Origin of the sequence: Microbacterium sp. 1154, assembly GCF_031455375.1 — a bacterium.
Classification (GTDB): Bacteria; Actinomycetota; Actinomycetes; order Actinomycetales; family Microbacteriaceae; genus Microbacterium.
Genome location: NZ_JAVDSN010000002.1, coordinates 280,036 through 337,489, shown reverse-complemented (window position 1 = coordinate 337,489; position 57,454 = coordinate 280,036). Strand labels below are relative to the sequence as shown.

Here is a 57,454-nt window from a genome sequence, read left to right as displayed (position 1 = left end):
GCTCGTCGCGCTGTGGCCGGACTTCTCGAAGATGCAGGCCCCCGCGCGGCCGGTCGAATCCTAAGCCCGCGGGCCCGTCGGCGGAGTCGGTCGCCCCAGCGCGATTAGACTGAGCGGGTGACTTACGTGATCGCCCTCCCGTGTGTCGATGTCAAAGACCGCGCCTGCATCGATGAGTGTCCCGTCGACTGCATCTACGAGGGTGAACGATCGCTCTACATCCACCCCGACGAGTGCGTCGACTGCGGTGCGTGCGAGCCGGTCTGCCCCGTCGAAGCCATCTACTACGAGGACGACCTCCCCGAAGAGTGGTCCGACTACTACAAGGCCAACGTCGAGTTCTTCGACGACATCGGCTCGCCCGGTGGAGCGGCCAAGGTCGGCGTGATCGCCAAGGATCACCCCGTCATCACCGCGCTGCCCCCGCAAAGCCACTGAGCCGTGGGCGTCGCCGACCTCGCCGACTACCCGTGGGACGCCGTCGCCCCTTACGCGGAGCGCGCGCGGCGACACCCTGACGGCATCGTCGACCTGTCCATCGGCTCGCCGGTCGACCCGACGCCCGCCGTCGTCGCCGAGGCCCTCGCCGACGCGACCGACGCGCACGCCTACCCGCAGACCGCCGGCACGCCGGCCCTGCGCGAAGCGATCGCCGAATGGTACGAGCGCCGTCGCGGCGTTCCGGGCCTGAGCGCGGCGAACGTCCTGCCGACCGTGGGGTCGAAAGAGCTCGTGGCCCTGTTGCCGCTGCTGTTGGGTCTGGGCCCCGGCGATGCCGTCGTGCACCCCCGTGCCGCCTACCCCACCTACGAGGTCGGTGCGCGTCTCGTCGGCGCTGAGGCCGTGGCATCCGACGATCCCGGCGAGTGGCCCGTCCACACGCGGCTGGTCTGGATCAACTCCCCGGGCAACCCCGACGGCCGCGTCCTGTCGAGGGACGAGCTTCGGGATGCCGTAACCCGGGCGCGCGAGATCGGTGCCGTCTTGGCGTCCGACGAGTGCTACGCCGAACTGGGCTGGGACGCGCCGTGGGACGCGCAGCCTGTGCCGAGCGTCCTCGATCCGGCCGTCGTCGACGGCGATCTCACCGGCGTGCTCTCGGTCTACTCGCTGAGCAAGCAGTCGAACCTCGCCGGTTACCGCGCGGCGTTCCTCGCCGGTGACCCGGCTCTCGTTTCGCGGCTGCTGACCGGGCGCAAGCACCTCGGCCTCATGCCTCCCGGTCCCGTGCAGCGGGCGATGACCGTCGCGCTCGGCGACGACGCGCACGTGGTCGAGCAGCGCGAGCGCTACGCCCGTCGCCGCGCCGTCCTCAAGCCCGCGGTCGAGGCCGCCGGCTTCACCGTCGACCGCAGCGAAGGCGGCCTGTACCTGTGGGCGACCGAGGGACGCGACGCGTGGGAGAGCGTGGACCGGTTGTCGGAACTGGGCATCCTCGTCGGGCCGGGGCACTTCTACGGCACCCATTTTCCGGATCATGTGCGGTTCTCGTTGACCGCCACCGATGAGCGCATCGCCGCCGCCGCGGAGCGTCTGCGCGGCTGACCAGGAGGATCCCTCCATTCGATGGGGGTGCTCTTTGGCGGTGTCATCTGTACGCCGGAGGGACTACTAGGCTGTAAAGGCAGGTCGTTCGGGGTCACCCTCCGCGCGCCCCGCCGACCCGGATGCCATACCCGTGGCATCCATCGGTCGAGAAGATCGCGGGGCGCCGCAAGCCCCCGCGTTCGACCACACGGGCGACCAGAAATCGCAAGGAGGCGCGGTGAGCGACGCGGGCACGCAGCAGGACAAGGCCACTCTGACGGTAGGTGGCACCACCGCCGAATTCCCGGTCCTGCGAGGCACCGACGGCGTTCCGAGCATCGACATCGCGTCGCTGACGAAGCAGACCGGGCACACCACGCTCGACTACGGCTTCGTCAACACGGCGTCGACGAAGTCCGACATCACCTACATCGACGGTGATCAGGGAATCCTCCGCTACCGCGGCTACCCGATCGAGCAGCTGGCGAAGAACAGCACGTACCTCGAGGTCGCGTGGCTGCTCATCTACGGCGAGCTGCCCTCGGCATCCGAGCTGGCGTCGTTCGACGAGCGCATCCGCCGTCACACGCTGCTGCACGAAGACCTCAAGAGCCTCTTCTCGGCCCTCCCGCCTACGGCTCACCCCATGTCGGTGCTGTCGGCCGCGACGGCCGCGCTCTCGACCTACTACGAGGCCGAGTCCGACCCGCACAACCCCGAGCACGTCGAGCTGAACACGGTGCGCATGCTCGCGAAGCTGCCCGTGATCGCGGCCTACGCGCACAAGAAGAGCATCGGCCAGGCCTTCCTGTATCCCGACAACTCGCTCGGCTTCGTCGACAACTTCCTCAAGCTCAACTTCGGCGTGCACAGCGAGCCCTTCGAGGCCAACCCCGTCATGACGAAGGCCCTCGACCTGCTGCTGATGCTGCACGAGGACCACGAGCAGAACGCCTCGACGTCGACCGTCCGCCTGGTCGGCTCGACCGGTGCCAACCAGTTCGCGTCGATCTCGGCCGGCATCCAGGCGCTCTCGGGCCCCCTGCACGGTGGTGCGAACGAGGCCGTGCTGCAGATGCTCGCGCGCATCCGCGACTCGGGCGAGAGCGTCGAGCGCTTCGTCGAGCGGGTGAAGAACAAGGAGCAGGGCGTCAAGCTCATGGGCTTCGGTCACCGCGTCTACAAGAACTACGACCCGCGCGCCAAGCTCGTCAAGGAGTCGGCCGACGAGGTGCTCGAGGCCCTCGGCGTGAGCGATCCGCTGCTCGACCTCGCCAAGGAGCTCGAGCAGATCGCCCTGGAGGACGACTACTTCAAGGAGCGTCGTCTCTACCCCAACGTCGATTTCTACACCGGCGTGATCTACAAGGCGATGGGCTTCCCCACGCGCATGTTCACCGTCCTGTTCGCGATCGGGCGTCTGCCCGGCTGGCTCGCCCAGTGGCGCGAGGCCATCACCGACCCGCAGACCAAGATCGGCCGCCCGCAGCAGCTGTACACGGGCGCCGCCGAGCGCAACTACCCCGGCATCTGAGTCCAGTTTGGAACGCCCCGTCCCTCTCGTCAGGGGCGGGGCGTTTCGCGTCGGGGCGGTGCGATGCGGTGCGGGCCATGTCCCACTTTGTGCTGCCCGGGGCGGTGTAGAACCGCCGAAAGTGGGACATGGTCTGCGTAGATCGGGACGCCGTGGTGGGTGCGCTGCGCTGGCGGTAGCGGGTGATCGGACCGTGTCCCACTTTGTGCTGTCTGGGGCGTCGTGGAACCGCCGAAAGTGGGACATGGCCCGCATCGATGGCGACGCGGTGGTGGGTGCGGCGGTGGGGGTAGCCGGTGATTGAGCCGTGTCCCACTTTCGGCTGCCTGGGGCGCTGTGGAACCGCCGAAAGTGGGACATGGTCTGCGCCCATCGGGACATGGCGGCGAGCGGATGCCGCGGAGCGCGGCCTCGAGCCGATGACCTGACCCAGTAGGGTCGGGGCATGTCGCGTCTGCTCGTTCGTCGCCCCTCGCCGTCGCTCGCGGACGGCGAGCTCACGCACCTCGACCGGGTGCCGGTCGATGCCGACCTGGCCCTCGCGCAGTGGCAGAGGTACGTCGACGCCTTCCGTTCGCGCGGGTGGGAGGTCGTCGAGATCGAGCCGGCGGACGACCAGCCCGACGGCGTCTTCGTCGAGGATGCCGTCGTCGTCTTCGGCGACCTCGCGGTTCTGTGCCGCGCGGGTGCGCCGTCGCGCCGCGGCGAGGCTCCGAGCGTGCGCGCCGGGGTGCTGGCATCCGGAATCCCCATCGCCGAGATCGTCGCGCCGGGGACGCTCGACGGCGGCGACGTACTGAAGGTCGGCACCACCGTGTACGTCGGGGTGTCTGCGCGCACGAACGCGGCGGGTATCGCTCAGCTGCGGGCGCTGCTGGAGCCGAGGGGGTGGGACGTGCGCGAGATTCCCGTGACGAAGGTGCTGCACCTGAAGTCGGGGGTGACGGCGCTTCCCGACGGCACGGTCATCGGGTTCGAGCCGCTCGTCGACGATCCCACGTTGTTCCCGGTGTTCGCGGGGGTCCCCGAAGAGCACGGCACCGCCGTCGTGGTCCTCGGCGAGGGTTCCGTGCTGATGTCGTCGGACGCGCCCGAGACCGCCGCCGCGCACCGGCAGCGGGGTCTCGAGGTGGTCGAGGTCGACATCAGCGAGTTCGAGAAGCTCGAGGGCTGCGTGACCTGCCTGTCGGTGCGCGTACGTGACTGATGAGGTTGTGGGTGGGCCCGGCTGGGTCATCGGCGCCGACCTGCGTCCGCGGATCACGGATGCCGAGGCCTTCCGCGCCGGAATGAGCGACGATCCGCTCGTCGAGGTCGTCGCCGCACTGTGGAGCGGCGAGCCGCTACGGGTTCTCGAGTTGCTGGGCGCCGCGACGACCCCGCGGATGCGTGCCCTGCGTGCCGACGCACGGGCCGCCCTCGGCGATACCACGACGGCGCGTGCTGAGTACGACGCGCTGGTCGAGGAGTCCCTCGGGACGGGCCGCGAGGCGGTGATGCGCCAGCACCGCGGCAAGGTGCTGCTCGCGGCGGGAGAGATCGAGGCCGCGATCGCGGATTTCTCTCGCGCGCTCGATCTGCGTCGGGACGGCGACGCGGCGCTTCTCGCGTCGTCGGAGCAGGCGCTGCGCGTCGCGCGGCGGCGCCTCGAGGATGCACGGCGGTACCGCCTCGAGGACGGCCCCGCGGGTCGTGGGGGACCGGGAGGAGCAGCCGACTGAACGCGGTCGGTGCGCGGCGCCCTGCGGGAAGCGCGTTCCGGTGTGAGGAAGCGTGTCCGAACGGTCGCGGCTCCGCCGGGGGAAATGACGCGTCAGGCGTGCAGCGCCTCGTTCAGCGTCACGCCCACCCCGGAGCGGGCCGAGGCCTCGACGGCGCCGGTGAGGGAGTTGCGGCGGAACAGGATGCCGTCGCGACCCGACAGTTCGCCGGCCTTGACGGTCTCGTCGCCCACCCGCACCTTGGTGCCGGCCGTGACGTAGAGCCCCGCTTCGACGACGCAGTCGTCGCCGAGCGAGATGCCGATGCCGGCGTTCGCCCCGAGCAGGGTGCGTGCGCCGATCGAGACGCGGTGGGTGCCGCCGCCCGAGAGGGTGCCCATGATCGAGGCTCCGCCGCCGATGTCGGTACCGTCGCCGATGACGACGCCCTGCGAGACGCGGCCCTCGATCATCGATGCGCCGAGGGTTCCGGCGTTGAAGTTGACGAAGCCCTCGTGCATGACGGTCGTGCCGGGGGAGAGGTACGCGCCGAGGCGCACGCGCGAGGCGTCGGCGATGCGCACGCCCGCCGGGAGCACGTAGTCGGTGAGACGGGGGAACTTGTCGAGGCCCTGCAGCTCGATGCCGTGGCGTTTGAGCTGCGGCAGCAGCCGTGTCGCGTCGTCGGGGTGGACGGGGCCCGCGTTGGTCCACGCGACGTTGGGGAGGTGGCCGAAGATCCCGTCGAGGTTGATCTCGTTCGGGCGCACGAGGAGGTGCGAGAGCGCGTGCAGACGCAGGTAGGCGTCGACCGTCGATGCGGGGGCGGCATCGGCGTCGATGGTGAGCGATACGGTCTCGACGACCACCCCGCGACGATCGTCGGGGCCGGCGGAGGGCTCGAGCGCCGCCTTCTCGGCATCCAGCTCGATCGCGTCGCCCAGGATGGGCTTCGGGAACCAGGCGTCGAGCACCGTCCCCCCGGTGGTCCGCGTCGAGAGGCCGGCAGCGCTGATGCGTCGTTCGTTGCTCACCGTCCCAGGGTAGTGGGGCAGTGCCTGTGGGAAGATCGGGGCATGCCCGCGCTCGACCTCACCCTGTCCTCGGCCGCCCTCACCCGAGCCATCTGCGACATCCACAGCGTGTCGGGAGACGAGACCCCGCTCGCGGATGCCATCGAGGAGGCCGTCTCCGCATACGCCCATCTCGAGGTCATCCGCGACGGCGACACGATCGTCGCCCGGACGAATCTGGGGCGCGAACGTCGGGTCGTGATCGCCGGGCACATCGACACCGTGCCGATCAACGGCAACCTCCCGGTCGAAGATCGCACGGTCGACGGCGTCGAGGTCATCTGGGGACGGGGCACGGTCGACATGAAGGCCGGCGTCGCGGTTCAGCTCAAGCTCGCCGCCGAGCTCACCGAGCCCCCGGTCGACATCACCTGGATGTGGTACGACCACGAAGAGGTCGACTCCTCTCTGAACGGCCTCGGCCGGCTGTCGCGCAACCGCCCGGACCTGTTCGCGGGGGACTTCGCCATCCTCGGCGAGCCGAGCAACGGCGAGGTCGAGGGCGGATGCAACGGCACGCTTCGCGCGATCGTGCGCACCGAGGGCGTCCGCGCGCACAGCGCCCGATCGTGGATCGGTGAGAACGCGATCCATAAGGCCGCGCCGATCCTCGCGCGCCTGGCCGAGTACCGCGCGCGCGAGATCGAGGTCGAAGGCCTGGTGTACCGCGAGGGCCTGAACGCCGTGAGCATCTCGGGCGGGGTCGCCGGTAACGTCATCCCCGACGCCTGCGCCGTCGAGGTCAACTACCGTTTCGCCCCGAGCCGTGACGCGGCGGCCGCAACCCGTGTCGTCACCGACGTCTTCACGGGCTTCGACGTCGAGATCGTCGACGTGGCCGAGGGCGCCCGCCCCGGGCTCGACGCGGCTCTCGCGAAAGAATTCGTGGATGCCGTGGGCGCGACGCCCCAGCCCAAGTACGGCTGGACCGATGTGGCGCGGTTCTCGGCCCTCGGCATCCCGGCCGTCAATTACGGTCCCGGCGACCCGCATCTCGCGCACCACGACGAGGAGCGCGTCCCGCTCGCGCAGATCGATGCCGTCGAGCGCGGCCTCCGTGCCTGGTTGAGCGGGTCGTGACCACCGCGGCCACGACGCGCACGCCGGTCGACCGATGGCAGCGCCTGCCCGTGGCGGCGCGCATCGCGATCGTCTACGCCGCTGCGCGCGTGGTCACGACGGGCTTCTTCCTGCTCGCCTCGGCGTTGTCGGGTCCGGGCTCCCGGTACGGCATCGCGCCCTCGCTCGAGAAGCTCGCTCTGGGGTGGGACGCCCAGTGGTACTGGCTCGCCGCCGTCTCGGGGTACCCGATGGATCTGCCGCTCGCCGCCGGTGGTCACGTCGCCGAGAACGCCTGGGCGTTCATGCCTCTTTATTCGTACCTCTCGGCCGGGCTGGGCCTCCTGCTCGGGTCGTGGGGCGCCGGGGCCGTCGCGATCTCGCTGGCCGCGGGCTACGGAGCCTGCCTCGTGCTGCACTCTCTGCTGCACGAGCGCATCGGAGGGGCGGCCGCGATGTGGGCCGTGATCTTCTTCGCGAGCGGTCCGCTGGCCGCCCTGTTCCAGGTGGGCTACGCCGAGGCGCTGTTCCTCTTCTTCCTGTTCCTCTCTCTCCGATGCGTCCAGCGGCGGCAGTGGCGGTGGCTCTACCTGCTGGTCCCGGCGATGGGCTTCACCCGCCCCGGCATCCTTGCGTTCGCGTTGTTCCTCGGGGTCTACGGCATCCATCGTCTCGTCCGTCGACGGACCGATCCCCTGCCGACGCGCGACATCGCGCACCTCGTCGCGCTGGGGGGTCTCGCGGTCGTGGTGGGCTTCGCGTGGCAGGCGATCGCCGGCTTCGTCACCGGTGACCCCGGTGCGTACCTCGCCACCGAGCTCGCGTGGCGGCGCAACTGGCTCGGCGACTCGAGCGGCGGATTTGTGCCCTTCGACGGGTTCATCCAGGCCGCGGGGTTCTGGTTCACGCGCTGGGGACTGGGTGCGGTGACGGGCTACGTCTTCCTCGCGATGCTCGTGCTGGCCGTGGCCGCCCTGCTGCTGTTCTCGCCGCAGGTGAAGCGGCTGGGCATCGAGGTGCGGCTGTGGTCGGCAAGCTACCTGGTCTACCTGCTGCTGGTGTTCTTCCCGCAGTCGAGCATCTTCCGGCTGCTGGTTCCGATCTCGCCGCTGTGGGGGGCGCTCGCGGTGCCGCGGTCCCGCCGATGGAGGATCGGCGTTCTCGCGCTCGCGCTGCTCGGACAATGGTGGTGGATCTACAACATGTACGCCCTCGCGAACACGTACTGGCAGATTCCCTGAAGCGGATCGACAGAGGCCGACCGCGCGGTACAACCCGCCACGCGGGATACCGGTAAACTTGTCGGCAGACCAACGACGAAAAGGGGGCCGCGATGGCAGCCATGAAGCCGCGTACCGGCGACGGACCGATGGAGGCCGTGAAGGAGGGCCGGTTGATCATCGTGCGCGTGCCGCTCGAGGGTGGCGGGCGACTCGTCGTCTCGGTGAACGATGCCGAGGCGAAGGAACTTTACGACGTCCTCGGTGGTGTCGTCACCGCCTGACGACCATCGACACGAAGACGGCCGGTCCCCTCGGGGGCCGGCCTTCTTCGTTCGTTCGGAGAGCTCAGGCCTCGGTCGGCCGCGTCGTGAGCTGCAGAAGGCCTTCGCCGGTGGTCGAGAGCGCGCCGATCACGGCGGGCGAGGACTGCACTTCCTGGATCAGTGAGCGGTAGGCCGTGGTCACCGGGTCGCGGCGCACCGGGTCGGCCGCGCCGTGCGCGAGGACACGGGGGATGAGCACCGTCCCGCCCGCACGCACCAGGCGCAGACCGTGCTCGACGTACTCGATGACGCCCTCGGGATCGGCGTCGATGAAGACGATGTCGTACGACGCCTCGTTCATGCGCGGCAGCACGTCGGACGCGCGACCGGTGATGAACCGGGCACGGGCGGCGGGCACGCGGGCGTCGACGAACGCGGACCGTGCGGCTCCGAGGTGCTCGGGCTCGCTGTCGATCGTCGTGATGGTCGCGCGGGGAGAGCCGTGCAGCAGCCACAGTCCCGACACGCCGCCGCCGGTGCCGACCTCGACGATGTTGAGAGCACGGGATGCCGCCGAGATCACGGCCGCCTGGGCTCCGACCGCGGGGCTGATGGGCGCCGCTCCGAGCTCGAGTGCGTGCGCCCGGGCGCGAGCGATGTGCTCGGGCTCGACCGTCGACTCCTGCACGAACCGTTCGTTCGCCTCATGACCGCTCACGTGGACCTCCTCAGATCAGGCTAGACGGCGGATGGTCGCTCACCCCCTAGGCGAGGCCGGTAATCTGGACGCATGTTCTTCGGCCTCACGATCGAGAAGCTGATGCTGATCGGCGTGATCGCAGCGGTCCTCGTCGGCCCCGAGCGCCTCCCGCGCTACGCGGAGGCGTTGGCCAAATTCACCAAGCGCGCCAAAGAGACGCTGCAGGGTGCCCGCACGCGCATGCGCGACGAGATGGGCCCCGAGTTCGACGACGTCGACTGGAAGAAGCTCGACCCGCGGCAGTACGACCCGCGGCGCATTATCCGCGAGGCCCTGCTCGACGACACCCCGACGGCGACCATGCGTGCCGCGGGCGCCGCTGCTCTCGCGGCGCGCGAGAAGCCGGCATCCGCCCCCTTCGTGGTCGGCGAGCGCCCGCCGTTCGACGACGAGGCGACCTGACGCGGATCCCGTCGGCTGACCCGGGTGGTCGGTGCTGAGTCGGGTGGCCCCGCAGCCGAGGGAACACGCCCGGCCTGAGCGGTGGCTTCCACAGGCTGAGCCACCCGGGGGCGAGGTCGGACGACCGCGTGTCACGAGAACAGGGAATGCCACCGGAACAGGCGGATTCGGTGCGAAACGCCCTCTTCTCATGGCGGCGCCCTGTTCTCGTGAGGGGGGCGGCGGGGACGTTCCCGGATGCCGTTGGGGCGGGGGCGCCGCGGGCGCGTCATGAGAACAGGGGATGTCACGGGAACAGGCCGATTCGGCGAGAAAGGCCCTGTTCTGGTGGCGGCGCCCTGTTCTCGTGACGGGAGCGGCTCGGGTCAGACGCCGAGCCGCAGGGGCTTACCCGCCAGGCCACGCGGGCGGATGGCCAGGGCCGACGCCGCGGCGTCGATCGCACGAGCGGCGGGGTCGTCGGGCTGCGACAGCACCACGGGGCGCCCATCGTCGCCACCGGCGCGCAAGGCGGGGCTGAGAGGGACGGATGCCAGCAGCGGCACGTCGACGTCGGCGCTCGAGAGAGCGCGGGCCACCTCGGCGCCGCCGCCGGAACCGAACAGATCGAGCACCGTACCGTCGGGGAGTGTCATCGCGGCCATGTTCTCGATCACGCCGATCGGGCGCTGACCCGTCTGTCGCGCGACGAGACCCGAGCGCACGGCCACCTCGGCGGCCGCCGCCTGCGGGGTCGTGACGACGAGAACGTCGGCGTGGGGGAGCAGTTGCCCCACCGAGATCGCCACATCACCCGTGCCCGGGGGCATGTCGAGCAGCAGCACGTCGAGGTCGCCGAAGAACACGTCGGTGAGGAACTGCTGCACGGTGCGGTGCAGCATCGGGCCGCGCCAGGCGACCGCACCCGCGGCGTCTTCTCCGGGGCGCCGCAGGAACATCCCGATCGAGATGACCTTCACCCCGTAGGCCACGGGCGGCAGGATCAGATCGTCGAGCTTGGTGGGAGCGGGGGGCAGGCCATCGGCGTCGACGAGTCCGAGCAGTCCCGGGATCGAGAAGCCGTGCACGTCGGCGTCGATCAGGCCGACGCGCAAGCCCTTCGCCGCGAGGGCGACGGCGAGGTTCGCCGTGATGGTCGACTTGCCCACGCCGCCTTTGCCACTGGTGACGGCGATCACGCGGGTGAGGGAGTCGGGGCCGAAGGGCATCTCGCGCTTCGCGCGCCCGCCGCGCAGTTTCTCGGTGAGCGCCTTGCGCTCGTCGGGCGACATGACGCCGACCCGTACGTCGACCGCGTCGATGCCGGCGACCGAGGCCGCGGCATCCCGTACATCGCGTTCGATGCGATCCGCGGCGGGGCAGCCGACGATCGTCAGGGCGATGCCGACCTCGGCGGTCGTGCCCGAGACGGAGATCTCGCGCACCATGTCGAGCTCGCCGAGCGGCCGCCGCAGTTCCGGATCGGTGACGGCGGCGACCGCGTCGCGAACGCTCTCGGCGAGGACGTCGGTCACGAGGCAGGGCGAGGAGCGTCGTCGTGCTCGTCGAGGCGTTCGAGGGCGGCCTTGAGTTCGGCGCGCAGCGTGTCTTTCGTGATGACCTCGTCGGTCAGGTCGCGCACGGCCATGCGCAGCGCCACGATCTCGCGGGCGAGGTACTCGGTGTCGGCCAGGTTGCGCTCGGCGCGCTGACGGTCTTGTTCGATCTGCACGCGGTCGCGGTCGTCCTGCCGGTTCTGCGCGAGCAGGATGAGCGGGGCCGCATACGAGGCCTGGAGAGAGAGCACGAGCGTCAGGGCGGTGAAGCCGATGGCCGCGGAGTCGAAACGCCAGTCGTCGGGGGCGATCGAGTTCCACCCCATCCACAGCACGCAGAAGAGCGTGAGCGACAGCAGGAACGTGGGGGTGCCCATGGCCCGCGCCACCCATTCGGTGAACCGACCGAAACGGTCGCGCGAGGGCTGCGGGGTGCGCGGGGCGAGGACGCCGGTGCGGCCGCGCGGGGCGTCGAGAGCCGGCTTGCGGTTGGTGCGTGCCATCAGCGCCTCCTCGGGGTCTGCGGGGTGATCTGGGGGATGCTCCGCGTCGCGGTCGCCCTGGTCGTCGTCTTGGGTCTCGGATCATCGCTGTCGTGCGTGCGCCAGTCGTCGGGCAGCAGGTAGTCGAGCACGTCGTCGACGCTCACGCAGCCGACGAGGCGATGCGCCTGATCGACCACGGGAAGCGACACGAGGTTGTAGCTCGCGAGCAGACGCGCGACCTCGGCGGCGGTCGCGTCGGCCGGTACGGGCTCGAGCGTGTCGTCGATGATCGCGCCCAGGCGCTCGTGCGGGGGGTACCGCAGCATGCGCTGGAAGTGCACGGTGCCGAGGAGCCGCCCCGTCGGCGTCTCGTACGGCGGAAGGGTGATGAAGACGGATGCCGCGAGGGCGGGGTGCAGCTCGTGCCGGCGGATGAGGGCCAGGGCCTCGGCCACCGTCGCGTCGGCGGAGAGCACGATGGGCTCCGGCGTCATCAGGCCACCGGCGGTGTCGGGGCCGTACTGGAGGAGGGCGCGGACGTCGTCGGCCTCTTCCGGCTCCATCAGGTCGAGCAGCTGCTCGGATCGCGACTCGGGGAGCTGACCGAGGAGGTCGGCCGCGTCGTCGGGCTCCATAGCATCCAGGATGTCCGCCGCGCGCTCGTCGCCCAGCTGCTCGAGGATGTGCACCTGCTCGTCTTCGGGCATCTCTTCGAGGGCGTCGGCCAGGCGATCGTCGCTCAGCTCTTCGGCGACCTCGATGAGACGCTCTTCGGGGAGGTCGAGCAGCGTGTTGGCGAGGTCGGCGGGCTTGAGCTCGGAGTAGGTCGCGACCAGCTGCTCGGCGGACTGCGCCTCGCCGGGCGTCTGGTTCTCGCGCACCTCGCCCCACGCGGCGAACGTCGTCGCGCCCTTGGCGAAGGGCGACGCGCTCGTGCGCGGGCGACGGAGGAACAACTGCCCCACGTCCCACTCGCCGAGGCGGTTGCGCTCGATCGCGACGTCCTCGATCACGGCCGTGCCGGAACCGTCGACGAGGCTCACGCGACGCCCCAGCATCTCGGCCATGACACGCACTTCACCGCCGCGTTGCTGGAAACGGCGCACGTTGATGAGGCCGGTCGTGATGACCTGACCGGCCTGGATGGAGGTGACGCGCCCGATGGACACGAACACATGTCGTCGGCCGGGAATCTCGACGACGAGCCCCACGACGCGCGGTGCCGCCGACGCGCGGTAGATCACCACGACGTCGCGCACCTTGCCCAGACGGTCTCCCGCCGGGTCGAACACCGTGCAGCCCGCCAAGCGGGCGACGAAAACCCTTTGCGTGCTCACCGGACCAGCGTAGTCCGCACCTCCTATGCAACACCGGTGGAACGGTCAGGCGCGCGTGACAGGATGGTGAAATGAGTATGTTCGCGCAGCGTCCGGGTGCCGGCCGCGACGAGGTCGGCGAGAAGATCGCCTCGTTCCCGACCTACGAGCAGGCGCAGAAGGCCGTGTCCTCGCTGATCGCCGGAGAGGTGCCCGCGCGCGACATCGCGATCGTCGGTTCGGGTCTGCGCTCGATCGAGCGCATCACCGGCAAGCTCGGCTACGCCACGGCGGCCCGTTCGGGCGCGTTGAACGGCCTCATGCTCGGTCTGCTGTTCGCTTTCATCTTCGTGCTCGGGATGCCGACCGTGCAGATCTCCGCCTTCATCGGCGTCCTGCTGGTCGGCATGGCGCTCGGCATGATCCTCAGCATCGGCACCTACTCGATCGTGCGTCGCCGTCGCGATTTCGCCTCGGTCATGCAGGTCGCCGCCGACCACTACGACGTGTGCGTCGCCGCCCCCAGTGTTCACAAGGCCCGCGGGATCGTCGGTCCCTCCGGTGCCGGTGCCGCCCGCACCGTCTCGCGCGCGGCGGCGGCCGATACCGCCCCGCCGCAGTACGGCGAGCGTGTCGCCCCGGGCGGCGGCTCGCCGGTCGCCCCGCCACGACCGCCCGCACCGACCCCCACCGCTGCACCGCGCGACGACGAGCCGCCGCGGTACGGAGAGCGGATCGCGCCGACGGGGGAGCGCCCCGCCGAGGCTGATGCGCCCGCCGAGGAGCACGCGGACTCCGACGAGCGCCCCGCCCCGACCGAGCGGTGACAACCGAACCCGTCCGCATCGCCGTCGCGCTGCCGACGGGCGACACCGAGGTGTCCGGGCTGTGGTCCGCCGCCCCCGACCCCGCCCCCGACCCCGCCCCCACAGTCGCCCTCGCGCACGGCGCGGGTGCCGGGATGGAGCACCCCTTCCTGGCCGGTCTCGCCGACGCGCTCGTGACCCAGGGCGTCTCCGTGCTGCGGTTCGTCTTCCCCTACGTCGAGGCGGGCAGGCGCATGCCGGGGCCCGCCCCGCACGCGGTGGCGACCTGGGGCGGCGTCGCGACCTGGCTCGAGACGGCCGCGCCCGGCCCCTTCGTCGCCGCGGGCAAGTCGTACGGCGGGCGCATGGCATCCGTCGCCGCCGCCGAGGGCGTGATCGCTCCCGCGCGCCTCGTGTACCTCGGTTACCCTCTGCACCCGCCGGGGCGACCCGAGAAGCCGCGCCGCGAGCACCTGCCCGCCATCGTGGTGCCGCAGTTGTTCGTCGAGGGCGAGCACGACCCGTTCATCGCTCCACGCGAGCAGTTCGACGAGGTGGTCGCGTCGTGCCAGGACGCTCGCGTGCACTGGGTCGCCGGTGGTAACCACTCGTTCGAGGTCAAGGGCGCACGGCGCCCCGCCGACGCGATCGGTGCGGAGCTGGCGCCCGCCGTCGCGGAGTTCGCGCGGGAGCGGTAGGAGCGTAGGAGCGTCAGCGCCCGGCGGCGTAGCCCTGCGCACCCCGCGGATTGGCGGCGGCCCACAGTAGCCCGTCGGCGTCTCGACCGACCGCGCTGACGCGGCCCAGGGCCCAATCCCCGGCCCGGCGCACGCGGTGTCCCCGCCGCTCGAGCTCGGCGATCACGCCCTCGCCCAAGCGGTCTTCGACCACCGCACCCGCCGGTGACCACGTGCGCGGCCAGAACGAGTCGACGAGGGCCGTCGTGTGCAGGGTGGGGGCATCGATCGCCTGCTGCGGGGAGTAGCCGCCCACGAGCACGCGCAGCACAACGGGGAGCTGCCACTGGTCCTGCTGGTCCCCGCCGGGCGATCCGATCGCGATGACCTCGTCGCCGCGCGTGAGCAGCGTCGGGGTGAGCGTGGTCCGGGGGCGACGACCGGGAACGAGGGATGCCGGGTGCCCCGGCTCGAGCCACACCATCTGCAGACGCGTGCCGAGGCAGAACCCCAGCTCGGGAACCACGGGGGAGGACTGCAGCCAGCCGCCCGACGGGGTGGCCGAGATCGCGTTGCCCCACCGGTCGATCACGTCGAGGTGGCACGTATCGCCACGGGTCTGACCCGAGCGGTCGACCGTCGGTTCGCCGGTCGAGCCCGAGGCCGTTCCGTGCGTCGTGCGCAGAGGCGGCAGGACGGGCTCGCGACCGTCGGGGGAGCCGGGGCGGAGCTCGGCGGAGGCGTCCGCACCGATGAGCTCGCGTCGAGCCGCGACGTAGTCGTCGGACAGTAGGGCCTCGACGTTCACGGCGTCGGCGGTGTCGCCGAACCAGGCGTCGCGGTCGGCGTACGCGAGCTTCTGCGCTTCGAGCAGCAGGTGGGCTCCGTCCGCCGACCCGGGGTCGACATCGTCCGCGTCCCCGATCAGGCGGAGCGTCTGCAGGAACGCCGGCCCCTGCGACCACGCCCCCGCTTTGAACACGTCCCATCCGCGGAACGACACCGACACGGCGGGTTCGAACGAGGCGCGCCACGACGCGAGGTCGGCGGCGTCCAGGATGCCGGGATGATCGCCGCCGTCCGCGTGCCGGTGCGGTGTGTGCAGGAACGCCGCGGCCCGGGGCAGCACCTCGTTCATCCAGCGCTCGCGCGCCGCGTCGATACGCGACTCGCGGTCGGCGGCGTCGGCGCCCGCGGCGACGAGCGAGTCGAGCACGTCGGCCCACGCCGGGTTGCGCACCACCGTGTCGGGCGCGGGCGGCTCGCCGGTCGGCATCCATTGCTCCGCCGACGACGACCAGTGATCGCGGAACAGGTCGGCGACACGGCCGATGGTGGCGGCCGCTCCCGCGACCAGCGGGTGGCCGTCGCGCGCGTACCCCGTCGCGAAGGCGAGGACGTCGCCGAGCTCCCATGTGCCGTGCTCGCGCAGCAGCAGGAGCCACGCGTCGACGCCGCCGGGCACTGTCGCCGCGAGCCCGCCGGACCCGGGGACCAGGTCGAGCCCTCGCCCGCGGAAGTGCTCGATGGTCGCGGCGGCCGGCGCCGGGCCCTGACCCATGAGCACGACCGGCTCGGACGCACCGGTCGGGCGCACGAGAGCGACGAGATCACCCCCGGGACCGTTGAGGTGCGGCTCCACGACGTGCAGCACGAAACCCGCCGCGACGGCGGCGTCGAACGCGTTGCCTCCGCGCTCGAGCACCGCCTGCGCGGTGGCCGTGGCCGTCCAGTGCGTCGACGCCGACATCCCGAAGGTGCCCCGGAGCGTCGGCCGGGTGGTGAAGGATGCCGGCGGCGTGAAGGTCATCGCGAAAGCCGGGCGATCCACTCCTCGACCTCGTCGGCCGTGCGGGGGATGCCCGCCGACAGGTTGACCGGACCGTCGGCCGTCATGACGATGTCGTCCTCGATGCGCGCGCCGATGCCGCGGTACTCCTCGGGGACGGTGAGGTCGTCGATCTGGAAGTACAGGCCGGGCTCGATGGTGAACGCCATGCCGGGCTCGAGCAGGCCGTCGTAGTACATGTCGCGGCGGGCCTGCGCGCAGTCGTGCACGTCGATGCCGAGGTGGTGGCTCGTGCCGTGCACCATGTAGCGGCGGTGCTGACCGCCCGTGTCGGCGTCGAGTGCCTCTTCGGCGGTGACGGGGAGCAGGCCCCACTCGGCGACGCGCGCGGCGATGACCTCCATCGCGGCCTCGTGCAGGCGACGGAAGGGCACCCCGACCTTCGCGGCGGCGAACGAGGCGTCGGCAGCCTCGCGGACCGTCTCGTAGATACGGCGCTGGATGTCGGTGAAGGTGCCCGAGACCGGGAGGGTGCGGGTGATGTCGGCGGTGTAGAGGCTGTCGACCTCGACGCCGGCATCGACGAGGATCAGGTCGCCGGGCTTTACGGCACCGTCGTTGCGCGTCCAGTGCAGATAGCAGGCGTGCGGGCCCGAGGCGGCGATGGTGTCGTAGCCGACGCTGTTTCCGTCGGAGCGCGCGCGCTGGTGGAACACGCCCTCGACCAGGCGCTCCCCGCGCGGGTGCTCGATGATGCGGGGGAGCTCGGCGACGATGTCGTCGAACCCGCGGCCGGTGACCTCGACGGCCAGGGCCAGCTCGGCGAGCTCGTACTCGTCCTTGACCAGACGCAACTCCGAGACGAAGCGCGTGACCTCGTCGTCGTCGCCGACCGTCAGGTCGTCGTCGCCGGGCTGGAAGTCCGCGAGGTGCGCTGTCGCGAGGTTCAGGTCGGCGGCGACGCCGTCGAGGGCGGGACGGGGGCCGATCCAGAACTCGCCCACGGTGGCATCCGAGTAGAACTCCGCCGTGGTGCGATCGGCACGTTCGCGGAAGTACAGCACGGCCTCGTGCCCCTCGTCGCGCGGTTCGAAGACGAGCACGGCGTCGGGCTCGGCGTCGCTACCCCAGCCCGTGAGGTGCGCGAATGCGGAGTGCGCGCGGAAGGGGTAGTCGGTGTCGTTGCTGCGCTGCTTCAAGCCGCCGGCGGGCACGACGACGCGCCGGCCGGGGAAGGCCTCCGACACGCGGGCTCGGCGCCGTGCGGCCCACGCGGCCTGCTCACGCGGCTCGGGGAGCTGGGCGGGGTGCTCGGCCCAGCCGGTCGAGATCGTGTCGAGGAACCCGCGGGGGAAGGGGGCTTTCCGATTGCTGGGGGCGTCGAGTTTCTGCTCGTCGGCCTGGGGCTCGGCGGTCGTCGCGGTCGTGTCGCTGGTCGAGGGGGCATCCATCGTTCCAGTCTCGCACCGTCGGGCCTCGCGTGCACGACGGTCGGTGCGGAGCGCGGCGGGTTGCGGCGCAGGCGGGCGGGCCGGGCTCCGGAGAACCTCGGCGCGCGGCGGTCGTCGAGGTGATGCTGTGCCGGCATCCCGGGTGTGCATCCGGAGCGCGGCACGCGCGGCGTGTCAGCCGCCCGTGCGCTCGAGCTGCACGACGATCGGGCGGTGGTCGCTGCCCGAGCCGTCGAGGGTGCGCATGACGACCGAGGCCGAGACGGTCCAGTCGGGTGTGGCCATGACGTGGTCGATCGGTGCGCCCAGCAGGGCGGGAGCATTCGTCGGCCAGGTGCCGACGCCGCCGTTGCCGCTCTCGGACGCCGCGTCGTGACAGCGCCCGAGCGTGCCGCCGTCGACGCCCATGCCGGTCATGTGATCGAGGGTCGCGTTGAAGTCGCCCGCGAGGATCACGTTGTCGGTCGCGCACTGGTCAGCCAGCCACTGCAGGTCGCTACGCCACTGCGTCATGTACTCCTCGCGCGGGGCGACGGCGTGGGCGGCGACGATGATCGGACCGTCTCCCGACACGGGCATGGCCACGGCGCTCGGGACGGTCGAGGTGTTGCTCGAACCGTCGAGCGATGACTGGATGACGGAGTACTCGCCCAGCTCGGGCTTGATCAGGACGGTGGTCGAGGTGGCATCCCATCCGGTGATGCCGTACTCGCCGTACTCCGCGTGATGGGCCCACATCGGCTGCCCCATGTCGCGCATGAGCTCGGCGACCTCGGCGCCGGTCTCGATCGTGGTCTCGGGGAGGGTCACGACGTCGGCCTGCATGCCGACGGCGAACTGCGCGATCGACTCGGCCGAGGTGGCCGAACCCGCGGTGTTCCACGTCATGATGCGCAGGCTCGAGGCGGTCTTGGCGGGCATCTCTTCGGAGCCCAGGCCGCGCTGCGCGAGCAGCGAGACGTTGATGCCCCCGGCCAGAGCGAACACGATCGCGAGGACGAAGGCGAGCGCGCGAAGCGGGCGGATGAGGGCGAACAGCAGCATCAGCAGAGTCGCTGCGATGAAGGCGGCGGCCAGCGGCGCGCGGAACGAGATGACCTGCGCCAGGGGGAACGTGCGCTCGACGCCGAACGCCGAGGGCCACGTCAACACCGCGGCACCCGCAGCGAAAGCGAGCGCGACCACGAGACCGACCAGACGACGCACGCACCCGACCATAGGGGAGCCGTCTGAGAGATCCACGGATGCCGGGTGGGCACCGCCCCAGTGAAGGCGGGGCGATACGCTCGACGGGTGCAGCGTGAACGACGATTCGAGGGTCCGAGCGACCTGCACCTGCATTCCTCTCACTCCGACGGCACGGAACCGCCCGCGCAGGTCATGGCCGCAGCCCACCGTCACGGGCTCCACACCGCGGCCCTCACCGACCACGACACGACGTCGGGGTGGGCCGAAGCCGCCGAGGCGGCGACCTCGCTCGGAATGACGTTCGTGCCCGGCATGGAGCTGTCGGCGCGGCACCGGTGGCGCAGCGTCCACCTGCTGGCGTACCTGATCGACCCCGACGACACCGAGCTCCGCGCGATGACCGACCGCATTCGCTCCTCGCGCCTGGACCGGGCGCAGATCATGGCCGAGCGCATCTCCCACGACTACGACCTCGCGTGGGACGACATCGTCGCGCAGACTACCGACGGCGCGACGGTGGGACGCCCCCACATCGCGGACGCTCTCGTGGCGCGCGGCATCGTCGCCGACCGGACCGAGGCGTTCGCCGGCATCCTGCACCCCTCCGGCGATTACTACGTCGCCCTCTACGCTCCCGACCCGGTGACGGCGGTCGAACTCGTCGTCGGAGCGGGCGGGGTGCCGATCATCGCTCACCCGGCGGGGCGGTCGCTGCTTCCCGACAGCGTGCTGCACGCGATGCTGGATGCGGGACTGGCGGGCTTCGAACTCGCGCACCGCGAGAACCTGCCCGAGCCCACGGCCCTGCTCGCCGACCTCGCCGCCGAGCGCGACCTCATCGTCACCGGCTCGAGCGACTACCACGGCCTCGGAAAGCCCAACGTGCCGGGCGAGAACACGACGACCGACGACATGGTCGCGCGGATCTTCGCCCTCGGACGCGGCACCGCGCCGGTCTTCCCGTAGGGGCGGGTGGATTCTCGGCCGAGGGATTCGCGCGGAGAGCGTCTTCGCGCAGCGGCAGGTGCGCCGGTAGATCGCGCATAAACGCGATTCGCGCCGGGAAACGCGTGCAGAGCGCGTTCATGCGTGTGGATAGCGTTTATGGGTGGCTCGAGCGCGCGGCGACGTTTCGTACGACGTGCGCGGCGACGCCCCGGACATGACGATGCCCCGCTGGCCTGCCCACGACATCCCGGATGCCGGCGCCTCGGCGCCACAAGAAACGGCGCCGACCCCGCGCGGGGGATCGGCGCCGTATCAACGGACGGTGCGTCAGGCGACGGGAGCCGTCGGCGTTCCCGAGCTGCCGCCGCCGCGGCGACGGCGACGACGGCGCGGGGCCGCGTTGCCGTCGTGGTGCTCCTTGCCGGCGCCGTCGTGCGTACCGGCGCCGCCCTCTTCGCGCGGGGCGGACTCGCCGGCGGGGGCAGCGCCCTCGGCCGACGACGATCCGCCGCGGCGGCGACGACGCGGGCCGCGGGTGCCCTCGGCATCCTGACCCTCGCTCTTCTTCTCGGCGCGAGGAGCGACGGCCTTGGGCGCCGTCACCAGACGACCCTTGGTGCCCTCGGGAATGTTCAGGTCGGTGTAGAGGTGCGGGCTCGACGAGTAGGTCTCGGTGGGCTCGGGCTGGCCGAACTCGAGGGCGCGGTTGATGAGCGCCCACTTGTGCACGTCGTCCCAGTCGACGAAGGTCACCGCGATGCCGGTACGGCCGGCGCGACCGGTGCGGCCCGCGCGGTGCAAGTACGTCTTCTCGTCGTCGGGGATCGTGTGGTTGATGACGTGGGTGACGTCGTTCACGTCGATACCGCGCGCGGCGACGTCGGTGGCGATCAAGACGTCCTTTTTGCCGGCCTTGAACGCGGCCATCGAACGCTCGCGGGCCTCCTGGCTCATGTCGCCGTGAACGGCGGCGGCGTTGAAGCCGCGGTCGCCGAGCTCGTCGACGAGCTTCTGCGCGGCGCGCTTGGTGCGGGTGAAGATGACAGCCTTCTCGCGTCCCTCGGACTGCAGGATGCGGGCGATGACCTCGTCTTTGTCGAGCGAGTGCGCGCGGTAGACGAGGTGTTTGATGTTCGCCTGCGTCAGGCCCTCGTCGGGGTCGTTGGCGCGCATATGAATGGGGTTCGACATGAAGCGACGCGCCAGGGCGACGATGGGCCCGGGCATGGTCGCCGAGAACAGCTGGGTGTGACGCACGGCGGGGACCTTCGAGAAGATCTTCTCGATGTCGGCGAGGAAGCCGAGGTCGAGCATCTTGTCGGCCTCGTCGAGCACGACCTCGGTCGCGTTCGACAGGTCGAGCAGGCGCTGGTTGGCGAGGTCGATGAGGCGACCCGGCGTTCCGACGACGATCTGCGCGCCGGCCTTGAGCTGGTCGATCTGGCCCTCGTAGGCCTTGCCGCCGTAGATGGCGACGACGCTGGTGGAGCGGTTCGAGGTCAGCATGTCCATGTCTTCATAGACCTGGACCGCGAGCTCGCGCGTCGGGACGACGATGAGCGCCTTCACACCGGGCTCGGGGTTCAGGCCGAGGCGCTGGACGACGGGGATGCCGAAGCCGAACGTCTTTCCGGTACCGGTCTTGGCCTGGCCGATGATGTCCTGGCCGGGAAGGCCGAGGGGGATCGTCTGCTCCTGGATGGGGAAGGCATCGACGATGCCCTTGGTCGCCAGGGCATCGACGATGTCCTGATCGATGCCGAGATCGGCGAAAGTCGTCATAGTGCGTGCCTGTTCCGGCGGCGAGAGACCGCCTGGGGGAGTCGTATCCACGCCTCACTCGTCCACAGGCGCGGGGCCCCGATCCGACGCCGGGGCTGTCCCACTCTACCCGGCGTGTCTCGGGAGCCCCCGACGCCTAGGCTGTCGTACGTGTTCGAGTGGTTCCGTCGTCGCCAGCGCCCGGTGGGCCGCACACTGCAGTTGCGCTCGCGCGGAGACCTCGGCGAGGCCATGCGCGTCGACTTCGCCGAGCTCGCCCCCGAGGTCGAGACGTTCCTCGGCCAGGCTGCCTACCTGCAGCTCGGGTTCTTCGAGACGCTGAGCGAGCTGATCGCCCTCACCCCGGAGCTCGTCGAGAAGGAGTCGCTCTCGCGCGCGGCGGGAGCGGCGCTCATCAAGCACCAGGAGCTCGTGGCGGTGATCCGCGACCGCGGTGCCGACCCGACCCAGCTCATGCTGCCGTTCCGCGAGTCGCTCGACGCGTTCCGCCGCAACACGCACGGGGTGCGCCCGCAAGAGACCATGCTCACGGTGCACATCACCGCGGGGCTCCTCGACGACTTCTACCTCGCGCTGTCGTCGAGCTACGGCGACACCGGACGCCGGGTCGCGCGCATCCTGCAGGCCGACGACGATCGTCAGGCCCTCGTCGACATCCTCGCCGCGACCATCGAGAGCGACGAGGAATGGCGCTGGCTGCTCGCCCTGTGGGGTCGGCGTCTCGTCGGCGACACGCTGCTCGTCGCCCGCGCGGCGCTCCGCCACGGACACCTCGATCGCGCCGAGGAGGCCAAGGTCGAGCCCGTGTTCAGTGAGCTGATGGGCGCTCACGCACGGCGGATGGATGCCATGGGGCTGGCCGCGTAACGAGAGCGCGGTCCCTTCGCCGGAATGCCGGGAGTCGTGCCGGGCGCCGGCCTGCCGGCATCCGCCGAGGCCGGGTCAGACGCCCAGGCGCACCCGGTCGGCGTGATCGCGCGCGACGCGTGATCGGGTGAGCAGCGACACGAGCACGACGGTCGTGAGCGTCGGGGCGAGCACGGCGGCGATCCAAAGGATCGGCGAATCGGCTCCGAGGCCCATCCACGTCAGCGCGGTCCAGACGATGCCCGCCGCGGCCGCCCCCGCCAGAGGGGCGAGGACGACACCGCGGAGGTGACGATGCGGCAGCGCGAAATGAACGGCGAGGCCGATGACCGCGCCGATGATCAATCCGAGCAGGATCTGCACGGTTCGCGTGTCAGGCGACGAAGCCGACGCGACGTGACTCTTCGGTGCCGAGTTCGACGAACGCGAGGTTGGCGGTCGGAACGAGGTAGGAGTTGCCCTTCACGTCGGTGAAGGCGACGTGGCTGGCGGAGTTGTCGAGGGCGGCGGCGACGGCCGACTTCACAGCGTCCGAGCTCTCGTTCGTCTCGAAGTTCAGCTCGCGGCCGGTGTTGGTGATTCCGATGCGGATCTCCACGATGCGTCCTTTCCCCGCGGGCCGCGGTCGGCCCGGCGCGTTCTTCGACTCTAGGGCAGGGTTCCGACACGGCAGCCCGCGGGAGGGGCCGCTTCGCGGACGGCGAACGCGCGGCCCGCCGGCGGCTCGAACCGGCTCGGTCGAGGGGTCGCACACGGCGATGTCGGAGGTCGCGATTAGCGTGGAGACATGCAGATCCCGGATGCCGTCGCTCTTGACGCATCTCCCGCCCGGGGAGGTGCCCTCGACGCCGAGCAACGTGTCGTCGTCGAGTGGCCCGCGACCGCGAGCGGTGTGGTCGTGGGGGCTCCGGGCTCCGGCAAGACGACCGCTCTGCTGGCTCGCGTGCGCGAGCTCGCGGCATCCGGGGTCGATCCCGACCAGATCCTGGTGCTCACGCCCACGCGGCCCGCGGCGACGGCCCTGCGCGATCCGCTGGCCCTCGCCGTAGAACGGGCCACCTCGGGCGCTCTGGCCCGGTCGGTGGCGTCGTTCGCGTTCCAGCTCGTCCGCGGTGCCGAGGTGCGGCGCGGGCTCGAGCCCCCGCAGCTTCTCACCGGTGGCGACGAAGACCAGATCATCCGCGACCTGCTCGAGGGCGACGCGCTCGACGAGCTCGAGGGGGCGTCGCGCTGGCCGGGGTGGCTCGGGCCGGCCGTTCGTGCGACCCGCGGTTTCCGCGGCGACCTGCGAGCGTTCCTCGCGGAATGCACCGACCTGGGTATCGCCCCCGACGACCTCGTTCCGCTCGCCGAGCGGTTCGAGCTGCCGGTCTGGGCATCGCTCGCCTCGTTCGCCGACGAGTACCGGACCGTGCGCTCCGCGATGCGCGGCACGCACCGCGACGCGGCCGACCTGGCTCGGGAGGCCGTCGCCGTCCTCGACGAGGCTCGGACCGATCGCGCGTTGCTGGGGCGCTTCGCGACCCTGCGCTGCATCCTCGTCGACGACGCTCAGGAGCTCACCGCGGGCGGTGTCGACCTGCTGCGCGCCTGCCGTGCTCTCGGCATCGGGGTGGTCGCGTTCGGCGACCCCGACGTGGGATCGGGAGCGTTCCGCGGCGCGACGCCCGAGAACTTCGCTCGTCTCGCACGCGAGCTCGGCACCACCGCGGCCCTGGGTGAGCCCCACCGCGGGACACCCGAGCAGATCGACCTCGTTCGCCGCGTCGTGACACGCATCGGCGCGGCCGGGGTCGTCGCGCACCGCCGAGCGCCCTCGGGTGCCGAACCCCGGGGGTCCGTACGTACCTATCTGCTGCGATCACCGGCTGAAGAGGCCGACGCCATCGCCCGTCTGTTGCGCGAGAGGCACGTTCTCGAGGGCGTTCCATGGGGCTCCTGCGCCGTGATCGCGCACGATTCCCGGCAGGTCGCGACCCTCGAGGCCGAGCTGGCCGCGCGAGAGGTGCCGGCCCGCGCGAGCGGTCCCGGACTCGCGCTGGGCGTGCAGCGTCCGGTGCGTGATCTCGTGGGGCTCGTCGAACTCGGCATGAAAGACCCCGGTGAGTGGCAAGCCGATGAGGTCGTCGACGCTCTGCTCGGCACCTTCGGCGGTCTCGATCCGATCGAGCTGCGACGCCTGCGGACCGCGCTCCGGCACGACGAGGTCTCTGCCGGTGGTACGCGCACGGCGACCGAGCTGCTCGTGTCGGGGGTGCGCTTCCCGCTCGAGCTCGAGGCCGTCGACACCCGTGAGGCCCGCCGTGCCGCTCGGCTGGGCGAGACCCTCGCCGCGCTCCGCGCGCAGACGCAGTCGCACGCGACGCCGCACGAACTGCTGTGGACCGCGTGGGAGCGCAGTGGCCTGTCGCGGCCCTGGCGAGAGGCGGTGCGCGGGCACGGCCCCGTCGCCGAGCAGGCCGACCGCGACCTCGACGCGATCGTCGCGCTGTTCCAGGCGGCCAAGCGGTTCACCGAACGCGAGCCCGACGGCGAGGCCGCGGTGTTCTTGCGCGCCGTGCTCGACAGCGACGTCGCCGAAGACCGCATCGAGCAGCCCGCGGTGATCGACACGGTCCGTGTGCTGACTCCCGCGGCCGCCGCCGGCACGGCTTTCGACACCGTCATCATCGCCGGGGTGCAAGACGGCGTCTGGCCCAACACCCGCCTGCGCGGCGGGCTGCTCGAGACGTGGCGGCTCGCCGACGCGGTGCAGAACCCCGATCTTCCCGCAGCGGGCATGCTGGATCGTCGTCGCGCGGCGATGCACGACGAACTGCGACTCTTCGTCCGCGCCCTCAGCCGGGCGGGATCTCTTCTGGTGGTCACCGCAGTCGACGACGACGACACCGGTCCCAGCGTGCTGTTCGAGATGCTCCCGGCGCCCGAGCCGGCGGCATCCATTCCCGAACATCCCCTGTCGCTCCGCGGTCTCGTGGCGCGGCATCGCCGTTCGCTCACCGTGCCGCGCGTCGCCGCCCCCGAGCGCGCCCACGCGGCGGGGCAACTCGCGCTCCTCGCCGCGGCGGGAGTCGCGGGTGCGGCTCCCGAGCAGTGGTACGGCGTGGCGGCCCCCACGTCGTCGGCGCCGCTGCGGGATCTGTCGCGAGAAGACGTCCGCGTCTCGCCGTCGCGCCTGCATGCCCTCGAAGAGTGCGAACTCGACTGGGTCATCGCCGACCTCGGGGGAGACCGGGGCGGGACGACGGCCGGCATCGGCACGATCATCCACGCGGCGCTCGAGACGTCGGCATCGTCGTCCGAAGAAGACCTGTGGGCCGTCGTCGACGAACGCTGGGGAGAGTTGGCCTTCGACGCCGTCTGGCGAGAGCGCGCCGAACGCACGCGAGCGCGCGAACTCGTCCGCCGCTTGGCCGCGTACCTGCGCCGTTTCGACGACGCCGGCGGGCGCCTGGTCGGCGCCGAGCGGCACTTCGAGGTGCCCATTCCCCTCCCCGATGCCGGCGAGCACGGCGCCGTGCTGAGCGGCGACATCGACCGCGTCGAGGTGACGCCCTCGGGCGAGGTCGTGATCGTCGATCTCAAGACGGGCAAGAGCGAACCGCAGACGGATGCCAAGGTCGCCGACAACCCGCAGCTCGCGGCGTACCAGCTCGCGTTCTCGTCCGGCGCGATCGAGCAGGTCGCGGGGATGCCGTCGGGCGGCGCGAAGCTCCTCGTCCTGCGGCCCACGGCCGCGAAGAAGGACTACGCCGAACCGACGCAGAAGCCCTTCGACGACGAACAGCGTGGGCAGTTCGTCGAGCGCGTGCAGCGGGCGGTCGAGGTCATGCGCGGCACGAGCTTCGCGGCGCCCTACGAAGTGCACTGCCGCGATGAGTTCTCGTACGGACTGTGCCGGATCCACACGGTCTCGGCGGTGAGCGCGTCGTGACCGCCGTCCTCTCCGCGGCGACCATCGCCGCCGCGCTCGGGCAGTTCCCGCCCACGATCGAGCAGACCGCGGTGATCGAAGCGCCTCTCGCCCCGGCCCTCGTCGTCGCCGGAGCAGGCAGCGGCAAGACCGAGACGATGGCGGGTCGCGTCGTGTGGCTCGTGGCGAACGGGCTTGTTCGCCGCGACGAGGTGCTCGGACTGACGTTCACGCGCAAAGCCGCGGGCGAGCTGGCCGAGCGCATCCAGCGACGGTTGCAGCGCCTGTCGGAGTTCGAGGCGCGGGGGCTGCTCGGCTCTCTTCCCGCGCTGCACGAGGCGGGACGCCTCGGAGTGTTCGCCGAGCTGGCGCAGCTCGAGGGAGCGCGCGCCGACGCCGCCCGGCGCGAGGCCCTCGACGCCCTTGCCGCCGAGGTCGGCGCAGGCGACGACGGTCTCGACGACGGCGACCAGCTCCTGCACCGGCCCACGGTGTCCACGTACAACAGCTTCGCCGACTCGATCGTGCGCGAGCACGGGCTGCGCATCGGCCGCGACTCCGAGGCCGCCGTGCTGTCGGAGTCGGCGGCCTGGTTGCTCATGCGCCGCGTCGTGTTCGCCTCCGACGATCCACGGCTCGAGGAGCGGCAGGAGTCCCCGCGCACCCTCATCGACGCGGCCCTGCGCATCGCGCGTGACGGCGTCGACAACCTGGTCGACCTCGAAAAGCTCGCGGTGTTCCCCGAGGAGTTCGGGCGCATCGTCGAACGCCCGTCGACATCGGCGCGCGTCACCGTCTACAAAGAGGTGGCCGACGCCGCCTCCCGCGTCTCGGCGCTGGCGTTGCTCGCTCGCCTCGCCGCCGACTACGACCGCGAGAAGGCGCGCTTGGGCGTCATGGACTTCGCCGATCAGGTCGCGGGTGCCCTGCGCATCGCCCAGGAGCACCCCGCGGTCGTCGAAGAACTGCGGGCGCGCTACCGTGTCGTGCTGCTCGACGAGTATCAGGACACCTCGGTCGTCCAGACCGATCTGCTGGCCACCCTCTTCGGTGGCACCGGCGTCATGGCCGTCGGCGACCCGCACCAGGCGATCTACGCCTGGCGCGGAGCGAGCGCGGGAAACCTCGGCGGCTTCCCCGATGCTTTCGCCCCGGACGGCGGATGCCAGCGCTTCGCGCTCCTCACCAGTTGGCGCAACAGCGCCCGCGTGCTCGACGCCGCCAACGCGGTGCTCGCCCCCCTCGCTCACCGGGCGGCCGTGGCCGTCGAAGAACTGCGTTCGCGCCCCGGCGCCCCGGACGGCCTGGTTCAGATCGCCTTCGAGAACGATCTCGACGCCGAGGCCGACCGCGTCGCGTCGTGGTTCGTCGGCGTCCGTGCGGCCCGCGCAGCCGAGGGACGCGGGACCACCGGAGCCGTGCTCTTCCGCAGCAAGAAGCACATGGTGCGCTTCGGCGATGCGCTGGGACGGCGTGGCATCCCGCACCGCATCCTGGGGCTCGGCGGCCTGCTGACGACCCCCGAGGTCGTGGATGTGGTCTCGGTGCTGCGAGTGATCAGCGACCCCGAGGCGGGGTCGGCGCTGATCCGCCTGTTGTCGGGCCCGCGGTGGGCCGTCGGTCTCGCTGACCTCCGCGCCCTCGCGCAGGTCGCTCGGCGGCTCGCGACCCACGACGTCGGCCTGCAGCCCCTGGCCCCCGAGGTCGTCGATCGCCTGCGCTCGACGCCGGGTGCCGACCGTGCGTCGCTGGTCGACGCCCTCGATTTCGTCACGCGCCAGACCGACGGCCACGGGTGGCTGACCGACATCACCCCCGAGGGCCGTGCCCGCCTGCGGGAAGCCGGCGCCGTGTTCGCGGCGCTCCGCCGGAGCGTCGGGGCCCCGATCCCCGAGCTCATCCGCCTGATCGAGGCCGAGCTCCGCCTCGACATCGAACTCGCCGCGAACGAAGCTCGTGGTCCCGCACGTATCGCGTCCGCGCAATTGCGCGCTTTCGTCGATGAGATCCGCGGGTTCCTGGCGGCCGACGAGTCGGGCTCGGTCGCGAGCCTGCTCGCCTGGCTCGACCACGCCGAACAGGCCGACGAGTTCGCCCCGCGCACCGAGCCACCCGAGGACGACGTCGTGCAACTGCTGACCATCCACGGCTCGAAGGGCCTGGAGTGGGATGCCGTCGCCGTCGTGAGGCTCGTGACCGACGAGCTCCCGTCACTCCCGCGGGACACGAAGGGGTGGCTGGGTTTCGGCATCCTGCCCTCCGAGTTCCGCGGAGATTCTGCGTGGCTTCCCGTGTTCGGGTGGCGCGGGGCCGAGACGCAGCAGGATCTCAAGGCGGCGATCGACGCCTTCGTCGCCGACAACCGCGCCCGGCAGCTCGACGAGGACCGACGTCTCGCCTACGTGGCGTTCACCCGCGCCCGCGATCATCTCCTGCTCTCGGGTTCCAGCTGGTCGGGCACGAAGCGCCCGCGTCGACCCAGTATCTTCCTCGACGAAGCCGCTGAGGCGCTCGGGGTCGAGCTCGCGGTCGACGAGACGGGGGAGGATCCCTATGACGGCGAGCGGCGGCTGCTGCATTGGCCGCTCGATCCGCTGGGGGCGCGACGCACCGCGATCTCGGCCGCGGTGAGCGCGGTCACGGCCGCGCGTGCGGCGACCCCGGCCCAGCCCGACGACGACCTCGAACTGCTGCTCGCCGAGCGTGCCGATCGACTGCGTCCCGTCCACACTCCCGCCCCGACACGTATTCCGGCGTCGCGATTCAAGGATTTCGTCGCGGACTACGGCCGCGCCGTCGAAGACCTCCGTCGCCCCATGCCCGAACGCCCGTACCGACAGACGCGCCTCGGAACGCTTTTCCACGCCTGGGTCGAGCAGCGTTCCGGACTCGTCGGCGCCGGGATCGGGCTCGACGACGACGGGCTGTGGGACGACGACGAAGGGGGAGCGTCGGCCGCCGACGCGGCCGAACTGCAGCGGCTCCGGGAGTGCTTCGAGCGCTCGGAATGGGCGGGGCTCAAGCCCCTCGAGGTCGAGACCGAGATCGACTTCGTCACGACGCGTCTCGACGGGCGCGAGCACGTCGTCATCTGCAAGCTGGATGCCGTGTACCGCCGCGGTGACAGATACGAGATCGTCGACTGGAAGACGGGCCGACCGCCCACGGGCGAGTCCGAGCGTCGCTCGCGCATGCTGCAGCTCGAGCTCTACCGCGAGGCGTACCACGCCAAGCACGGCATCGACCTCGACCTCATCGATGTCGCCCTGTTCTACGTCGGCGACGAACTGGTGCTGCGGGGCTGAACCGCGCGTTCAGGCCCCGTCGCCCGACACGCCCCAGCGGCGCAAGGCGGCGCGGCTCGCACGGGCGGCGTCTTCTTCGTCGTCGATGTGAGCGGCGTCGGGATCGCGCGGGGCATCGGACGTCGTCGCGACGGTGCCGTCGTCGTCGCGGACGGCCGGCCCGTCGGGGTCCGCCGACACCGCCGGGCGGGCCCACAGCGACGTCGCGTCGGTGTCGCCGCTCAACGCGGGACCCTGTCCACGGTCGTTCTGGGGCTCGGGCGTCTGGGCGGCCCACCCGTCGAGGTCGAGGGGCTCGGTCTCGCCGGGATCCACGCTGTCGGGTACCGGCAGCCGGTCGACGTGGATGGCTCCGCTGTCGGCATCCGACCCCTGCGCGTTCGCGAGGGCCTCGGCCAGAGCTTTGGCGGCCGTCGCACGGTCGCGCTCGGCGGACAGGTACAGCGACAAGGCCTCGGGGTCGTAGGCGTCGGTCTGCATGGAGGTGTCGACCGCTGCCGGGACCGAGACCGGGGGAACGCTCTCGACGAGGGCCATCGCGTCATCGATGTCGCTGCGGGAGTCGGGCACGATGTGGTCGCCGCGCACGCCGTCGGCAAGGGCGTCGAGCAGGGCGACCGCGTCGGCGACCACGTCGGTCTCGCCGGCGTCGTGGCCGTGCACGAGCCAGCGGGCGAACTCGAGCTCGGCGTAGAGTCGCGCACGCTCGCGCAGGAGGGGATCGGGGGAGCGGTCGCCGGCCGCGGCGTACCCGGCGTGGACGTCGTCGGCGGCGAGGGGGGCGGATGCCAACCAGCGCAGGTCGACGGCCGGGTCGCCGACGCTGAGGCCGGCCCAGTCGAGGATGCCGACCACGTGGGGGATGTCGTCCTCGTCGTCGGCGAGGACGATCGACGAGCTCGTCGCGCCGCCCAGGACGACCGCCGACTCGAAGCGCCACAGCTCATCCACGTCAAGGGCGCGGCGCCAGCGCAGCATGAGGTCGTCGCTGACGCGGCCGGTGGCGTCCGCTCGATCGAGGAGCCGCTTGACGTCGTCGCGCACCTGCTCGGACGAGCGCACCGGTAGTCCGTCCGTCCGGACGATGGAGACGGGAAGCGCGTGCACGGCGGCGAGCGCTCCGCCGATGGCCGGCGCGTACCCGGGTCCCTTGGGCAGGTGCGCGGGGTCGATGCGATAACCGTCGATGCGGTCGACGATGAGCACGCGCTGCGTGCCGGATCCGCTCTCGCCGATCACCTCGGGCACGGCGAAGGGGAGCAGGGCGCGAACGCCCGCCGTCAGCGCGTGCAGTGCCCGAGATTCCGCGGCGAGGTCGGGGGCGCCTTCTTCGCCGGCGGGCATGCGGATGACGACTTCGCGCCCGTCGGCGGTGCGGGCCAGTGCGGCGTCGAATCGGCCGGCGGTGTTCTCGGTCAGAGCGCTGACGTTCGAGAAAGCTGCACCGGGCAGGGCCGTTGTCGCCGACGCGGCTAAAATGAGGGGCGAGCGTGCCATGCCCCCAGGGTAGGTCGGGCCTTCGTCCAGCGGCCCGCGCCACGCCCTTCACCGAGCAGGTCGGCGAGCCGACCGCCCATCCGCGCCCGCCGTCAGAGAGGTGTTCGATGCCGCGTCCCGCGTCTTCGCCGTCCGAGGTCCCCGTGACCGTCGACCGCGCGGGCGGTGAGCGCGACGACGAGACCCTGCTCGATCGCGTGCTCTCCGAGCCGAGCACCCTGGTCCTCGCCATCCGGCGAGATGTGGCGCCGCTGCGGGATGGACGTCTCGCGCTGATCCCCACCGCGCAGGTCCCCGCGGAACACGTGCAGGAGTGGGCGTTCCTCGGGCGCACCGCCGAGGGCACCGCGGTCGTCCTGGCCGCCCTGACCGACGACGCGCCCGCCGACCTCGTCCCGGATGCCGACGGCGCGCCGCTCCGGGCGGCGGGCGGTGACCTGCCGGACGGTGAGGCCGAACTGCTGACGACCGCCGTCGCTCTGGCCGGCTGGCTCCGCGACGCCGCATTCTGCCCGGCGTGCGGCTCGGCCACCGAACTCCGCCACGCCGGTTGGTCGCGGCACTGCCCCGTCTGCGGGCGCGAGCACTTCCCGCGCACCGATCCCGCGGTGATCGTGCTCGTGACCTCCGCGACCAGTGACGACCGGATCCTGCTCGGCGCCAACGCCGCCTGGGGCGGCGACCGGTATTCGTGCTTCGCCGGGTTCGCCGAAGCGGGCGAGTCCCTCGAAGACGCCGTCGCGCGCGAGGTCGGCGAAGAGGCGGGGGTGCGTCTGCGCGACATCGCGTACCGCGGGTCGCAGGCGTGGCCGTACCCGCGTTCCCTCATGCTCGGCTTCCGCGCGGTGGTCGTCGACGACGCCGAGGCGCAGGCCGACGGCGAGGAGATCGTCGAGGTCCGCTGGTTCGACCGCGACGAGATCGGCGCGGCCCTCCGCGGCGAGGGATCCGCGATGCTCCCGGGCCCGGCCTCCATCGCCCGGCGCCTTATCGACGACTGGTACCGGGGCGTCGCGTGACCGCCCCTCTCGACGGACTCGACGAGCACCAGCTCGAGGCCGCGCGCGCCCTGCGCGGCCCGGTCTGCGTGCTCGCGGGAGCGGGCACGGGTAAGACGCGGGTGATCACGCGCCGCATCGCCCACGGCGTCGACACGGGCGCGTACTCGCCGCAGCGGGTGATGGCCGTGACCTTCACGGCCAAGGCCGCGGGGGAGATGCGGGGTCGTCTGCGCGAGCTCGGCGTCGCGGGCGTCTCCGCCCGGACGTTCCACGCGGCCGCTCTGGCCCAGGTCAACTTCTTCTGGCCGACGCTCGCGGGCGACCAGGCACCCTCGATCATCGACAACAAGGTGCGCATGCTCGCGCACGCGGCCGACGGCGTGGGACTCGCGCCCGACACCGCGACGCTGCGGGATGTCGCGTCGGCGATCGAGTGGCGGAAGGTGACCCTCCGCTCGATCGACCAGTACGCGGCCGATCGCCCCGAGGGCGTTGGTCGTCTCGGCGTCGACCAGGTCGTCGCCCTGCAGCGTGCCTACGAGAAGCTGAAGGACGAACGGCGTCAGATGGACTTCGAAGACGTCCTGCTGACGTGTGCCGGCATGATCGAGGCCGAGCCGCGGGTCGCCGCGGCCGTGCGCGAGCAGTACCGGCACTTCACCGTCGACGAGTACCAGGACGTCTCGCCGCTCCAGAACCGCCTGCTCGAGCTCTGGCTGGGCGACCGCCGCGACCTGTGCGTCGTCGGCGACGCGAGCCAGACGGTCTACTCGTTCACCGGCGCCGACGCGCGCTACCTGCTCGACTTCGAACGCACGCACGATGACGCGCGCGTCGTCCGTCTCGAGCGCAACTACCGTTCCACGGCCCCCGTGCTTGCGGTCGCCAACGATCTCATGCGCGGCCGCGCCGGCGCTCTCGAGCTCGTCGCGGCGAGCCAGGACGACACCCCCGTCCCGACCGTGCGCGCCTTCGACGACGACGAGGACGAGGCCGCCGCGGTCGCTCGTTCGATTCGCGACTCGCTCTCGCGCGGCGTCGATCCGCACGACATCGCCGTGCTCTACCGCTCCCACGCGCAGTCCGCGGGTCTGCTCTCGGCCCTCGCGAAGGTCGGTGTGGCGGCGTCCGTCCTGGGCGGACGCAAGTTCTTCGACCTCCCCGAGGTGCGTCAGGCGCTCATGGCGCTTCGTGCGGCGTCGGTGGCGCCGCTCGATACCGGCTTCCTGCCGACCGTCCGCGATGTCCTGCGCAGCGTCGGACTCACCGACGACCCGCCCGAGGCGGGCGGCGCGCTCCGCGAAGCGTGGGAGGCGCGCGCGGCGATCCTGCGCCTGGCCGAAGAAGCGCCGAGCGGCACCGATCTGCGCGCGTTCACCGATGATCTGCAAGCCCGCGCGCGTGATCAGCACGAGCCGACGACGCGTACGGTGACGCTCGCGACGCTGCACGCGGCGAAGGGTCTGGAGTGGGATCACGTGTACCTCGTGGGGTTCAGCGAAGGCCTCTTGCCCATCTCGTACGCCAAGACGTTCGAGGCGGTCGACGAGGAGCGTCGTCTCGCATATGTGGGCGTCACGCGGGCTGCGCGCACGCTGTCGGTGAGCTGGGCGCGGGGTCGAGGGCGGATGGAACGGTCTCCGTCTCGCTTCCTCCGAGAGATCGGCAGTGGCAGTCTGCGCTCGGCCGATGCAGCGCCCAGGCCCGCCGGAACGAATCGGCGCGCAGGCGCAGCGACCGCGTCGTCTGCTCGATCGGAGCCGTGAGCAGAAACCGCGCCGCTCGTCCCGCCTCGGCAGCCAACGCCACATCGACGTCGGGCCGCGCTCGCCCCACCAGCTGAGCGGCGACCGTCGCCCAGTCGGGGTCGTCGCGCCTTTGATCGGCGTCGAGACAGGCGAGGCAGGCCGTTCGTCCTGGCGCGATCACCGGTCCGATACGGGCGCTCGACCCGTCGAGCACGAGCGGCAGGTGCGTCACGTCATCGCGAACGAGGGCCCCCGCTCTGCGCGGGTCCACCCGGTGCGCGGCGAGCAGCACCACACGCGTTGCGGGCGCGACGGTCTCGGTCGCCGTCCCCGCCCACGAGATGACGCGGGTACGCGGGGGCAATGCTGCCAACACGGCGCGTGCCGCTCGCGGGGACAGGTCGTCGTCAACCTGGAGAGCGAGAGGCGGATGCCGCGTCCGGCGCGCGAGCGCCGGAGCCACGGCCGCGAGCAGCACATCGGCCTCCCCGTCTCGCGCCCCGTGCACGCGGGCGAGACCCCGCACGGCAGTCGGGCTCGTGCCGTCGGCGAGCGCCGCCACGACCACGTCGACCCACGAACCGGTGAAGGGCGAGACGGCCACCGCGGGGGCGCCGAACTGCACGCTCCCGTCGGAGCGCCAGAGAGGGGGAGCGGCGGAATCGAGTCGAATCATCGCCCGATCATGGCGTCGCGACAGACCCCGGATGCCGCTGTCCCCAGGGCGAAACGAGCGAAACGCCCGTGGGGAGGAATGTCATCCCCCCCACGGGCGCATCACCGCGGCGGTGTCACACCGGTCGCTGGTCTCCCGGTGCCGCTCCGTCATCGTCGCTGTCGCCCGCACCGTGCTCCGGCCCGCGCGAACCGCCATCCGTGCCGTCGCCCGGGGTGCCGGCATCCGGGGTCGCGCTTTGCGGACCACCGTCGCGCCGCCCGCCGTCGGCCTCCTCGGCCAGCAGCTGCGCGAGGGCGTCGTCCATCGCGTCCGACGGTGCCGCTTCTCCGCGAGAAGCCGCCGTCAGCCGCGCGATCAGCGCCGCGGGGTCGTCGATGTCTTCCGACGAGGGCATCAGGTCGGGGTAGTCCCACAGCCCGTCGCGCGCGTCGACGCCCACGGCGTCGGTGACGGCACGCCACATCGCCGCGGCCTCGCGCATGCGGCGAGGACGCAGCTCGAGGCCGACGAGCGAGCCGAGCGCCTGCTCGGCGGGTCCGCCGACGGCGCGGCGACGACGGACCGCCTCGGCGATCCGTGCGGCCGACGGCAGGCGCGAGGTCGCGTCCTCGGTGACGACGTCGACCCAGCCCTCGATCGTCGCGAGCAGGTTCTCGAGGCGGGTGAGGGCTGCGGTCTGCTCTTCGGAGCGTTCGGGCAGCAGGGCGCCGCTCTCGAGGGCGCCGCGCAGCTCTTCGGGCTGCGAGGGGTCGAAGCGCGAAGCGAGGTCTTCGAGGGCATCGGTGTCGACGCGGATGCCGTGGGCGAAGTCGCGCACCTGCGAGATGACGTGCAGCCGCAACCAGCGCGCGTGACGGAACAGGCGCGCGTGAGCCAGCTCGCGGGTCGCGAGGTAGAGGGCGAGCTGATCGTCGGGGATCTCGAGATCGCGACCGAAGTCGGCGAAGTTCTGCGGCAGGATCGCCGCGTCGCCGTCGGGCATGACCGGGATACCGACATCCCCGCCACCCACGACCTCGGTGGAGAGTCGACCGACGACCTGGCCGAGCTGCGTCGCGAACAGCGAACCGCCGACGGTGCGCATCAGGCGACCGGCCCCGGCGATCATGTCCTGCATGTCGTCGGGCGCCTGCTGGCCGAGGGCCGCGGTCAGCGCGTCGGCGATGCTCGTGGCGACGGGCTCGGCGAGTTCCTGCCAGATGGGCAGGGTTGCGCTCACCCAGGCGCCGCGGGTGACGGCGCGCGGGGGGCGCGGCAGGTCGCTGATCGAGGTCGCCTCGCCCAGCCACAGGGCCGCGAGGGTGAAGGCCTGATCGAGATCGGTGCGCTGCCCGGTGGTCACACCGAGACCGTCCTGGTTGGCGATGTGCAGCGCCTGGCGCTCGGCGAGGCTCCAGTCGACGCCCTCCTGGGTGCCGGCGAAGGCGCCCTGCAGCTGGTTCATGACGGCCTGCAGCATCGCGGGATCGATCTGCATCCCCGACAGCCGCGAGAGCTGCTCGGGGTCGATGCCGCTGACGTCTCCGGACATGAGACGGCGCATGAGTTCCTGGAACTCGTCCTCGGGGCTCCGGTCGCCGCCGGGGTTGTCGTCTGCCACGTGAGCCGCCTTTCAGCCAGGTCTGGGGGAACGGGTTCTACGCTAGTCGCACGCTTCCCCGCATCAGTCGGCACGGCCTCGCGCCACTTACGCCGCGCGCGAACGACCCGGCAAAGGATTGAGACCGTGACCCTGTTCGATGAGAACGCCTCCGTCGTGCCCGCCCCGCGTCAGCGGTGGCGGCGCGGCACCGTCGTGGGTGTCTGGTCCCTCACCATCGCGGTCGTCGTGCTGTTCGTGATGACGTTCCTGCCCTCGGCCTACGTCATCCAGCAGCCGGGCCCCGTGTACAACACCCTCGGCACCGCCGCCTCCGCCGACGGCCAGCAGGTTCCGCTCATCTCGGTCCCCGAGGGCGACGAGAAAGACAGCACCAGCACCGGACAGCTCGACCTGCTCACCGTGCAAGTCAGCGGCAACCGCGAGCACACCCCCTCGTGGATCGAGCTCGCCTCCGCCTGGTTCGACCGCTCGCGCGCGGTCGTGCCGATCGACCGCATCTTCCCCGCGGGGCAGAGCACCGAGCAGCGCAACACCGAGAACGCCGCCCTCATGACCGACTCGCAGCTCGAGGCGAGCGCGGCCGCCCTCCGCGAGCTCGGCTACCAGGTTCCTCAAGACATCGCGGTCGGCACGATCGACGACGCGGGCGCGGCCAAGGACAAGCTCCAGCAGAACGACGTCATAACCTCGGTCGACGGCGCCGCCGTCTCGACCATCGACGACGTCCGTGCCGCGGTGCAGAAGAGTGCGGGCGCGGCGGTCACCGTCGGTTACGAGCGCGACGGCACGGCATCCACCGTTCAGATCATTCCTCGTCAGACCGAGGTGGACGGCCAGGCGCAGTACCTGCTGGGCGTCGGGCTCATGATGACGTTCGACCTCCCCGTCGACGTGAAGATCCAGCTGAACGACGTCGGCGGCCCCAGCGCGGGCATGATGTTCGCGCTCGGAATCATCGACAAGATGTCGCCCGGCGACCTCACCGGCGGTCAGCACATCGCCGGCACCGGCACGATCGATGCCGACGGCAACGTGGGCCCGATCGGCGGTATCCGCCAGAAGCTGTACGGAGCTCGGGATGCCGGGGCCACCTGGTTCCTCGCCCCCGAGGCGAACTGCAACGAGGTCGTGGGCCACGTGCCCGACGGCATCCGGGTGTTCTCGACCTCCACGCTGAAGCAGTCGCTCACCGTGCTCGAGACCATCCGCGACGGGGGCGATCTCGACGCCCTGCCGACGTGTACTTCGTGATCGTCCTTTCACGGCGAACCCCAGGGAGGGCGCGCCTAGGATGGAGGCGTGACCACGACCTCGGCGCCGAATCAGGCCACGCCTCCTAACCGCTCGCGACGGATCATCTCGATCACTCTGGCGGTGATCGCAGCGCTCGTCGTGGCGTTCTTCGTCTTCGCGAACCTGTACTCCGACTGGCTCTGGTTCGACCAGCTGGGCTTCACCACCGTGCTGACCACCCAGTGGATCGGCCGCAGCGTGATGTTCGTGGTGGGCTTCCTCGCGATGGCCTTGCCGGTGTGGGGGGTCATCCAGCTCGCTTACCGCCTGCGTCCGGTGTACGCGCGTCTGAGCTCGCAGCTCGACCGCTACCAAGAGGTCGTCGAGCCCCTGCGTCGCCTCGCGATGTGGGGCATCCCGATCTTCTTCGGCTTCTTCGCCGGTTTCGCCGCCTCCGCGCAGTGGGAGACCACGTGGCTGTGGTTCAACGGCGTCTCCACCTCGACCACCGACCCCCAGTTCGGTCTCGACACCGGGTTCTACCTGTTCGGGATGCCGTTCTACGCTGCGGCCCTCGGATTCGCGTCCGCGGTGGTGCTGGTGTGCCTGCTGCTCACCGGTGTGGTCTCGTACCTCTACGGCTCCGTGCGGGTCGGACAGCGCGAGCTGCGCATCTCGAAGGCCGCGCGCATCCAGCTCGCGGTCCTGGCCGGCCTCTACCTGCTGCTGCAGGGTGCGAGCCTCTGGCTCGACCGCTTCCGCACGCTCGTCGAGCCGTCCGAGCGCATTACCGGCCCCGGCTACGTCGGCACCAACGCCGTCATCCCCGGCCAGACGATCCTCGCGATCGCGGCCGTGATCGTGGCCCTCGCGTTCTTCGTCACGGCGTTCCTCGGCCGCTGGCGCTACCCGTTGATCGGTACCGCGCTGCTCGTCGTCTCGGCGATCGTCGTGGGAGCGGCGATCCCGTGGGCGGTGACCACGTTCCAGGTGCGCCCGAACGAGCTCGCCCTCGAGAGCCAGTACTACCAGCGCAACCTCGACGGGACGAAGGCCGCCTACGGCCTCGACAACATCGAGAAAGAGAACTTCCAGGCGACGACGACCGCGCAGGCGGGCCAGCTGCGCAACGACGCCGAGTCCACGGCGCAGTTGCGCATCATGGACCCCGCGATCATCGGCCCGACCGTGCGTCAGCTCGAGCAGTACCGCGCCTACTACCAGTTCAACACCCCCCTCGACGTCGACCGCTACACGATCAACGGTCAGACGCAGGACACCGTGGTGTCGCTGCGCGAGCTCAACATCAGCCAGCTCGGCGACGCGGCCTCGTGGCAGAACACGACACTCGTCTACACCCACGGCTACGGCATGGTCGCGGCCGCCGGCAACGAGCGCACCGCCGACGGCGACCCGGTCTTCCTCGAGCAGGCCATTCCCGGCACCGGCTTCCTGACCGACCTCAACTACGAGCCGCGGGTCTACTTCGGTGAGCAGTCCCCGCCATACTCCATCGTCGGCGGCCCTGAGGGCGGCGAGAACATCGAGCTCGACTACCCGCTCGGCGCCGACGGCGGGAGCGAGACCCGCACGACGTTCGCCGGCAACGGCGGACCGAGCGTCGGCAACGTCTTCAACCGCCTCATCTACGCGCTGAAGTTCCAGTCCGAGCAGATCCTCTTCTCGGACTACGTCAACTCCGACTCGCAGATCCTGTACGACCGCAACCCCAAGCAGCGCGTGCAGAAGCTTGCTCCGTACCTGACGCTCGACAGCGACCCGTACCCCACGGTCGTCGACGGGCGCATCAAGTGGGTCATCGACGGCTACACGACGAGCGCGAACTACCCGTACTCGTCGGGTGTCTCGCTCTCGCGGGCGATCGCCGATTCGAACAACCCGGCCCCGACCTACGCGCTGGATGACATCAACTACATCCGCAACTCCGTCAAGGCCACGGTCGACGCCTACGACGGCTCGGTGAGCCTGTACGCCTGGGACGACCAGGACCCGCTGCTCAAGGCGTGGCAGAACATTTACCCCACGACCGTCAAGCCGTGGACCGACATGTCGGCCGACCTCATGAGCCACGTGCGTTACCCGACCGACCTCATGAAGGTGCAGCGCTCGATGCTCGGCGTGTACCACGTCGACGATGCCCGTTCGTTCTTCCAGCAGGACAACCGCTGGACGACACCGAACGACCCGCAGGACCCGGCGACCTTCCAGCCGCCGTACTACCTGACGATGAAGATGCCGAACCAGGACGACCCGTCGTACTCGATGTTCACGAGCTTCATCCCGGCATCCCAGGGCGGCCAAGCGCGTAACGTGCTCACCGGATATCTCGCCGTCGACTCGAACGCGGGTGACCAACAGGGCACGAAACGCGAGGACTACGGCAAGCTCCGAATGCTCGTGATCGACTCGTCGACGACGGTCCCCGGACCCGGCCAGGTGCAGAACACCTTCGACTCCGATACGAACGTGTCGTCGCAGATCAACATCCTGAAACAGGGGCAGTCGCAGGTGCTGAACGGCAACCTGCTGACCCTCCCGGTCGGTGGCGGTCTGCTCTACGTGCAGCCGGTTTTCGTGCAGTCGTCCGGTGACACGAAGCTTCCTCAGCTGAGACGCGTGCTCGTCGCCTTCGGCAACAAGATCGCGTTCGAGAACACCCTCAGCGAGGCGCTCGACACCCTGTTCGGTGGCGACTCCGGAGCCAATACCGGTGACGAGACCGTCACCCCGACCGATCAGGGCGACGGTACGGGCGGAACATCGGGCACGCCGGCACCGACCGGCGACTACGCCGCGGCCTTGCAAGAGGCGCGAGACGCCCTGACCGCGCGTCAGGCGGCCCTCACCAGCGGAGACCTCGCCGGGTTCGCCACGCAGGATGCCCGCCTCACCGCGGCCGTTCAGCGCCTGCTCGACCTCGAGTCCCAGGGTCAGGGAGGTACGGCGACCACCTCGCCGACCCCCGCACCCTCCGAGACGCCCGCGGGCTGATCCCACCCCTCGACGCCCGCGTCCCGCATCTTCGCGGGGCGCGGGCGTCGTCGTGTCGGGCAGGCTTCGCGCGTTGCGTGGGCGTCGTCGTTTCGCGCATGCTCCGGCAGTTGCGTGGGCGTCGTTCTGTGCGCAGGCATCGGCCCATGCGTGGGACGAGGCTCTCGGCGCGCCGGGGCCGCCGCCCGGTCGAGTGTCCAGAACACGCCGCATGCCTCGCCCCACATGTGGCGTGTCGTGGACACTTAAGGCCGGGGTGCCGGCATCCGGTCCCGCGTCCCGCGTCCCGCGCCGTCCTCACGTGACTGCTGTTGAGTGTCCAAGACACCCGGACGGCTTCGGATTTCGTCCAGGTGTTTTGGACACTCAACCGGGGGACGTAGCCCGCCGGCCGCGCGGACCCGCCGCGCGGGAGTCGCGCGGACGTTGCCCCGTTGAGCGTCCAGAACACGCCGCATGCCCCGGCTCGCACGCGGCGTGTTCTGGACACTCAACGCCGGGGTGCCGGTTTCCGGCGCCGCGTCGCGCGTCTCTCGTCGCGCGCGGCGCCCGCAACCGTGCCGCCGTGCACCCGGCGTGATCGCTGTCGAGTGTCCAAAACACCCGGACGGTTTGAAATTTTGTCCGGGTGTTTTGGACACTCAACGGGGGAGGGGGCCGCCGGATGCCATAGCCCGCCCGCCGCGCGAAACCGCCGCCCGGGAGCCTCGCGGCCGTCACCCCGTTGAGTGTCCATGACACGCCGCATGGCTCGCCCCGCCCCCGGCGTGTCATGGACACTCAACGCCGGGGTGCCGGCATCCGGCCCCGCGTCATCCTTGCAACGTCCCCGCGCCGTGCCCGCGGTGCCCCCGGCCTGATCACTGTTGAGTGTCCAAAACACCCGGACGGTTTCAAATTTCGTCCGGGTGTTTTGGACACTGAACGAGGGAACACCGGATGCCGGCGCCCGCCCGCCGCGCGGAACACACCACCCGCGCGCCCCCGCGCGCTTACGCGACCCGCGCGCTCACGCGACCCGCGCGCTCACGCGCGCCGCGCGCTTACGCGACCCGCGCGCTCACGCGACCCGCGCGCTCACGCCCCCGCCCCCCCCGGCGCCCCCGCCCGCACTCACGCGGTCAAGAACCACCACCAGATCAACAGCATCGTCGTCCCGAAACCGGCGATCTGGTTCAGCCACAAGAAGCGGTTCCAGCCGGCGGTGGCGCGGTCGCTGTCGGCATCCGTGACGTTGCGGTAGGGCCAGCAGACCACGAGGTACGGCACCACGAGCACGGCAGCCAGCGGCCCGGGCCACGCCGTGAACAGCATGGCCACCCCCGCCAAAAGGTACGCCACGAGCGCGAAGCGCACCGTCCAGCGGGCCCCGCGGGCCGTGGCGATCGACGAGATGTCGGCGGCGCGGTCGGCTTCGACGTCTTGCACGGCCCCGAAGGCGTGCGAGGCGATGCCCCACAGCGCGAACGCCATTAGCACGAACACGAGTTGCGGCGTCCATACGGCTCCGGCGAGCACGAGCCCATACACGGCGGGTGAGAAGAAGTGGATGCTGCTCGTCATGGAGTCGGCGAAGGGCCGTTCCTTGAGCCGCAGCGGCGGCGCGGAGTAGAACACGACGAAGAACAGGCTGATCGCCAGCACGAGCCACGACAGGGGCGACCCGATGATGACGAGGTACACGACGAACGGCAGGCACGACAGTGCCGAGGCCCACAGCGTGATCTTGTGCATCCGCTTGTCGAGCACCGCGCCGTGCGTTCCGCCCTTGCGGGGGTTGCGGAGGTCGGATTCGTAGTCGAACACGTCGTTCACGCCGTACATGGCGAGGTTGTAGGGAACGAGGAAGAACAGGATGCCGATGATCAACGGCGCATCGAGCGTCCGGGTGGTCAGCAGGTAGGCGGCGGCGAAGGGGAACGCGGTGTTGATCCAGCTGACCGGTCGCGACGACACGAACAGCTCCCGCAGCACGCGGCCGGGGGTGAGGGCGGCGGGGGCGGTCATGCGGTGTCCTTCGTGGGCAGGGGAGCGAAGAGGGTGTACAGCGCCGGCAGCAGGAACGCGGCGCACAGGGGGTAGGCGAAGTCCTCGAGGGGGGCGAGCCCGAGTTTCAGGCCGCTGAGGTGCTCCTGAGGATACGAGAACAGATCGACGGCGATCATGAGGTTGTCGAACACGAGCGTGAGGCCCACCAGCACGAGGGCGGTGAGACCGGAGGATGCCATGCGCTCCCGGAACCGCGGTCGCCGCAGCGTCGCGAGGGTCACGATGATCGTGACCACGACGAACGGCAGCACGATGAGCGGGTACGTCACGCGGACCGCCTGTCGACCGCCGGGGCGTCGGAGCGCCGGGCCCGAGCCGCCGCACGCCGCTCGAACACCGCGAACATCACCACCGCCAGGTAGCTCAGGAACAGCAGGAAGAACACTTCCTCGAGCGGCAGGTGCGGCGCGAGCACGATTCCGACGAACAGCGGGCTCTCGCCCTTGACGAAGACGCCCGTGACGATGCCCACGAGATCCCACGCGAGGAAGAACAGCGTTCCTCCCAGCACGGCCAATGCCGTGCGCCACGGGGCGACCCGCAGCGCGAGCGACCACTTCCAGTCGATGAGCATCATGCCGACCAACGAGAAGAGGATCGCGCCCAGGTAGATCCCGGGCATGTCAGACCGCCGCGCGCGCGGGTTCCGCCAGGGGGCCGGCCGTGGTGTCGCCCGTCAGGCGCTTGACCACGAGTTCGGCCGAGATGAGGCACATCGGCAGGCCAATGCCCGGCAGCACCGAGGTTCCCGCGTAGTAGAGGTTGTCGACCTTGCGCGAGCGGTTCTTGGGGCGGAAGATCGCGCTCTGGTTGAGCGTGTGCGCGAGCCCCAGCGAGTTGCCGTGCCACGCGTGCAGGTCTTCCTTGAAGTCCTCGGGCGCGATCGTCTTGCGCACCACGATCCGCTCGGCCAGATCCGGGATGCCGGTCCACTCGCCGATCTGGGCGATGACGCGGTCCGCGGCCTTCTCGATGCGCTCGTCGCCGGCGCCCGAGACGCCTCCGCGCCCGCTGTCGGGGTCGGCGGGCACCGGGACGAGGACGAACAGGTTCTCGTGCCCTTCGGGTGCGACGGAGTCGTCCGAGGCGCTGGGGCGGCAGATGTAAATCGACGCGGGGTCGGGGATGCGCTTGTTCTCGCCGAAGATGGCGTCGAAGTTCGTGTGCCAGTCGTCGGTGAACAGCAGCGTGTGGTGGGTGAGCTGCGGCAGCTCGCCCTTCACCCCGAGCAGCAGCAGCAGGGCACCGGGGCTCGGCACCTTGTCCTTCCACCACTTCTCGGGGTACTGGCGGTCTTTCGCCTCGAGCAGGTCGTTCTCGGTGTGGTGCAGGTCGGCGCCCGAGACCACGGCATCCGCGGCGATGACCCGTCCGTCGGCGAGACGCACACCGCGTGCCGTGCCCGACTGGGTGATGATGGACTCGACGGGGGTCGACGTCTCGATCGTGACGCCGCGTTCGCGCGCGAGCTTCTCGATCACCGCGATGATCTCGGTCATGCCCCCCTTGGGGTACAGCACGCCGTCGCCCAGGTCGAGGTGGCTCATCAGGTGGTACAGGCTCGGCACCTCGAAGGGCGACCCGCCGAGGAACACGGCGGGGTACGCGAGGATCTGCTGCAGCCGGGTGTTCTTGAAGTCCGTGGTGACGCGCTTCCACAGCGTGCGGGTGAGCAGCGGGATGAGGGTGGGCAGACGCTTCACGAGCGCGGGGTCGCGCAGGCCCTTCGTCGACGAGTACGGGTCGTACAGGAACTTCGACGTCGACAGCTCGTAGGCGTCCTTCGCCGAGTCGAGGTACGCCTCGAGGTTCGGTCCCGAACCGGGCTCGTGCTCTTCGAACAGGGCGCGTACGGCTTCGCGTCCCGAGACGATGTCGATCGGCTCGCCCTTTCCGGGAGGACCGTAGACGCGGTACGCCGGGTCGAGGCGCACGAGGTCGAGCTGTTCGTCGGCGCTCGTTCCGAGCAGACGGAAGAAGTGGTCGAACACCTCGGGCATGAGGTACCAGCTGGGGCCGGTGTCAAAGCGGAAGCCGTCCTTCTCCCACGAGCCCGCGCGGCCACCGAGGGCGTCGCGCGCCTCGAAGAGGTGGACGTCGTGTCCTCGGTCGGCGAGCAGGGCCGCGGTACCGAGACCGGCGATCCCGCCTCCGACGACGACGATGCGCTGGGCGCTCATGAGCGTGAACCTTTCGGGGGACGGCCCAGAAGGGCACGGGCGGCGAGGGTGGCTTTGACACCGTCGGGGACGCGGACGCGCGGGGCGCCGGCGGGGGAGGAGCGAAGGCGGCGAGACAGCTCGGCGAACAGGTCGTGGGCGGTCGTGACGGCGGCGCGGCAGTCGGGCGGCAGGTGGGGGATGACGGATGCCGCGGCGGCGAGGTCGGCGTCGATCCGGTCGAGCACGGCGATGCGTCGTTCGTCGTCGGCCGCGCCGTCGAGGTAGTCGCGGCCGAGGCGGGTGGCGTCGTCGGCCAGGTCGCGGAGGAAGTTCACGTCTTGGAAGGCCGCGCCCAGGCGTCGGGCGCCGTCCACCAGGTCGGCGGCGGGCTGCGCGGGGGCCGACATGCCGGCGTTGAGGAACACCTGCAGGCACATCAGCCCGACGACCTCGGCGGAGCCGTAGACGTACGCGTCGTGCGAGAGGTCGTCGTGCTCCGCGGTGTCGAGGTCGGTGCGCATCGACGTGAAGAACGGGGCGATCAGCTCGTCGGTGATGCCGCACTCCCGCGCCGTCCGTGCGAAGGCGTGCACGACGAGGTTGGCGCTGAAGCCGGTGGCGATGGCATCCCGAACCTCGTTCTCGAGGTTGTCGAGCACCGCGCGCTCCCGCTCGGGGCTGAGCCCGGCGTCGTGGGCGGGGCCGTCGACGATCTCGTCGGCCACGCGCACGAGGGCGTAGATGTTGCGCACGTGGGGTCGGGGGCGGGGTCCGAGCAAGCGTGCGGCGATGCCGAACGACGTCGAGTAGCGCTGGATCACCGCGGCCGCGGCGTCATCTGCCGTCTGCGAATACAGTTCGAGGCCCGTGGGCGCATGACTCACGGAATGCGCTCCTGAACGGCGCGCACGAGACCGCGGAGCACGCCGCGGCAGGCCTCGGGCAGGGTCGAGGCTTCGATGATGCCGAGCGTGTCTTCGAGGGTGTCGAAGATGAGGCACTCGAGGTCGGCGCGGGCGCCCGACAGGGCGAGGGCGTCTTGCGCGGCGCGCACGGCGATCGGGCCGGTGTGAGCCTGGGCGAGGGCCTCGCTGACCTCGGGCCAGTACGGCGACTGGCGCGCGAGGGAGATGAGGTGCGTCTTCTTCGCTTCGCGCAGGTCGCAGCCTTCTTCTTTGCCCGATAGCGCGGACGAGCCGAAGGCGCCGATCAGATCGTCGACGAGCTGGTACGCCAGCCCCAGCTTCTGGCCGAACCGCTCGAGCGCGTAGATCGACGGGGTCGGCGCCCCGGCCATGAGGGCTCCGGCCTGCAGCGGGGCCGAGAACGAGTACGCGGCGGTCTTGTCGCGCGTGGTGCGCAGGATCGCCTCGGCGTCGACCTCGCCCGCCGAGACGGAGTGCTCCACGTCCGACAGCTCGCCCATGGCCGAGATCAGCACGGCGTCGTCGAGCATCTCGAGAAGAGGGTGGCGCATGTGGTCGGGGAGCTGCGCGAGCGCGATCATGCGTCCGGCCTCGTGCAGCAGCAGGTCGCCGGCGAGGATGGCAGCGGCGTCTCCGAGCAGCGCCGAACCCTCGGCATCCGCCCCCTTCTGGGCTCCGCGATCGCGGAACTCGCCGGCCACGTTGGGCAGGCCGCGGCGCTCGGTGTCGTGATCGATGACGTCGTCGTGGATGACGAAGGCGGTGTGCAGCAGTTCGAAGGCCGCGGCGACCTGGTAGACGCCGATGCGGTGATCGTCGTCGCCGCCGAGCGTCTGGAAGGCCGAGGCGACGAGCAGCGGGCGGAAACGCTTGCCGCCCTCGGTCGCTCGACGGATAGCGGATGCCAGGTACCGGGCGCCGTCGCCGAGGTTGGTGGCGCGCCGCTGCAGGCGCGAGAGCGCGCCGTCGATCTCGCGTTCGATGCCCTGGCGGGCGACGGGCGAGGAATCGAGACTGATCATGAGGCGCGCCTCACCGGTTCAGGGGTCTGGAAGAGGTGGAGCTGCTGTGCCTGCAGCACGAGCCAGGGGCTGAACGCCCAGGGGGTGGACTCGAGGGAAGCGGCGAGCTCGAGCGGGTCGACCCAGCGGTACTCGGCGACCTCGTCGGGGTTGGGCCGAGGGTCGACGTCGGCCCGGGCCGTGTAGACGGGGCAGATCTCGTGCTCGACGATGCCGCTCGCATCGACCGCGCGGTAGCGAAAGGTCGGCAGCGCCAGCTCGAGGTCGCGGATGACCAGGCCCACCTCGAACTCGGCGCGGCGGTGGACCGCCGACAGTGCGGGCTCGCCGGGGCCGGGGTGACCGCAGAACGAGTTGGTCCAGACGCCGGGCCAGGTCTTCTTGTGCAGGGCGCGGCGCGTGACGAGGACCTCGCCGGCCGAATTGACGACGTGGCATGAGAACGCCAGGTGCAGAGGGGTGTCGGTGTCGTGCACGGTAGCCTTGGGCGCCGTGCCGATCTCGTTACCGAAGTCGTCCAGGAGGACGACGTATTCGGTCTCGCTCATCGTGCCTCCTGTTTGCTAGTTTAGCTAGCGATGTAGGCTTGACTATACCGACGCCGAAAGGGGGTGTCCACCGTGACGAAAGCCGTGTCGGCCTCTGATACGAGGCCTGCCGTGACCGACACATTACGCGCTGTTCAGACGCTCAGCGACGCCCTCGACCGCATGCATTCCGGCATGAAAGGCGAGATGGAGATGAATGCCAGCGATCTCGCGACGCTGCGCATGCTGACCATCCGCGAATACCGGGGTCAGATGGTTAGCCCGCACGACGTGGCCACTCATCTGCGTATCTCGACCGCGTCGACGACGAAGCTCATCGACCGCCTGGTCGCGTCGGGTCACCTCGAGCGTCTGCCGCACCCCTCCGACGGTCGGGCGCGTGTCGTCGTGTTGACGGACAAGTCGCGGCGAGAGTTCTTCCAGCACTTCGGCGTGCACCTGGGTGCCATGCGCGAGGTGGCGGGGCGCTTCGACGACGGTGAGCTCGACACGATCGTCGCGTTCCTCGACGAGCTGACCGAGTCGATCACCACCGAGGCCTGACGGGTTCTAGCTGCGCGCGACCCGCACCCCGACGTCGTCGAACGCGTCGCGCTGACGCCCGCCCCGCCGAGCCGTCGCTCGTACCTGCGCCGGCGCGTCCGACCACCCGCCGCCGCGGAAAACCCGCGCGTCGCCGTCCCCCTCCGGGTCGTACAGATCGGCGCACCACTCCCACACGTTGCCGAGAGTGTCGAAGAGTCCGTGGAGGTTCGGCATCCGTCCTCCGACTTCCGCGGGGAAGTTCAGGCCGTCCGCGGCCGTCCACGCCACCTCGCGCACGGGGCCGTAGGCCGATGAGGTTGAGCCCGCGCGGCAGGCGTACTCCCACTCGTCTTCGGTGGGGAGCCGGAAGCCGTCGGAGTCGGGGTGTCCCGTCACGACCTCGCCGTCGAACGAGTAGACCGGGTCGAGGCCTTCCCACTCGCTGAGGGCATTGCACAGGCGGATCGCCCGCAGCCAGCTCAGCTGGGTGGCGGGTCGACGTGGATAGCGCGACGGGATGCCGAGCAGCTCGGCCATCTGCTCCTCGGTGATGGGGTACACGCCGATCTCGAAGGCGTCGACGACGATTTCGCGCCGCTCGGCACCCCGCAGGTCTCCGCGCAGCACGCTGCCCGCGGGGATCCGCGCCATCTCGACGTCTGTCACGCGAGTTCCACCATCCAGAGGTCGCTGTCGCCCGTGATGAACAGGCGCTTCTCGTCGGCATCGAACGTGCAGTTGCTCACGACGTGCGGGGTGGGGATGACGCCCAGGCGTGCGCCCGTCTCGTCGACGATGACCACACCCGCCTCGCTCGAGATCCAGAGCCAGTCGCGGCTGTCGACGACGAACCCGTCCGGGATGCCGGCATCCACCGTCGCGAAGGTGCGCGGGGCGCCGAGCGTCTGGCCGTCCCAGTCGCACGCGACGATGCGGGGGAGGCGCTCGGCGTTCGACTCGGCGACGTACAGCGTCTTCTCGTCGCGGCTGAAGGCCAGGCCGTTGGGCTGGTCGAGGTCGATCATGCGCTCGATCCCGTCGCCGTCACGCCAGCGGTACACGCTCTGATGGGGAAGTGCGGGGTCGGCGGGGTACCCCTCGCGCGGATCCGAGATGCCGTACGTGGGGTCGGTGAACCAAATCCAGCCATCGGATGCCACGACCAGGTCGTTCGGCGAGTTCAGCGGCTCGCCCTCGAAGGCGTCGACGAGCAGCTCGGTGCCGTTCTCGTCGGTGCGGCTGACGCCACGGCGCCCGTGCTCGGCCTGCACGAGGCGGCCCTCGGCATCCATCGCGTTTCCGTTGGCGAAGTTGGATCGGTCGCGCACCGTGACGATGCTGCCGTCCTCACGCCAGGCGAGCGTCCGACGACCGATCACATCGCTGAAGACCAGCGAGCGCTCCTCGGGCCACCACACCGGGCCCTCGGCCCACGTGGCGTCGCTGTAGAGCGAGAGGAGGCGCGACGTGCGGGGCAGCACCGCGGTGAGGCGCTCGCTCCACACGCGGGGAGGCGCGACATCGACCGGCTCGGGCGAGCGAGGACTCTGCAGGATCTGACCGTCGAGGGGAATGCGGGGCATGGTGCCAGTCAAACGTGTGCGTGCCATCGCGCGAGCCGGGTTGACGCGCTCAGCCGAAGGGGTGGGGAGTCGGCGCGGCCGGCGACGACGCGAACTGGATGAGCACCTGCAGGCACGGCTCGTCTCCCACGGTGCCCGAGAGGTGCCCCTCTTCACCGTCCACCTCGTCGGTTTCGAGATCCTGCCCGAAGTGGATGTCGCCGGGCCCCATCTCGACGCGTGAGCCGTCTTGCGTCTCGAGGAACCAGCGCCCCCGCAGCGGGATCACCCACTGAGGATGAGGAGAGGGATGCCACTGCCCCACCCACCCGACCGGGAGCGCCGCGAACAGCACCGCCGACACCTCGCCGGGGAACGGTCGCATCCACTGCGGGTCGGCCCCGCCGCCCACGCTCTGCAGGCCGAAACCGCGCATCACCGACTCGTCGAGCCGGCTCTTCCCGTCGAGTCCCGTCCACATGTGGACGAAGGGCAGCGTCGGAGGGGTCTCAGGGTCGCGCCCGTCGTTGTCGAGGCGGGCGGTGGTGGTCGTGTCCATGAGTCGAGTCAACCGCGCGCGGTGCGGGGGAGCGGAGGGTTGACGACAGGGGTGGATGCCAGGTGCCGGTGCCAACGATGAAGGGGCGCCGCCGACCGAAGTCGACGGCGCCCCTTCAGGAACGCAGTGTGCGTCAGGCCTTGCCCTCGGCGCGGTTGCGACGAACCGTGGTGGCCACGGCGATCGTGCCACCGGCGAGCGCGAGAGCGCCGCCGCCGACCCAGAGGCCGAGCATCGAGTTGGCGTCGAAGCCGGTCGCGGGGAGGCCGGTCGAGCCGCCCGCGTTCGTGCCCGAGCCCGAGCCGCCGGCGGTGCCGCCGGTGGGCGTCGCGGAGAGCGTGTAGGTGCCACGGGCGTCCGCGGGGAGGGTGACGACCGCGGTCGCGTTGCCCGAGGCGTCGGCGATCTTCGTGATCGACTTCGAGCTGACGGGCAGGTTCGCCGTGGCGAGGCCGGCCTGGTCGGCGTTGTAGCCGACGAGAACGAAGTTGACGGTAGCGCCGGGAGCGACGTTGAACGTGACCGGGCCGTTGTTGGTGATCGTCACGGTCTGCGTGCCGGGAGCGTTGGGGACGTATGCCTGTGCCACGGCGGGAGCTGCGAACAGCAGCGCGCCGGCGAGGGCGGCGGAGACGCCAGCCTTCTTGAGGGAGAGCTTCATGAGTGCCTGCTTTCGAATCCGGGCTACCGGTGAGGTGGTGGTCCGCGTCCGTGCTATCCCGATGGAGCTGCAAGGGGAAGGACAACAATGAAGCGGTGGGCTGTGCTGAGACCCTTCCTGAGTATTGCCTAGGCGTTCCCTGGATTGCAAATCAGCTAGGTTTCCAATACGTAAATTTACGACGGCGCGCAGTCTGCGGCGCATTTACGCAACCGCATTGTTTATCCGAGGGTGGCCGTTGCTGACGTCTCACACGCCGAGGCGACCGTCGGATCAATGGCGGCATCCGCCGTCGGTGTGACGAGGGCTTCCGCTTTCGACGCGGTCGTCGTGGCGCGCACGGTCACCGTGAGATCAGCGGACGCCTGCGGAAGCAGTTGGAAGCCGAAGGTCAGCACCTGCCTCCCCTCGAAGGACCCGCTCGCGGATGCCGTTCCCGTGGCGGTCTCGCCCGACACGAGCTCGTACCCCTCGGGGAGGTAGACGTTGCTCACGACCGTTGCCGTGCCCGGTGCTGTGCCGAATTGGCCGTTCGCGGTCACGTATCTCGGGAGAGACGTCGAAGCATCCGCCGGCGCCGTATTCGTAAGAGTCATCCTCAGAGTCAGCTGACGTGGCCCTTTCCGTCCGTCGGGCGCGCACTGGTCCCACGCGAGAGAGACGTCGGGCTTGACGTAGTAGCTCATCTTCGACCCGCCGCCGTCGTTCAGGTACACGCCGAAACGGGCCGTCTCCTCGTCCGTTACCGGCAGTTCGCCGGCCACGGACGAACCTTCGAGGATGTCCTGTTCCTCGGGATCGGCGCTCCACATCAAGACACGGCGCTGATCGGCCGCGGTCGCGAGATTGGTCAGCAGGCTCACCGTCGACCCGCGCCCCTCGAGGAAGGCATTGAAGACCGCTCCCGTTGCTGCAGCGAAGAATGCGTCCTGTGCGGAGGGGTCGGGGTATCGCTGATACACGTCGCTTAAAAGGAGCGTTACAGCATTGTCTGGGGACAGAGTCTCGCCATCCGGCAGTGCAACGGGTCCCGTTGAGCGCAAGAGATACGACAGGACGACGGGGTCAAGCGTGATCACGCCGTCGACCTCGACGCCGGTTCGTTGCTTGTACATCTCGCGGGCGAGCGGTCCGTCGAAGGTGAAATCCGGAATCTGCGTGAGGTTTTGGAAGAACCGCGCGGGTCGGGTCTCGTAGATGTTCTGCACGTCGGTCGGGAGGTCCACGACCGGGTTCTTGATCCCTTTCGACAGCGAGGTGCCGGACTCGGTGTTCGCCAGGCTGATTGCGCCTTGATCGGTCTTGAGAAGAATCGCCGTCCCCGCGATGCCGCCCAACGACCGCCACTCCGCGTTGTTCTGCACGAGCAGCAGGTAGTTGCGCTCACCGTTCTGCCCCAGAACGTCTGGGAGTAGACGCGTCGCCCGCGACAGGGCGTCGAGGCTGGTGGCCGCCTGCTCGAAGACCGCGGTCGACTTGTCGACCGCGCGCGCGAGCACTCCCACGAGAGGCGTGCGATTGAGGGCCAGCAGTTGATCGGAGGCATCTGCGGCTGCGGATGCCGCGGACTGGGCGGGCTGCGCGAGAACGGAGAGGCCGGTCGTATCGATGCGACCGTCGACCGGCTTCAACGCGTCGAAGGAAGTGTCTTGGGCTGCCGTCACCAGGGGCAGGAGGGCATCGCTGAGCAGAGTGTCGCCCGCGGACGCCACCGTGCCGAAGGCCTGCAGCTGTGGACCGATCCACGGCGCACCCTCCGCGAGGTGCCACACCGGGTCGGAGGTGAGGTCGTGCGCGGCGGAGGCGTCCGTCGACAAGCGGGCGATGGTCGCGCCCGCGGCGCCCGGGTCGGAGGCGAGCGCCGATGAGGCCTCGCTGATCCCCGCTTCGATACGCGACAGGTGCTGATACGCCATCCACCCCCGCACGCCCACCCAGGCGGCGATGACGACGAGGAGAACTAGGTATGCGCCGAGTACCCAGGCCGCCACGCGACCGACTTTGAGCATGGTCGGGGGGAGAGGGGAGGAGCTCACGCGGGTGCCCTTCGTTTCCGTAGTCACGGCGGTGTCGGTTCGCTGCCGCGAGACCCTTGCCGACCCCGAGGTGGATCTGTGGGTCAGCCTTCGCGCTGTGCTTCTCGCGAGGTACGGCGCGGCGAGAAGCCCAGCTCGTCGAGCGAGATCTCGTCCGAGGCGTCCGCGTCGGCGGCGCTCTTCTCCTTCTTCCGCGAGAAGCGGCTGGTCTTCGCCGGCAGCTCGCGATACCCGTACCCGTACCCGTATCCGTAGGCGGCGTAGTAGGAGTCCGGTCCTCGGGTCGGCACCATCGACATGATGAAACCGGCGAGCTTGGCTCCGACGGTGTTGAGCGCCTCGGTGGCTCCCGTCAGCTGATGCTTGGTGGTCTTGCCCGCCGACACGACCATGAGTGCGCCGCTCGTGGCGCGGGCGAGGATCGCGGCGTCGGTGACGGGCAGCAACGGGGGAGCGTCGCACAGCACGACGTCGAAGTCGCGCTCGAGCATCTCGAGCAGGACGGTCATCTGCTGCGACCCCAGCAGCTCACTCGGGTTGGGCGGGATCTTTCCCGCGGGCAGCACGTAGAGGCTGCGGCCGCCCCAGGGGAGCATGACCTCGTTGACCTTGGCCCGGCCGATGAGAACGTCCGTCAGCCCGGCGCCACCCTCGATGCTGAGATACTCCGCGACCTTGGGCTTGCGCAGGTCGGTGTCGAGCAGTGCGACCCGCTTGCCCGCGTCGGCGAGTGCGATCGCCAGGTTGATCGTGGTCGTCGACTTTCCCTCACTCGGGATCGAACTGGTCACGACGAAGCTCGAGCGCCCGCCCATGTCGAGGAACTGGAGGTTCGTGCGCAATGCGCGGAACGACTCGGCCCGCGGGCTCAGCGGATCCGCGTGGACGATGAGCGGCCGTTCCTTCGCCTTGGCGTCGTAGGCGATGGCGCCGATGGCAGGGGCATCGGTGATGTGTTCGGCATCCCGCGGCGTGCGCACCCGGTTGTCGAGGGTCGTACGCAAGACCGCTACACCGACTCCCAGCGCGAGCCCGATCAGTGTGCCCAAGAGCAGGTTGAGTGGGACATTCGGAGAAGTGGGGCTCAGGGCAGCCTGCGCGTCGGTCACTCGCGTGAGTCGCACGGGGCTGGAGCCTCCGTCAACGGCAGGCTCGAGCTGCGGGACGACCGTCGCGAGACTTTCGGCGACGGAGTTTGCGATGTCGGAAGCTTCGCTCGCATTCGAACTGCCCACCGTGATGTTGATAAGTGTCGAGTTCAAGCCCGCAGAGGCCTTGACCTCCTTCGCCAGCGTTTCCGCCGTTGTCCCAAGACCCAGGGAGTTGATGACCGGGTTCAGTACGGCCGGCGTGGCCACTAGTCCCACGTACGTGTTGATCCGAGCCTGAGTGAAGCTCGACCCCTGCTGAAGCTCAGCCGTGGTGCTGCCGCCCTGTGTCGAGACGAAGATCGTGCTCGAAGACTCGTATGTGGGAGTTCGAGTCAGGGTGTACGCCGTCGCTGCGCCGAGCCCCACAACGGTGAGCAGAAGAATGACGAGCCAATTCTTCCTGAGGACTCGGATGTAGTCGCTGAGCTCCATGGTGCCTCTCGAAGATGCGCCCGCCGAGATACGACAGTGCGGGGGGAAAATCCCGCTAAGTCTGACACATCGAATGTTTCCGGCAGGTCTTATCCGGCTCGGGGCGCATTGTTAGCCGCGACGACGATGCGGCTCTCCGAAAGATCCAGGCGTCGTGAAGGTGTCCGCGGCCCTCGTCAGTTTGTTGGCGAGAAGGCGAGCAGCACAAGACGTTCGACCGAGGGCAAGGCCGATAACAGCTGCGCCTCGGACAGTTCGTAAGTGCGCGAGGATCGACGATAGGGATCGACCACGTCGTCGTCCTCAGCCGCGACAGGCGGTAGGGTCCCGCGTCGGCTGGCCATGAGGTTCAGCATGGCCGAGAACCGCGCGCTCGGATCGAATACGTCCTCCGCTGAGGCTGCGGATCGAAGCAGTTCGTCGTCGGACATGCCCGATGCAAGACGCGCCAGCTCTCGAACGGTGAAGGTTTTCCTCGTAAACGACGGGTTCATCTCGACGATCTGGCGTCGGTGCTCGCGAGCCATGGCGAGTGCCAGGTGGGCGGGCCGAAGCAGTTCGTCCGTGAGGAAACGGGATCGATGCCTCTCGACGTCCCCACGCAGAACGCCGTGTGCCAACGCAATGTCTGTGGTCTGAGAAGTGACTTGCATCCCGTCGCGCGCGCGCGTCCCGGCACTCGAGATGTTCACTTCGAGGTTGGTCAGTCGCGAGGCCAGCAGCTCCGCCGCCAAGGGCGAACGACAGATGTTCCCGGTGCACACGGCGATGATGGTGAGCATTCCCGCCCTCCTTCTGGTGAATGTCGAAACGAAGGCCCGTGCGGTGTTGCCATTATGTTGGCTCCGTGACCAACGAGCCTACTGACGACGCGCTCACCGGCGTCGAGAGTTCGGCTCGCGTAGCCGGAAGGTCCGGCGACACAGCGCCATCGATAGCCTCGAGCCGCCACCGCCGCCGGACGGACTGGCGAGAGGGTGGCCGGGCCGTCAGCCGCTGGGACTCCACGGTGTTCGTAGCCGTCGCGGTCGGCGGTGGCGCAGGGGTGGTCGGCGCGCTGCTGGTGGGCTGGATCCAGGCACCGTGGGCGTCGGGCGTCTCGCTCGCAACACTCTGGTTGGGCATGTTGGGCGCCGTTGCGTTCGCCTTCCGGCGGGCGCGCCCGGCAGGCCTTCTCAAACTGCGAGCCACAGATCTGCTGTGGGGCGTGGGTCTAGGCCTGACATTGCGCGTCGCCCAGGGGTTGGCGAGCCAAGCAAACTCGAACCCGTTTCCCACGTCTGTGTCGTCGACGGGCGGGTTGTCCGCCAGCGAACTAGGAAACGCGCTGGCTGCGGGACTCGCCGGCCCGCTGATCGAAGAGTTTTTCTTCCGTGCGGTGCTGCTGGTTTTGATCTACCAAGCCTTCCGCCGCAGCTTGGGTCATGTTGCAGCTGCAGTGACCGCGACTCTTGCCTCAGCAGGCGTCTTCGTCTGTCTGCACGCGGTGTTTGCTTCGCTAACTCTTGCAGACGGGCTGCAGCTGTTTCTCGTCGGGGTGGCGTGCTCAGCCCTGGTGCTCTTGACCGGGCGCATCTGGGGGGCGGTTTTCGCGCACGTCGTCTACAACGCGATTCTCATTCTCCTGGGCATTCTCGGCGGTTTTGTCGCCTGACGCTGCAGGACAAGATTAGTGGGTCGAATGTCGGGACGGCGTGCTTACGTAGCCCAGTTGGTCCATCGTGATCCCGGATCGATCGCATCGTGAGGTCAAACGTTCGAGGGTTCCCGACGACACGCCCGCGGGCCAGTTCACGCGACATTTGCTGTTATTGTTCGTGCCATGCCTCGGCGCAAATGCCCTGGTCGAAGGGGGCAGTCGCACTGTGACGTCAGACCGTTCGGTCGACGCGACATCGCCGTCGCAGAGCACTTCGTTCCTCTCGCTATTCATCCTGGCCAACAGGAGGCGCGGCAGTGGGCAAGTGCCGCCCGCTGGTGCCGAGCGGTCGAGTGAGAGGTTGAACAGCCTCGCGCCTCCGGGCCCCGGCACAGCAGCACGCCTCCGTCCTGGCAGATGTGCGTGTGATGACGTTTCGATGGTGCACCGGGGGCGGCTGTGAGCAAAAAAGCATCCAAATCGAAGACGATCGCCCTCCTGGGCACACGGGGATATCCCAGCTTTTATGGCGGATTCGAGACCGCCGTTCGCAAACTTGCGCCGGCCCTGGCGGACGCAGGCTGGGCCGTGAGCGTTTACGGTCGGCCTGGGCAGACGCGAGTGGACGATCCGAACCTCGACCGGCGCGTGCAGCGGATCACAACGCGCGGGCTCGAAAGTAAGAAGACGAGCACCCTGACTTTCGGGTTCACCTCGGCTGTCGACGCGGCGCGCCGCAAACCGGATGTCGTGATCGTGATGAACTGCGCAAACGGGTTGTGGCTGCCGCTCCTGAAACTTCGCGGGATAGCTACGGCGGTCAACGTTGATGGAATGGAGTGGGAGCGAGCCAAGTGGGGCAGGGTCGCGAAGGCCGTCTTCAAGCTGGGCGCCCATTTCACAGCACGGTTTGCAGATGTGATTATCTGTGACGCGCAAGCCATCTCGGACCGCTGGCAAGAGCAATTCGGTCGGTCCAGTCAAGTCATTGCATACGGAGGTGAGCCTGCGTCCGAATCGCCGAGTCCATTGGGCCTGGCGACGGGAACCTACGTGCTTTGGGTAGCGCGACTAGTTCCGGAGAACACGATCGAAGAGTTCATGCAGGCAGTGTCCGTGGTGGCTGACACCTACCCGGTCGTGATCGTCGGCAGTTCCGGCTACGCGGACGACCTCGATTTGAAGGTTCGGGAGCTCGCTCAGCACCCGAACGTCTATGCCCTGGGGCACGTGAGTGACGACGAACTGCTTCACTCTCTCTGGGCGCACTGTGGCGCTTACTTTCACGGTCACAGCGTGGGCGGCACCAATCCTGCTTTGGTCCAAGCGATGGCCAGCGGAGCCCCGGTCGTTGCGCGGGATACCGTCTTCAATCGAGAAGTGCTAGACGACGCCGCCATATTCGTCGAACCCACGAGTGACGCCATCGCGGCGGGAATTCAAAAGATGATGTCGGATCGAGATTTGGCATCTGAGGTATCGCAGAGGGCGAAAGTGCGCGCAGTCACTCATTACTCCTGGAAGGTGATCTGTGAACAGTACGAAAAAGTTGCGCGATCCCTGGTTTCGAGATGACGTACATTCGCCTCATGCCGGAGCTGCGTGCGGCGCACGTAGAGCGTGCGCGAGCCTGGGGCCGCGCCGAGACGATCCTGTATAAGAAGAAGAAGTGGGACCTTGGCAGTGATGGTCTCGTTCCGGACAACTGTCATCGGCTGACCATGAGAACTCTTCATACCGCCTGTCGTGGGCAACGTGCGGTCATCGAGTTGCCTGAACCTCTCTGGGTGAGAGAGCTCCCCTTCA

At 70.0% G+C, this 57,454-nt stretch carries 51 protein-coding genes (2 of these 51 running past the window's edge); 24 read left to right on the top strand and 27 right to left on the bottom strand.

From position 1 onward, the window contains the following. The 6 genes from J2X55_RS10850 to J2X55_RS10825 all read left to right on the top strand — a co-directional run. Positions 1–64: the end of a histidinol dehydrogenase gene (locus J2X55_RS10850; protein WP_115917720.1), read on the top strand. Its footprint begins 335 nt before the window's first position; only the last 64 of its 399 coding nucleotides appear in the window; its start codon lies beyond the left edge, outside the window; the stop codon is at positions 62–64. 53 nt (positions 65–117) lie between these two features. Further along, the gene (gene fdxA, locus J2X55_RS10845) at positions 118–438 is read left to right on the top strand and encodes a ferredoxin (protein ID WP_013586172.1); all 321 of its coding nucleotides are present in this window, start codon (positions 118–120) and stop codon (positions 436–438) included. Between the two features lie 3 nt (positions 439–441). Beyond that, the gene (gene dapC / locus J2X55_RS10840) at positions 442–1,545 is read left to right on the top strand and encodes a succinyldiaminopimelate transaminase (RefSeq protein ID WP_309823372.1); all 1,104 of its coding nucleotides are present in this window, start codon (positions 442–444) and stop codon (positions 1,543–1,545) included. Between the two features lie 220 nt (positions 1,546–1,765). Continuing rightward, complete coding sequence (locus J2X55_RS10835; RefSeq protein ID WP_210112498.1) at positions 1,766–3,061, top strand: citrate synthase; 1,296 nt, start codon at positions 1,766–1,768, stop codon at positions 3,059–3,061. A 445-nt stretch (positions 3,062–3,506) separates the two neighbouring features. After that, a complete protein-coding gene (gene ddaH / locus J2X55_RS10830) occupies positions 3,507–4,268 on the top strand; it encodes a dimethylargininase (RefSeq protein ID WP_309823369.1) in 762 nt (253 codons plus the stop codon). Further along, positions 4,261–4,782 carry a hypothetical protein gene (locus tag J2X55_RS10825; protein ID WP_181906440.1) on the top strand — a complete coding sequence of 174 codons (522 nt, stop codon included), beginning with the start codon at positions 4,261–4,263 and terminating at the stop codon, positions 4,780–4,782. The genes ddaH and J2X55_RS10825 overlap by 8 nt, the downstream gene beginning before the upstream one ends. A 92-nt stretch (positions 4,783–4,874) precedes the next feature. On the opposite strand, the gene dapD is transcribed toward J2X55_RS10825, so the two are convergent. Further along, the gene (dapD, locus tag J2X55_RS10820; RefSeq protein WP_115917726.1) at positions 4,875–5,795 is read right to left on the bottom strand and encodes a 2,3,4,5-tetrahydropyridine-2,6-dicarboxylate N-succinyltransferase; all 921 of its coding nucleotides are present in this window, start codon (positions 5,793–5,795) and stop codon (positions 4,875–4,877) included. Positions 5,796–5,837: 42 nt separating this feature from the next. Between dapD and dapE the strand changes: the two genes are divergently transcribed. From dapE to J2X55_RS10805, 3 genes are all read left to right on the top strand, one after another. Continuing rightward, positions 5,838–6,914, top strand: a complete 1,077-nt coding sequence (dapE, locus tag J2X55_RS10815; protein WP_115917728.1) for a succinyl-diaminopimelate desuccinylase — start codon at positions 5,838–5,840, stop codon at positions 6,912–6,914. Further along, positions 6,911–8,134, top strand: coding sequence for a hypothetical protein (locus J2X55_RS10810; RefSeq protein WP_309823368.1), 1,224 nt, complete (start codon positions 6,911–6,913; stop codon positions 8,132–8,134). Before dapE ends, J2X55_RS10810 begins: the two co-directional genes overlap by 4 nt. 92 nt (positions 8,135–8,226) lie before the next feature. Next, entirely contained in the window at positions 8,227–8,397 is a 171-nt protein-coding gene (locus J2X55_RS10805; protein WP_074615842.1) for a DUF3117 domain-containing protein, read from the top strand. Positions 8,398–8,461: 64 nt separating this feature from the next. Here the strand turns inward: J2X55_RS10805 and J2X55_RS10800 are convergent, their stop codons facing one another. Further along, the gene (locus tag J2X55_RS10800) at positions 8,462–9,097 is read right to left on the bottom strand and encodes a class I SAM-dependent methyltransferase (RefSeq protein WP_309823367.1); all 636 of its coding nucleotides are present in this window, start codon (positions 9,095–9,097) and stop codon (positions 8,462–8,464) included. Between the two features lie 72 nt (positions 9,098–9,169). Between J2X55_RS10800 and J2X55_RS10795 the strand changes: the two genes are divergently transcribed. Further along, positions 9,170–9,541, top strand: a complete 372-nt coding sequence (locus tag J2X55_RS10795; RefSeq protein ID WP_309823365.1) for a Sec-independent protein translocase TatB — start codon at positions 9,170–9,172, stop codon at positions 9,539–9,541. A 365-nt stretch (positions 9,542–9,906) separates the two neighbouring features. Here J2X55_RS10795 and J2X55_RS10790 read toward each other — a convergent pair whose 3' ends face one another. From J2X55_RS10790 to J2X55_RS10780, 3 genes are read right to left on the bottom strand one after another with little or no spacing between them, the layout of a single operon-like run. Continuing rightward, positions 9,907–11,055, bottom strand: a complete 1,149-nt coding sequence (locus J2X55_RS10790) for an Mrp/NBP35 family ATP-binding protein (protein ID WP_309823364.1) — start codon at positions 11,053–11,055, stop codon at positions 9,907–9,909. Further along, entirely contained in the window at positions 11,052–11,579 is a 528-nt protein-coding gene (locus J2X55_RS10785; RefSeq protein WP_210112505.1) for a DUF1003 domain-containing protein, read from the bottom strand. Before J2X55_RS10785 ends, J2X55_RS10790 begins: the two co-directional genes overlap by 4 nt. Next, positions 11,579–12,898: a magnesium transporter MgtE N-terminal domain-containing protein gene (locus J2X55_RS10780; protein ID WP_309823361.1), complete on the bottom strand. Its 1,320-nt coding sequence runs from the start codon at positions 12,896–12,898 to the stop codon at positions 11,579–11,581. Before J2X55_RS10780 ends, J2X55_RS10785 begins: the two co-directional genes overlap by 1 nt. Positions 12,899–12,969: 71 nt before the next feature. Between J2X55_RS10780 and J2X55_RS10775 the strand changes: the two genes are divergently transcribed. Together J2X55_RS10775 and J2X55_RS10770 are read left to right on the top strand one after the other, a co-directional pair. Next, on the top strand, positions 12,970–13,704 hold the full coding sequence (locus tag J2X55_RS10775; protein WP_309823359.1) for a general stress protein: 735 nt from the start codon (positions 12,970–12,972) through the stop codon (positions 13,702–13,704). After that, a complete protein-coding gene (locus J2X55_RS10770; RefSeq protein WP_309823357.1) occupies positions 13,701–14,381 on the top strand; it encodes an alpha/beta family hydrolase in 681 nt (226 codons plus the stop codon). Before J2X55_RS10775 ends, J2X55_RS10770 begins: the two co-directional genes overlap by 4 nt. 13 nt (positions 14,382–14,394) lie before the next feature. Here the strand turns inward: J2X55_RS10770 and J2X55_RS10765 are convergent, their stop codons facing one another. From J2X55_RS10765 to J2X55_RS10755, 3 genes are all read right to left on the bottom strand, one after another. Further along, a complete protein-coding gene (locus tag J2X55_RS10765; RefSeq protein WP_309823355.1) occupies positions 14,395–16,170 on the bottom strand; it encodes a gamma-glutamyltransferase in 1,776 nt (591 codons plus the stop codon). Further along, entirely contained in the window at positions 16,167–17,600 is a 1,434-nt protein-coding gene (locus J2X55_RS10760; protein ID WP_115917740.1) for an aminopeptidase P family protein, read from the bottom strand. The genes J2X55_RS10765 and J2X55_RS10760 overlap by 4 nt, the downstream gene beginning before the upstream one ends. Positions 17,601–17,774: 174 nt before the next feature. Next, on the bottom strand, positions 17,775–18,806 hold the full coding sequence (locus tag J2X55_RS10755) for an endonuclease/exonuclease/phosphatase family protein (RefSeq protein ID WP_210112507.1): 1,032 nt from the start codon (positions 18,804–18,806) through the stop codon (positions 17,775–17,777). Positions 18,807–18,893: 87 nt separating this feature from the next. On the opposite strand from J2X55_RS10755, the gene J2X55_RS10750 reads away from it, so the two are divergent. Beyond that, positions 18,894–19,754, top strand: a complete 861-nt coding sequence (locus J2X55_RS10750; protein WP_309823352.1) for a PHP domain-containing protein — start codon at positions 18,894–18,896, stop codon at positions 19,752–19,754. A gap of 309 nt (positions 19,755–20,063) precedes the next feature. Here the strand turns inward: J2X55_RS10750 and J2X55_RS10745 are convergent, their stop codons facing one another. After that, positions 20,064–21,518: a DEAD/DEAH box helicase gene (locus tag J2X55_RS10745; RefSeq protein WP_309823351.1), complete on the bottom strand. Its 1,455-nt coding sequence runs from the start codon at positions 21,516–21,518 to the stop codon at positions 20,064–20,066. A 150-nt stretch (positions 21,519–21,668) separates the two neighbouring features. Here J2X55_RS10745 and J2X55_RS10740 point away from each other — a divergent pair, with 150 nt between their 5' ends. Next, entirely contained in the window at positions 21,669–22,385 is a 717-nt protein-coding gene (locus tag J2X55_RS10740) for a ferritin-like fold-containing protein (protein ID WP_115917746.1), read from the top strand. A 75-nt stretch (positions 22,386–22,460) separates the two neighbouring features. On the opposite strand, the gene J2X55_RS10735 is transcribed toward J2X55_RS10740, so the two are convergent. Beyond that, positions 22,461–22,748 carry a hypothetical protein gene (locus tag J2X55_RS10735; RefSeq protein WP_115917748.1) on the bottom strand — a complete coding sequence of 96 codons (288 nt, stop codon included), beginning with the start codon at positions 22,746–22,748 and terminating at the stop codon, positions 22,461–22,463. Between the two features lie 10 nt (positions 22,749–22,758). Then, complete coding sequence (locus J2X55_RS10730) at positions 22,759–22,983, bottom strand: DUF3107 domain-containing protein (protein WP_309823350.1); 225 nt, start codon at positions 22,981–22,983, stop codon at positions 22,759–22,761. 189 nt (positions 22,984–23,172) lie between these two features. Here J2X55_RS10730 and J2X55_RS10725 point away from each other — a divergent pair, with 189 nt between their 5' ends. Both J2X55_RS10725 and J2X55_RS10720 read left to right on the top strand, forming a co-directional pair. Continuing rightward, positions 23,173–26,319, top strand: a complete 3,147-nt coding sequence (locus J2X55_RS10725) for an ATP-dependent DNA helicase (protein ID WP_309823349.1) — start codon at positions 23,173–23,175, stop codon at positions 26,317–26,319. Further along, positions 26,316–29,603 (top strand): ATP-dependent DNA helicase, encoded by a 3,288-nt coding sequence (locus tag J2X55_RS10720; protein ID WP_309823348.1) that lies wholly within the window; start codon positions 26,316–26,318, stop codon positions 29,601–29,603. The genes J2X55_RS10725 and J2X55_RS10720 overlap by 4 nt, the downstream gene beginning before the upstream one ends. A 9-nt stretch (positions 29,604–29,612) precedes the next feature. Here J2X55_RS10720 and J2X55_RS10715 read toward each other — a convergent pair whose 3' ends face one another. Next, a complete protein-coding gene (locus J2X55_RS10715; protein ID WP_309823347.1) occupies positions 29,613–31,100 on the bottom strand; it encodes a phosphotransferase in 1,488 nt (495 codons plus the stop codon). A gap of 107 nt (positions 31,101–31,207) precedes the next feature. Between J2X55_RS10715 and nudC the strand changes: the two genes are divergently transcribed. After that, the gene (gene nudC, locus J2X55_RS10710) at positions 31,208–32,119 is read left to right on the top strand and encodes an NAD(+) diphosphatase (protein WP_115917756.1); all 912 of its coding nucleotides are present in this window, start codon (positions 31,208–31,210) and stop codon (positions 32,117–32,119) included. Further along, positions 32,116–33,867 carry an ATP-dependent helicase gene (locus J2X55_RS10705; protein ID WP_115917758.1) on the top strand — a complete coding sequence of 584 codons (1,752 nt, stop codon included), beginning with the start codon at positions 32,116–32,118 and terminating at the stop codon, positions 33,865–33,867. The genes nudC and J2X55_RS10705 overlap by 4 nt, the downstream gene beginning before the upstream one ends. A gap of 773 nt (positions 33,868–34,640) precedes the next feature. On the opposite strand, the gene J2X55_RS10700 is transcribed toward J2X55_RS10705, so the two are convergent. Further along, complete coding sequence (locus tag J2X55_RS10700; protein WP_115917760.1) at positions 34,641–36,128, bottom strand: zinc-dependent metalloprotease; 1,488 nt, start codon at positions 36,126–36,128, stop codon at positions 34,641–34,643. A 126-nt stretch (positions 36,129–36,254) separates the two neighbouring features. Between J2X55_RS10700 and J2X55_RS10695 the strand changes: the two genes are divergently transcribed. Further along, positions 36,255–37,382, top strand: coding sequence for a S16 family serine protease (locus J2X55_RS10695; RefSeq protein WP_115917762.1), 1,128 nt, complete (start codon positions 36,255–36,257; stop codon positions 37,380–37,382). A 48-nt stretch (positions 37,383–37,430) separates the two neighbouring features. Continuing rightward, the gene (locus J2X55_RS10690; RefSeq protein WP_115917764.1) at positions 37,431–40,376 is read left to right on the top strand and encodes a UPF0182 family protein; all 2,946 of its coding nucleotides are present in this window, start codon (positions 37,431–37,433) and stop codon (positions 40,374–40,376) included. 1,113 nt (positions 40,377–41,489) lie between these two features. Here the strand turns inward: J2X55_RS10690 and J2X55_RS10685 are convergent. From J2X55_RS10685 to idi, 7 genes are read right to left on the bottom strand one after another with little or no spacing between them, the layout of a single operon-like run. Next, on the bottom strand, positions 41,490–42,383 hold the full coding sequence (locus J2X55_RS10685; protein ID WP_309823343.1) for a prenyltransferase: 894 nt from the start codon (positions 42,381–42,383) through the stop codon (positions 41,490–41,492). Continuing rightward, entirely contained in the window at positions 42,380–42,694 is a 315-nt protein-coding gene (locus tag J2X55_RS10680) for a lycopene cyclase domain-containing protein (RefSeq protein ID WP_309823341.1), read from the bottom strand. The genes J2X55_RS10685 and J2X55_RS10680 overlap by 4 nt, the downstream gene beginning before the upstream one ends. Further along, positions 42,691–43,047 carry a lycopene cyclase domain-containing protein gene (locus J2X55_RS10675; RefSeq protein WP_309823340.1) on the bottom strand — a complete coding sequence of 119 codons (357 nt, stop codon included), beginning with the start codon at positions 43,045–43,047 and terminating at the stop codon, positions 42,691–42,693. Before J2X55_RS10675 ends, J2X55_RS10680 begins: the two co-directional genes overlap by 4 nt. Position 43,048: 1 nt before the next feature. Beyond that, entirely contained in the window at positions 43,049–44,605 is a 1,557-nt protein-coding gene (gene crtI, locus J2X55_RS10670) for a phytoene desaturase family protein (protein ID WP_309823339.1), read from the bottom strand. Continuing rightward, a complete protein-coding gene (locus J2X55_RS10665; RefSeq protein ID WP_115917773.1) occupies positions 44,602–45,471 on the bottom strand; it encodes a squalene/phytoene synthase family protein in 870 nt (289 codons plus the stop codon). The genes crtI and J2X55_RS10665 overlap by 4 nt, the downstream gene beginning before the upstream one ends. Next, the gene (locus J2X55_RS10660) at positions 45,468–46,535 is read right to left on the bottom strand and encodes a polyprenyl synthetase family protein (RefSeq protein WP_309823337.1); all 1,068 of its coding nucleotides are present in this window, start codon (positions 46,533–46,535) and stop codon (positions 45,468–45,470) included. Before J2X55_RS10660 ends, J2X55_RS10665 begins: the two co-directional genes overlap by 4 nt. Then, positions 46,532–47,083, bottom strand: coding sequence for an isopentenyl-diphosphate Delta-isomerase (idi, locus tag J2X55_RS10655; RefSeq protein ID WP_115917777.1), 552 nt, complete (start codon positions 47,081–47,083; stop codon positions 46,532–46,534). The genes J2X55_RS10660 and idi overlap by 4 nt, the downstream gene beginning before the upstream one ends. A 111-nt stretch (positions 47,084–47,194) precedes the next feature. Here idi and J2X55_RS10650 point away from each other — a divergent pair, with 111 nt between their 5' ends. Beyond that, on the top strand, positions 47,195–47,626 hold the full coding sequence (locus tag J2X55_RS10650) for a MarR family transcriptional regulator (RefSeq protein WP_309823335.1): 432 nt from the start codon (positions 47,195–47,197) through the stop codon (positions 47,624–47,626). Positions 47,627–47,632: 6 nt separating this feature from the next. On the opposite strand, the gene J2X55_RS10645 is transcribed toward J2X55_RS10650, so the two are convergent. From J2X55_RS10645 to J2X55_RS10615, 7 genes are all read right to left on the bottom strand, one after another. After that, positions 47,633–48,274, bottom strand: coding sequence for an SUMF1/EgtB/PvdO family nonheme iron enzyme (locus tag J2X55_RS10645; RefSeq protein WP_309823333.1), 642 nt, complete (start codon positions 48,272–48,274; stop codon positions 47,633–47,635). Continuing rightward, on the bottom strand, positions 48,271–49,191 hold the full coding sequence (locus J2X55_RS10640) for an SMP-30/gluconolactonase/LRE family protein (protein WP_309823331.1): 921 nt from the start codon (positions 49,189–49,191) through the stop codon (positions 48,271–48,273). The genes J2X55_RS10645 and J2X55_RS10640 overlap by 4 nt, the downstream gene beginning before the upstream one ends. 49 nt (positions 49,192–49,240) lie before the next feature. Next, entirely contained in the window at positions 49,241–49,729 is a 489-nt protein-coding gene (locus tag J2X55_RS10635; RefSeq protein WP_309823330.1) for a hypothetical protein, read from the bottom strand. 133 nt (positions 49,730–49,862) lie between these two features. Beyond that, positions 49,863–50,390 carry an LPXTG cell wall anchor domain-containing protein gene (locus J2X55_RS10630; protein ID WP_309823328.1) on the bottom strand — a complete coding sequence of 176 codons (528 nt, stop codon included), beginning with the start codon at positions 50,388–50,390 and terminating at the stop codon, positions 49,863–49,865. A 221-nt stretch (positions 50,391–50,611) separates the two neighbouring features. Beyond that, positions 50,612–52,426 carry a DUF4012 domain-containing protein gene (locus J2X55_RS10625; protein WP_309823326.1) on the bottom strand — a complete coding sequence of 605 codons (1,815 nt, stop codon included), beginning with the start codon at positions 52,424–52,426 and terminating at the stop codon, positions 50,612–50,614. Positions 52,427–52,509: 83 nt separating this feature from the next. Continuing rightward, entirely contained in the window at positions 52,510–54,009 is a 1,500-nt protein-coding gene (locus tag J2X55_RS10620; protein WP_309823325.1) for a polysaccharide biosynthesis tyrosine autokinase, read from the bottom strand. Between the two features lie 176 nt (positions 54,010–54,185). Continuing rightward, positions 54,186–54,791, bottom strand: a complete 606-nt coding sequence (locus tag J2X55_RS10615) for a low molecular weight phosphatase family protein (RefSeq protein WP_309823323.1) — start codon at positions 54,789–54,791, stop codon at positions 54,186–54,188. A 227-nt stretch (positions 54,792–55,018) separates the two neighbouring features. Here J2X55_RS10615 and J2X55_RS10610 point away from each other — a divergent pair, with 227 nt between their 5' ends. From J2X55_RS10610 to J2X55_RS10600, 3 genes are all read left to right on the top strand, one after another. Beyond that, the gene (locus tag J2X55_RS10610) at positions 55,019–55,663 is read left to right on the top strand and encodes a CPBP family intramembrane glutamic endopeptidase (RefSeq protein ID WP_309823322.1); all 645 of its coding nucleotides are present in this window, start codon (positions 55,019–55,021) and stop codon (positions 55,661–55,663) included. 444 nt (positions 55,664–56,107) lie between these two features. Further along, positions 56,108–57,223 carry a glycosyltransferase gene (locus J2X55_RS10605; protein WP_309823320.1) on the top strand — a complete coding sequence of 372 codons (1,116 nt, stop codon included), beginning with the start codon at positions 56,108–56,110 and terminating at the stop codon, positions 57,221–57,223. Positions 57,224–57,237: 14 nt separating this feature from the next. Then, a protein-coding gene (locus tag J2X55_RS10600; protein ID WP_309823318.1) for a glycosyltransferase crosses the window boundary here: on the top strand, positions 57,238–57,454 show its start. 800 nt of this gene lie beyond the right edge of the window; the window shows 217 of its 1,017 coding nt (coding positions 1–217); its start codon is at positions 57,238–57,240; the stop codon falls past the right edge of the window.

What these genes read in the sequence shown, in the direction of transcription:
- J2X55_RS10635 (WP_309823330.1), bottom strand. Translation starts at nt 49,729, where the DNA reads ATGGACACGACCACCACCGCCCGCCTCGACAACGACGGGCGCGACCCT.
- J2X55_RS10785 (WP_210112505.1), bottom strand. Translation starts at nt 11,579, where the DNA reads ATGGCACGCACCAACCGCAAGCCGGCTCTCGACGCCCCGCGCGGCCGC.
- dapE (WP_115917728.1), top strand. Translation starts at nt 5,838, where the DNA reads ATGCCCGCGCTCGACCTCACCCTGTCCTCGGCCGCCCTCACCCGAGCC.
- crtI (WP_309823339.1), bottom strand. Translation starts at nt 44,605, where the DNA reads ATGAGCGCCCAGCGCATCGTCGTCGTCGGAGGCGGGATCGCCGGTCTC.
- J2X55_RS10775 (WP_309823359.1), top strand. Translation starts at nt 12,970, where the DNA reads ATGAGTATGTTCGCGCAGCGTCCGGGTGCCGGCCGCGACGAGGTCGGC.
- ddaH (WP_309823369.1), top strand. Translation starts at nt 3,507, where the DNA reads ATGTCGCGTCTGCTCGTTCGTCGCCCCTCGCCGTCGCTCGCGGACGGC.
- nudC (WP_115917756.1), top strand. Translation starts at nt 31,208, where the DNA reads ATGCCGCGTCCCGCGTCTTCGCCGTCCGAGGTCCCCGTGACCGTCGAC.
- J2X55_RS10685 (WP_309823343.1), bottom strand. Translation starts at nt 42,383, where the DNA reads ATGACCGCCCCCGCCGCCCTCACCCCCGGCCGCGTGCTGCGGGAGCTG.
- J2X55_RS10725 (WP_309823349.1), top strand. Translation starts at nt 23,173, where the DNA reads ATGCAGATCCCGGATGCCGTCGCTCTTGACGCATCTCCCGCCCGGGGA.
- J2X55_RS10640 (WP_309823331.1), bottom strand. Translation starts at nt 49,191, where the DNA reads ATGCCCCGCATTCCCCTCGACGGTCAGATCCTGCAGAGTCCTCGCTCG.
- J2X55_RS10675 (WP_309823340.1), bottom strand. Translation starts at nt 43,047, where the DNA reads ATGCCCGGGATCTACCTGGGCGCGATCCTCTTCTCGTTGGTCGGCATG.
- idi (WP_115917777.1), bottom strand. Translation starts at nt 47,083, where the DNA reads ATGAGCGAGACCGAATACGTCGTCCTCCTGGACGACTTCGGTAACGAG.
- J2X55_RS10765 (WP_309823355.1), bottom strand. Translation starts at nt 16,170, where the DNA reads ATGACCTTCACGCCGCCGGCATCCTTCACCACCCGGCCGACGCTCCGG.
- J2X55_RS10805 (WP_074615842.1), top strand. Translation starts at nt 8,227, where the DNA reads ATGGCAGCCATGAAGCCGCGTACCGGCGACGGACCGATGGAGGCCGTG.
- J2X55_RS10715 (WP_309823347.1), bottom strand. Translation starts at nt 31,100, where the DNA reads ATGGCACGCTCGCCCCTCATTTTAGCCGCGTCGGCGACAACGGCCCTG.
- J2X55_RS10795 (WP_309823365.1), top strand. Translation starts at nt 9,170, where the DNA reads ATGTTCTTCGGCCTCACGATCGAGAAGCTGATGCTGATCGGCGTGATC.
- J2X55_RS10745 (WP_309823351.1), bottom strand. Translation starts at nt 21,518, where the DNA reads ATGACGACTTTCGCCGATCTCGGCATCGATCAGGACATCGTCGATGCC.
- J2X55_RS10760 (WP_115917740.1), bottom strand. Translation starts at nt 17,600, where the DNA reads ATGGATGCCCCCTCGACCAGCGACACGACCGCGACGACCGCCGAGCCC.
- J2X55_RS10615 (WP_309823323.1), bottom strand. Translation starts at nt 54,791, where the DNA reads ATGCTCACCATCATCGCCGTGTGCACCGGGAACATCTGTCGTTCGCCC.
- J2X55_RS10630 (WP_309823328.1), bottom strand. Translation starts at nt 50,390, where the DNA reads ATGAAGCTCTCCCTCAAGAAGGCTGGCGTCTCCGCCGCCCTCGCCGGC.
- J2X55_RS10660 (WP_309823337.1), bottom strand. Translation starts at nt 46,535, where the DNA reads ATGATCAGTCTCGATTCCTCGCCCGTCGCCCGCCAGGGCATCGAACGC.
- J2X55_RS10620 (WP_309823325.1), bottom strand. Translation starts at nt 54,009, where the DNA reads ATGGAGCTCAGCGACTACATCCGAGTCCTCAGGAAGAATTGGCTCGTC.